The organism is Mesorhizobium sp. WSM4823 (assembly GCF_055811195.1).
On sequence record NZ_JBVVQL010000003.1, the window covers coordinates 589,994 to 644,468 of the forward strand.

At 63.1% G+C, this 54,475-nt stretch carries 59 protein-coding genes and 1 pseudogene (1 of these 60 only partly in view); 25 read left to right on the forward strand and 35 right to left on the reverse strand.

The genetic code is table 11. The annotated features are described in order from the left end of the window. Window positions 1-292: 292 nt before the first annotated feature. On the reverse strand, window positions 293-484 hold the full coding sequence (locus AC0L26_RS11595; RefSeq protein ID WP_473632723.1) for a hypothetical protein: 192 nt from the start codon (window positions 482-484) through the stop codon (window positions 293-295). A 39-nt stretch (window positions 485-523) separates the two neighbouring features. Between AC0L26_RS11595 and AC0L26_RS11600 the strand changes: the two genes are divergently transcribed. The 6 genes from AC0L26_RS11600 to AC0L26_RS11625 all read left to right on the forward strand — a co-directional run bounded on the left by AC0L26_RS11600 (window position 524) and on the right by AC0L26_RS11625 (window position 8,340). Then, a complete protein-coding gene (locus tag AC0L26_RS11600) occupies window positions 524-2,935 on the forward strand; it encodes a glucan 1,4-alpha-glucosidase (RefSeq protein WP_473632630.1) in 2,412 nt (803 codons plus the stop codon). Window positions 2,936-3,074: 139 nt separating this feature from the next. Next, window positions 3,075-4,091 (forward strand): phosphogluconate dehydrogenase (NAD(+)-dependent, decarboxylating), encoded by a 1,017-nt coding sequence (gnd, locus tag AC0L26_RS11605; protein WP_473632631.1) that lies wholly within the window; start codon window positions 3,075-3,077, stop codon window positions 4,089-4,091. Between the two features lie 16 nt (window positions 4,092-4,107). Continuing rightward, a complete protein-coding gene (gene zwf, locus AC0L26_RS11610; RefSeq protein ID WP_473632632.1) occupies window positions 4,108-5,484 on the forward strand; it encodes a glucose-6-phosphate dehydrogenase in 1,377 nt (458 codons plus the stop codon). 17 nt (window positions 5,485-5,501) lie between these two features. Then, the gene (locus AC0L26_RS11615; protein WP_473632633.1) at window positions 5,502-6,206 is read left to right on the forward strand and encodes an ROK family protein; all 705 of its coding nucleotides are present in this window, start codon (window positions 5,502-5,504) and stop codon (window positions 6,204-6,206) included. A 148-nt stretch (window positions 6,207-6,354) separates the two neighbouring features. Continuing rightward, window positions 6,355-6,816, forward strand: a complete 462-nt coding sequence (locus tag AC0L26_RS11620) for a Ros/MucR family transcriptional regulator (RefSeq protein WP_095485124.1) — start codon at window positions 6,355-6,357, stop codon at window positions 6,814-6,816. A 285-nt stretch (window positions 6,817-7,101) separates the two neighbouring features. Beyond that, window positions 7,102-8,340: an MFS transporter gene (locus AC0L26_RS11625; RefSeq protein ID WP_473632634.1), complete on the forward strand. Its 1,239-nt coding sequence runs from the start codon at window positions 7,102-7,104 to the stop codon at window positions 8,338-8,340. 178 nt (window positions 8,341-8,518) lie between these two features. On the opposite strand, the gene AC0L26_RS11630 is transcribed toward AC0L26_RS11625, so the two are convergent. Next, window positions 8,519-8,977 carry a nuclear transport factor 2 family protein gene (locus AC0L26_RS11630; protein WP_473632635.1) on the reverse strand — a complete coding sequence of 153 codons (459 nt, stop codon included), beginning with the start codon at window positions 8,975-8,977 and terminating at the stop codon, window positions 8,519-8,521. A 94-nt stretch (window positions 8,978-9,071) separates the two neighbouring features. Continuing rightward, window positions 9,072-9,434 carry a hypothetical protein gene (locus tag AC0L26_RS11635; RefSeq protein WP_473632636.1) on the reverse strand — a complete coding sequence of 121 codons (363 nt, stop codon included), beginning with the start codon at window positions 9,432-9,434 and terminating at the stop codon, window positions 9,072-9,074. A gap of 79 nt (window positions 9,435-9,513) precedes the next feature. Between AC0L26_RS11635 and AC0L26_RS11640 the strand changes: the two genes are divergently transcribed. The 3 genes from AC0L26_RS11640 to AC0L26_RS11650 are packed head-to-tail and all read left to right on the forward strand — an operon-like array spanning window position 9,514 to window position 12,315. Then, a complete protein-coding gene (locus AC0L26_RS11640) occupies window positions 9,514-10,101 on the forward strand; it encodes a TetR/AcrR family transcriptional regulator (RefSeq protein ID WP_473632637.1) in 588 nt (195 codons plus the stop codon). A 38-nt stretch (window positions 10,102-10,139) separates the two neighbouring features. After that, window positions 10,140-11,444, forward strand: a complete 1,305-nt coding sequence (gene fabF, locus AC0L26_RS11645; protein ID WP_473632638.1) for a beta-ketoacyl-ACP synthase II — start codon at window positions 10,140-10,142, stop codon at window positions 11,442-11,444. A gap of 55 nt (window positions 11,445-11,499) precedes the next feature. Then, window positions 11,500-12,315: an oxidoreductase gene (locus AC0L26_RS11650; protein WP_473632720.1), complete on the forward strand. Its 816-nt coding sequence runs from the start codon at window positions 11,500-11,502 to the stop codon at window positions 12,313-12,315. Window positions 12,316-12,411: 96 nt separating this feature from the next. Here the strand turns inward: AC0L26_RS11650 and AC0L26_RS11655 are convergent, their stop codons facing one another. Then, on the reverse strand, window positions 12,412-13,026 hold the full coding sequence (locus tag AC0L26_RS11655) for an NAD(P)H-dependent oxidoreductase (RefSeq protein ID WP_473632639.1): 615 nt from the start codon (window positions 13,024-13,026) through the stop codon (window positions 12,412-12,414). 79 nt (window positions 13,027-13,105) lie between these two features. On the opposite strand from AC0L26_RS11655, the gene AC0L26_RS11660 reads away from it, so the two are divergent. Further along, window positions 13,106-13,738: a TetR/AcrR family transcriptional regulator gene (locus AC0L26_RS11660; protein WP_473632640.1), complete on the forward strand. Its 633-nt coding sequence runs from the start codon at window positions 13,106-13,108 to the stop codon at window positions 13,736-13,738. 158 nt (window positions 13,739-13,896) lie between these two features. Continuing rightward, window positions 13,897-14,334, forward strand: coding sequence for a VOC family protein (locus AC0L26_RS11665; RefSeq protein ID WP_473632641.1), 438 nt, complete (start codon window positions 13,897-13,899; stop codon window positions 14,332-14,334). 76 nt (window positions 14,335-14,410) lie between these two features. Here AC0L26_RS11665 and AC0L26_RS11670 read toward each other — a convergent pair whose 3' ends face one another. From AC0L26_RS11670 to hemC, 6 genes are all read right to left on the reverse strand, one after another. Further along, window positions 14,411-15,127 (reverse strand): glutamine amidotransferase, encoded by a 717-nt coding sequence (locus AC0L26_RS11670; RefSeq protein WP_473632642.1) that lies wholly within the window; start codon window positions 15,125-15,127, stop codon window positions 14,411-14,413. Window positions 15,128-15,138: 11 nt separating this feature from the next. After that, window positions 15,139-15,618, reverse strand: coding sequence for a tellurite resistance TerB family protein (locus tag AC0L26_RS11675; RefSeq protein ID WP_354490500.1), 480 nt, complete (start codon window positions 15,616-15,618; stop codon window positions 15,139-15,141). 45 nt (window positions 15,619-15,663) lie between these two features. Next, window positions 15,664-17,262 carry a heme biosynthesis HemY N-terminal domain-containing protein gene (locus tag AC0L26_RS11680; RefSeq protein WP_473632643.1) on the reverse strand — a complete coding sequence of 533 codons (1,599 nt, stop codon included), beginning with the start codon at window positions 17,260-17,262 and terminating at the stop codon, window positions 15,664-15,666. 10 nt (window positions 17,263-17,272) lie between these two features. After that, window positions 17,273-18,748, reverse strand: a complete 1,476-nt coding sequence (locus AC0L26_RS11685; protein ID WP_473632644.1) for a COG4223 family protein — start codon at window positions 18,746-18,748, stop codon at window positions 17,273-17,275. Window positions 18,749-18,839: 91 nt separating this feature from the next. Then, the gene (locus tag AC0L26_RS11690) at window positions 18,840-19,556 is read right to left on the reverse strand and encodes a uroporphyrinogen-III synthase (protein ID WP_473632645.1); all 717 of its coding nucleotides are present in this window, start codon (window positions 19,554-19,556) and stop codon (window positions 18,840-18,842) included. Window positions 19,557-19,573: 17 nt separating this feature from the next. Beyond that, window positions 19,574-20,500 carry a hydroxymethylbilane synthase gene (gene hemC / locus AC0L26_RS11695; protein WP_473632646.1) on the reverse strand — a complete coding sequence of 309 codons (927 nt, stop codon included), beginning with the start codon at window positions 20,498-20,500 and terminating at the stop codon, window positions 19,574-19,576. Window positions 20,501-20,603: 103 nt separating this feature from the next. Between hemC and tsaD the strand changes: the two genes are divergently transcribed. From tsaD to AC0L26_RS11725, 6 genes are all read left to right on the forward strand, one after another. Continuing rightward, complete coding sequence (gene tsaD / locus AC0L26_RS11700; RefSeq protein WP_473632721.1) at window positions 20,604-21,686, forward strand: tRNA (adenosine(37)-N6)-threonylcarbamoyltransferase complex transferase subunit TsaD; 1,083 nt, start codon at window positions 20,604-20,606, stop codon at window positions 21,684-21,686. After that, on the forward strand, window positions 21,683-22,693 hold the full coding sequence (locus AC0L26_RS11705) for an NAD(P)H-dependent glycerol-3-phosphate dehydrogenase (protein ID WP_473632647.1): 1,011 nt from the start codon (window positions 21,683-21,685) through the stop codon (window positions 22,691-22,693). Before tsaD ends, AC0L26_RS11705 begins: the two co-directional genes overlap by 4 nt. 25 nt (window positions 22,694-22,718) lie before the next feature. Continuing rightward, entirely contained in the window at window positions 22,719-23,015 is a 297-nt protein-coding gene (locus AC0L26_RS11710) for a YciI-like protein (RefSeq protein ID WP_473632648.1), read from the forward strand. Window positions 23,016-23,031: 16 nt separating this feature from the next. Then, a complete protein-coding gene (locus tag AC0L26_RS11715) occupies window positions 23,032-23,457 on the forward strand; it encodes an EVE domain-containing protein (protein WP_095484931.1) in 426 nt (141 codons plus the stop codon). Next, window positions 23,412-24,110: a class I SAM-dependent methyltransferase gene (locus AC0L26_RS11720; protein ID WP_473632649.1), complete on the forward strand. Its 699-nt coding sequence runs from the start codon at window positions 23,412-23,414 to the stop codon at window positions 24,108-24,110. Before AC0L26_RS11715 ends, AC0L26_RS11720 begins: the two co-directional genes overlap by 46 nt. A gap of 127 nt (window positions 24,111-24,237) precedes the next feature. Continuing rightward, a complete protein-coding gene (locus AC0L26_RS11725; protein WP_473632650.1) occupies window positions 24,238-24,660 on the forward strand; it encodes a DUF1761 domain-containing protein in 423 nt (140 codons plus the stop codon). 129 nt (window positions 24,661-24,789) lie between these two features. Here AC0L26_RS11725 and gcvA read toward each other — a convergent pair whose 3' ends face one another. After that, window positions 24,790-25,740: a transcriptional regulator GcvA gene (gene gcvA, locus AC0L26_RS11730; protein ID WP_473632651.1), complete on the reverse strand. Its 951-nt coding sequence runs from the start codon at window positions 25,738-25,740 to the stop codon at window positions 24,790-24,792. Window positions 25,741-25,904: 164 nt separating this feature from the next. Between gcvA and AC0L26_RS11735 the strand changes: the two genes are divergently transcribed. Further along, window positions 25,905-26,159 (forward strand): hypothetical protein, encoded by a 255-nt coding sequence (locus AC0L26_RS11735; RefSeq protein WP_473632652.1) that lies wholly within the window; start codon window positions 25,905-25,907, stop codon window positions 26,157-26,159. Window positions 26,160-26,234: 75 nt separating this feature from the next. Here AC0L26_RS11735 and AC0L26_RS11740 read toward each other — a convergent pair whose 3' ends face one another. Further along, window positions 26,235-26,831 (reverse strand): L,D-transpeptidase family protein, encoded by a 597-nt coding sequence (locus AC0L26_RS11740; RefSeq protein ID WP_473632653.1) that lies wholly within the window; start codon window positions 26,829-26,831, stop codon window positions 26,235-26,237. A gap of 84 nt (window positions 26,832-26,915) precedes the next feature. Here AC0L26_RS11740 and AC0L26_RS11745 point away from each other — a divergent pair, with 84 nt between their 5' ends. Further along, window positions 26,916-27,599, forward strand: a complete 684-nt coding sequence (locus AC0L26_RS11745; RefSeq protein WP_352928689.1) for a response regulator transcription factor — start codon at window positions 26,916-26,918, stop codon at window positions 27,597-27,599. A gap of 230 nt (window positions 27,600-27,829) precedes the next feature. After that, window positions 27,830-28,285 (forward strand): cyclic nucleotide-binding domain-containing protein, encoded by a 456-nt coding sequence (locus AC0L26_RS11750; protein ID WP_473632654.1) that lies wholly within the window; start codon window positions 27,830-27,832, stop codon window positions 28,283-28,285. A 75-nt stretch (window positions 28,286-28,360) separates the two neighbouring features. Here AC0L26_RS11750 and AC0L26_RS11755 read toward each other — a convergent pair whose 3' ends face one another. The 6 genes from AC0L26_RS11755 to tesB all read right to left on the reverse strand — a co-directional run bounded on the left by AC0L26_RS11755 (window position 28,361) and on the right by tesB (window position 36,082). Beyond that, complete coding sequence (locus AC0L26_RS11755; RefSeq protein WP_473632655.1) at window positions 28,361-29,167, reverse strand: exodeoxyribonuclease III; 807 nt, start codon at window positions 29,165-29,167, stop codon at window positions 28,361-28,363. Between the two features lie 253 nt (window positions 29,168-29,420). Further along, complete coding sequence (locus AC0L26_RS11760) at window positions 29,421-30,104, reverse strand: outer-membrane lipoprotein carrier protein LolA (RefSeq protein ID WP_473632656.1); 684 nt, start codon at window positions 30,102-30,104, stop codon at window positions 29,421-29,423. Window positions 30,105-30,273: 169 nt separating this feature from the next. Next, window positions 30,274-32,928 carry an FtsK/SpoIIIE family DNA translocase gene (locus tag AC0L26_RS11765; RefSeq protein WP_473632657.1) on the reverse strand — a complete coding sequence of 885 codons (2,655 nt, stop codon included), beginning with the start codon at window positions 32,926-32,928 and terminating at the stop codon, window positions 30,274-30,276. A gap of 258 nt (window positions 32,929-33,186) precedes the next feature. Beyond that, entirely contained in the window at window positions 33,187-34,617 is a 1,431-nt protein-coding gene (locus AC0L26_RS11770; RefSeq protein WP_352928699.1) for an ammonium transporter, read from the reverse strand. A 31-nt stretch (window positions 34,618-34,648) separates the two neighbouring features. Continuing rightward, window positions 34,649-34,987, reverse strand: coding sequence for a P-II family nitrogen regulator (locus AC0L26_RS11775; RefSeq protein ID WP_023800571.1), 339 nt, complete (start codon window positions 34,985-34,987; stop codon window positions 34,649-34,651). A gap of 219 nt (window positions 34,988-35,206) precedes the next feature. Further along, on the reverse strand, window positions 35,207-36,082 hold the full coding sequence (tesB, locus tag AC0L26_RS11780; protein WP_352928702.1) for an acyl-CoA thioesterase II: 876 nt from the start codon (window positions 36,080-36,082) through the stop codon (window positions 35,207-35,209). 122 nt (window positions 36,083-36,204) lie between these two features. Here tesB and AC0L26_RS11785 point away from each other — a divergent pair, with 122 nt between their 5' ends. Next, on the forward strand, window positions 36,205-37,467 hold the full coding sequence (locus tag AC0L26_RS11785; protein ID WP_473632658.1) for a ubiquinone biosynthesis hydroxylase: 1,263 nt from the start codon (window positions 36,205-36,207) through the stop codon (window positions 37,465-37,467). 228 nt (window positions 37,468-37,695) lie between these two features. Here the strand turns inward: AC0L26_RS11785 and AC0L26_RS11790 are convergent, their stop codons facing one another. From AC0L26_RS11790 to AC0L26_RS11800, 3 genes and pseudogenes are all read right to left on the reverse strand, one after another. Further along, window positions 37,696-38,223 (reverse strand): hypothetical protein, encoded by a 528-nt coding sequence (locus AC0L26_RS11790; RefSeq protein WP_473632659.1) that lies wholly within the window; start codon window positions 38,221-38,223, stop codon window positions 37,696-37,698. A 111-nt stretch (window positions 38,224-38,334) separates the two neighbouring features. Beyond that, window positions 38,335-38,690: pseudogene (locus AC0L26_RS11795) on the reverse strand (YciI family protein). Between the two features lie 2 nt (window positions 38,691-38,692). Next, window positions 38,693-38,983: a hypothetical protein gene (locus AC0L26_RS11800; protein ID WP_473632660.1), complete on the reverse strand. Its 291-nt coding sequence runs from the start codon at window positions 38,981-38,983 to the stop codon at window positions 38,693-38,695. 158 nt (window positions 38,984-39,141) lie between these two features. On the opposite strand from AC0L26_RS11800, the gene AC0L26_RS11805 reads away from it, so the two are divergent. Continuing rightward, window positions 39,142-39,567 (forward strand): OsmC family protein, encoded by a 426-nt coding sequence (locus AC0L26_RS11805; protein WP_473632661.1) that lies wholly within the window; start codon window positions 39,142-39,144, stop codon window positions 39,565-39,567. An 11-nt stretch (window positions 39,568-39,578) separates the two neighbouring features. On the opposite strand, the gene AC0L26_RS11810 is transcribed toward AC0L26_RS11805, so the two are convergent. The 6 genes from AC0L26_RS11810 to AC0L26_RS11835 all read right to left on the reverse strand — a co-directional run bounded on the left by AC0L26_RS11810 (window position 39,579) and on the right by AC0L26_RS11835 (window position 44,448). Then, window positions 39,579-40,220 carry a YceH family protein gene (locus tag AC0L26_RS11810; RefSeq protein ID WP_473632662.1) on the reverse strand — a complete coding sequence of 214 codons (642 nt, stop codon included), beginning with the start codon at window positions 40,218-40,220 and terminating at the stop codon, window positions 39,579-39,581. Window positions 40,221-40,293: 73 nt separating this feature from the next. After that, window positions 40,294-41,073, reverse strand: coding sequence for a succinate dehydrogenase iron-sulfur subunit (locus tag AC0L26_RS11815; protein ID WP_473632663.1), 780 nt, complete (start codon window positions 41,071-41,073; stop codon window positions 40,294-40,296). Window positions 41,074-41,224: 151 nt separating this feature from the next. Further along, window positions 41,225-43,063: a succinate dehydrogenase flavoprotein subunit gene (gene sdhA, locus AC0L26_RS11820; RefSeq protein WP_473632664.1), complete on the reverse strand. Its 1,839-nt coding sequence runs from the start codon at window positions 43,061-43,063 to the stop codon at window positions 41,225-41,227. A 4-nt stretch (window positions 43,064-43,067) separates the two neighbouring features. Next, window positions 43,068-43,442 (reverse strand): succinate dehydrogenase, hydrophobic membrane anchor protein, encoded by a 375-nt coding sequence (sdhD, locus tag AC0L26_RS11825; protein WP_435528714.1) that lies wholly within the window; start codon window positions 43,440-43,442, stop codon window positions 43,068-43,070. 23 nt (window positions 43,443-43,465) lie between these two features. Next, complete coding sequence (gene sdhC / locus AC0L26_RS11830; protein ID WP_473632665.1) at window positions 43,466-43,885, reverse strand: succinate dehydrogenase, cytochrome b556 subunit; 420 nt, start codon at window positions 43,883-43,885, stop codon at window positions 43,466-43,468. A gap of 227 nt (window positions 43,886-44,112) precedes the next feature. After that, complete coding sequence (locus tag AC0L26_RS11835) at window positions 44,113-44,448, reverse strand: hypothetical protein (protein WP_473632666.1); 336 nt, start codon at window positions 44,446-44,448, stop codon at window positions 44,113-44,115. 235 nt (window positions 44,449-44,683) lie between these two features. On the opposite strand from AC0L26_RS11835, the gene AC0L26_RS11840 reads away from it, so the two are divergent. Next, window positions 44,684-45,037 (forward strand): hypothetical protein, encoded by a 354-nt coding sequence (locus tag AC0L26_RS11840; RefSeq protein ID WP_473632667.1) that lies wholly within the window; start codon window positions 44,684-44,686, stop codon window positions 45,035-45,037. On the opposite strand, the gene AC0L26_RS11845 is transcribed toward AC0L26_RS11840, so the two are convergent. Beyond that, the gene (locus AC0L26_RS11845) at window positions 45,021-46,232 is read right to left on the reverse strand and encodes a GGDEF domain-containing protein (RefSeq protein ID WP_473632668.1); all 1,212 of its coding nucleotides are present in this window, start codon (window positions 46,230-46,232) and stop codon (window positions 45,021-45,023) included. The genes AC0L26_RS11840 and AC0L26_RS11845 overlap by 17 nt on opposite strands. A gap of 51 nt (window positions 46,233-46,283) precedes the next feature. Continuing rightward, window positions 46,284-47,504 (reverse strand): GGDEF domain-containing protein, encoded by a 1,221-nt coding sequence (locus AC0L26_RS11850; protein ID WP_473632669.1) that lies wholly within the window; start codon window positions 47,502-47,504, stop codon window positions 46,284-46,286. 182 nt (window positions 47,505-47,686) lie between these two features. On the opposite strand from AC0L26_RS11850, the gene AC0L26_RS11855 reads away from it, so the two are divergent. After that, a complete protein-coding gene (locus AC0L26_RS11855) occupies window positions 47,687-47,998 on the forward strand; it encodes a hypothetical protein (protein WP_352928730.1) in 312 nt (103 codons plus the stop codon). 89 nt (window positions 47,999-48,087) lie between these two features. Here AC0L26_RS11855 and leuC read toward each other — a convergent pair whose 3' ends face one another. From leuC to rplS, 5 genes are all read right to left on the reverse strand, one after another. Next, entirely contained in the window at window positions 48,088-49,497 is a 1,410-nt protein-coding gene (gene leuC / locus AC0L26_RS11860) for a 3-isopropylmalate dehydratase large subunit (protein WP_473632670.1), read from the reverse strand. 400 nt (window positions 49,498-49,897) lie between these two features. Further along, window positions 49,898-50,533 carry a class I SAM-dependent DNA methyltransferase gene (locus AC0L26_RS11865; RefSeq protein ID WP_473632671.1) on the reverse strand — a complete coding sequence of 212 codons (636 nt, stop codon included), beginning with the start codon at window positions 50,531-50,533 and terminating at the stop codon, window positions 49,898-49,900. Between the two features lie 56 nt (window positions 50,534-50,589). Further along, window positions 50,590-51,405: an amino acid ABC transporter permease gene (locus tag AC0L26_RS11870; protein ID WP_473632672.1), complete on the reverse strand. Its 816-nt coding sequence runs from the start codon at window positions 51,403-51,405 to the stop codon at window positions 50,590-50,592. 250 nt (window positions 51,406-51,655) lie between these two features. After that, window positions 51,656-52,453 carry a transporter substrate-binding domain-containing protein gene (locus tag AC0L26_RS11875; protein WP_473632673.1) on the reverse strand — a complete coding sequence of 266 codons (798 nt, stop codon included), beginning with the start codon at window positions 52,451-52,453 and terminating at the stop codon, window positions 51,656-51,658. 238 nt (window positions 52,454-52,691) lie between these two features. Next, a complete protein-coding gene (rplS, locus tag AC0L26_RS11880; protein ID WP_095484904.1) occupies window positions 52,692-53,231 on the reverse strand; it encodes a 50S ribosomal protein L19 in 540 nt (179 codons plus the stop codon). A gap of 342 nt (window positions 53,232-53,573) precedes the next feature. Between rplS and AC0L26_RS11885 the strand changes: the two genes are divergently transcribed. Continuing rightward, complete coding sequence (locus tag AC0L26_RS11885; protein WP_473632674.1) at window positions 53,574-54,326, forward strand: sulfite exporter TauE/SafE family protein; 753 nt, start codon at window positions 53,574-53,576, stop codon at window positions 54,324-54,326. Window positions 54,327-54,410: 84 nt separating this feature from the next. Here AC0L26_RS11885 and trmD read toward each other — a convergent pair whose 3' ends face one another. Beyond that, on the reverse strand, window positions 54,411-54,475 hold the end of the coding sequence (gene trmD / locus AC0L26_RS11890) for a tRNA (guanosine(37)-N1)-methyltransferase TrmD (protein WP_473632675.1). The gene runs 631 nt beyond the window's last position; 65 of the gene's 696 nt are visible here — the last part of the coding sequence; the start codon falls outside the window, past its right edge; it ends in the stop codon at window positions 54,411-54,413.

Here is a 54,475-nt window from a genome sequence, read left to right on the forward strand (position 1 = left end):
CCACCCCCCACCCTCCCCTTGTGTGTCACCCTCTGGCCACACCCCCCCCCCCCGCACACAACCCCCCCAACACCCCTCCCCGGGCGCTTACCCGCCTCCGACCCCCGCCCCCGGCCCGGGGCCCGGGCGCCACGGGTGTTCGGCACCATCATGAGCGACGTCTATAAGCTCTACGCCCGGATCGCGCTCGGCGTCGCCGTTGGGTTTTTCCTCGTCTCGGTCGTGCTGATGTTGTTCGGTCTGGAAGCTTACAGGCCGCCCAGCAAATAGCAGGCCGCTCGGCCTAGCTTGTTCAGCGGAGCGCCTTCTGGCCGCCGGCGGCGGTGATGACGCCGACGACGATCAGTCCGGTCAGCAGCAGACGGACGCCGGCGCTGACGTCCCTGTTTTTTCTATTGTCAGACAAATGCAGTGGCTCGCAGGCCGCCAACGCAATCCGCGCGGCATTGGCGATCAACTTGCGGTGCAACGATTGAAAAGCCATCGGCTCATGGGTTAGGGAAGGGACGGAGGCTAAATTCGGATGGAAGTGACGCCGACAGTTGCGCCGGGCGCGCCCGGAATCCCGGCGCGCTGGACCTCGAGCGCCAAGAGCGGCGTCGGCACCGCGCTTTCGCCGGCCTGCCCTATCTGGTTCACGATCAGCCACGGTATCCTCAACGAGATCTATTATCCCAGCCTCGACAGCGCCTGCACGCGCGACATGGGGTTGGTCGTCACGGGGCCGGGCGGCTATTTCTCGGAAGAGAAGCGCGATGCCGAACACAGCATCAATCCGTTCGAAGACGACGTGCCCGCCTACAGGCTTGTCAACACCGCCCCCGATGGCACCTACCGGATCGAAAAGCGGATCATTACGGATCCGGAACGTCCTGTTTTGCTGCAGGAAATCAACTTCACCCTACTGAGAGGCACGGTCGCCGACTACCGCGTCTACGCGCTGCTGGCACCGCATCTGGTCAACGCCGGCATGGGCAACACCGCCTGGATCGACAACCATGACGGAAAGCCTGTCCTGTTTGCATCGGGGCGTGGTGTTTGCATGGCGCTCGCCTCGTCGCTGCCTTGGGGAGCCTGCTCGGCTGGCTATGTCGGTGTCTCCGACGGCTGGCAGCAACTCCATTGTGACGGCCGGCTCAACCCGGCTTATCAAAGGGCAGAGGACGGCAATGTAGCGCTGACCGGGGAGATTGGCTTTTCGGCCGAGAACCCAAAAGTCTTGCTGGCGCTGGGTTTTGGGGCAACACCGCAAGAGGCGGCGGGGGTTGCTTTTGCCGGCTTGAAGCAAGGCTTCGATGCCGCTGCCGGGGTCTATGTCGAAAAATGGCGCAAATGGCAGAAAGGGTTGCTGCCGCTCGACCGGCATGCAGCGTCCGGGACCAACACCTATCGCGTCAGCACGGCTGTTTTGGCAGCGCACCGGTCGTCCGCGAAATCCGGTGCAGCCGTCGCCAGCCTGTCGATCCCATGGGGCTTCAGCATGGGCGACGACGATCTTGGCGGCTATCACCTTGTCTGGCCGCGCGACCTGGTCGAAACCGCAGGCGGTTTCCTGGCCGCCGGCGATCCGGCGCAAGCGCTTGAGATTCTTGCCTATCTCCGCTCGATCCAGCAGTCGGACGGTCATTGGCCGCAAAACGCATGGCTCGACGGCGCTGCCTATTGGCCCGGTATCCAGATGGACGAATGCGCCTTCCCGCTGCTGCTGGCGGACGCACTGCGACGCGCCGGGCACCTGCCGCGCGCCAAGCTGCTCGCCTTCATGCCGATGATCGAGCGCGCCGCCTCTTATGTCGTGCGCAATGGTCCCGTCACCGGCGAAGACCGCTGGGAAGAGGATGCCGGCTATAGCCCGTTCACGCTTGCCGTCGAGACCGCCGCACTGCTTGCGGCGGCCGACATGTTCGATGTTTGCGGCAAAGCAGAGCCGGCAAATTATCTGCGAGACACCGCCGATGTCTGGAACGACCAGATCGAACGCTGGACCTATGTCACCGGAACTCCACTGTGCGAAGAGGTTGGCGTCGCGGGCTACTACGTCCGCATCGCGCCGCCCGACACCGCCGGTGCGGCGTCGCCGAAGCACGGCTATGTCCCGATCAAGAACCGACCGCCGGGCGATGCGGACCGGCCCGCCGAGGCGATCGTCAGCCCGGATGCGCTGGCGCTCGTCCGCTTCGGCCTCAGGGCCGCCGACGATCCGCGCATCGTCGACACGGTCAAGGTCATCGACGCGCGGCTGCGCTGCGACCTGCCACAGGGGCCTGTCTGGTATCGTTATACCGGCGACGGCTATGGCGAACACGCCGACGGCGCCCCCTTCGATGGAACCGGCCAGGGTCGGCCGTGGCCGCTGCTGGTCGGCGAGCGCGCCCATTACGAACTGGCCGCGGGACGCAAGGACAGAGCGGCAAGCCTGCTCCTGACGTTCGAAGGCTCGGCCGGGCCTGGCGGCCTGCTGCCGGAGCAGGTGTGGGATGGGCCCGACAGGCCGGAACGCGAACTGCGGCACGGTGGACCGTCGGGCAGCGCCATGCCGCTGGTCTGGGCGCATTCGGAGCATATCAAGCTGCTGCGTTCGCTCAGCGAAGGCGCCGTCTTCGACCTGCCGCCGCAAGGCGTGAAGCGCTACATCGAGGATAGGACCGTGTCGCCGCGCCGGACATGGCGCTTCAACAACAAGATCCGCACCATGCCCGCCGGCAAGATGCTGCGCGTCGAACTGCTGGCGCGAGCGATGATCCACTGGAGCAGCGACAATTGGGCGACCGCCCATAACGCCGAGACGACCGGGAATGTCTTTGGCATCCATTTCACGGACCTGCCCGTTGCCGATGTTCCACCGGGCAATACGATCGTCTTTACTTTTTTCTGGTCCGATGCCGGCCGTTGGGAGAATGTCGACTTTTCCATTGGTATCGACAAGCTGGACTAGGGCATGATCCCGACCGAAGGTCCGCGTTAGCGAAAAGTGGAAACCGGTTTTTGCTTCGCTGACCTCCGGTTCAGAAAAGATCATGCTCCAACAATAGAGCAAGTAGGTCTTCTATCCCTCAAGAATCAGGACGAGACACATGCAGATCGGAATGATGGGACTGGGCAGGATGGGCGCCAACATGGTGCGGCGCCTGCTGCGCGATGGCCACGAATGCGTCGTCTACGACATCAACCCGGCCAGCGTCGCAGCCCTTGTGACGGCTGGCGCGACCGGGACAGCGTCGCTGGAGGAGTTCGTCGGCAAGCTGACCAAGCCACGCAGCGCTTGGCTGATGCTGCCGGCGGCGATCACCAGCCGGATTGTCGACCAGGTGGCCGATCTGATGGAGCCGGGCGACATCATCATCGACGGCGGCAATTCCTACTATCATGAGGCTGTCGACCATTCGGCGCGCCTGGCCTTGAAGGGCCTGAGCTATGTCGATGTCGGCACCAGCGGCGGCGTCTGGGGCCTCGAGCGCGGTTATTGCCTGATGATCGGCGGCCCCGACAGCGCGGTCCAGCATCTCGATCCGGTCTTCGCGACCCTGGCGCCCGGCGCCGACGCCGGAGCACCTACCCCCGCAAGGGATGCCGGAACCGCCCCCTTCGGCTATCTCCATTGCGGACCAAGCGGCGCCGGCCATTTCGTCAAGATGGTCCACAACGGCATCGAATACGGCGTCATGGCCGCCTATGCCGAAGGCATGAACATTTTGAAGTCGGCGAATGCAGGCAAGCGGCAGCGGACGGCCGATGCTGAAACCAGCCCATTGGAAAACCCTCAATACTACCAGTTCGACATCGATATCGCCGAGGTGGCAGAGGTCTGGCGGCATGGCAGCGTCATCGGCTCCTGGCTGCTCGATCTGACGGCGGGTGTGTTGAAGGCCGATTCGGGGCTGACGCAGTTCGGCGGGCGGGTTTCGGATTCCGGCGAGGGCCGCTGGACCCTGAAGGCGGCGATCGATACCGGCGTTCCGGCGCCGGTCCTGTCATCGGCTCTGTTCGACCGCTTCTCCTCACAAGGCGAATCCGAATTCGCCGACAAGCTCCTGTCCGCCATGCGCTATGCTTTCGGCGGCCATGTCGAAAAGCCGAAGACCGGCTCGTGACGGGAAAGACACATCCATGAGCCAGGAACGGTCCGACACGCTGGTGCTTTTCGGGGCGACCGGCGATCTCGCCCACAAGAAGATCTTCCCCGCACTTTATGCCATGGTCGCCAAGGGAACGCTCACCGAGCCGGTGATCGGCGTTGCTTTCGACGCCTGGGACGTGAAGCAGTTGCAGGCGCGCGCCCGCGACGGCATCGTCAAGGCGACCGGCAAGGTCGACGAAAAGATCTTCGCGAAACTTGCCTCCCTGCTTCGCTATGTCAGCGGCGACTACCGTAGCGCTGGGACATTCGAGAAGCTGAAAAGCGTGCTGGGAACCGCACAGCATCCCCTGCACTATCTGGCGGTGCCGCCGACCATGTTCGAGACGGTCATTCAAGGCCTGGAGCAGTCGGGTGCGGCCCAGGGTGCGCGCCTGATGGTGGAAAAGCCTTTTGGCCACGATCTGCAATCGGCGCGCTGGCTGAACCGGGTCCTGCATCTGGTGTTCGACGAGCAGTCGATCTTCCGCATCGACCATTATCTCGGCAAGGAGGCGATCCAGAACCTGCTCTATTTTCGCTTCGCCAATTCCTTCCTCGAGCCGATCTGGAACCGCAATTTCGTCGAGAGCGTGCAGATCACCATGGCCGAGGATTTCGGCGTCGAAGGCCGCGGCCGCTTCTATGACGAGGTCGGCTGCATCCGCGACGTCATCGAGAACCATTTGCTGAACATCCTGCTGCTGCTTGCGATGGAGCCGCCCGTCGGCCGCTCCGCCGACGATCTGATCGACGAGAAGGTGCAGGTGCTGAGAGCCATTCGCGCGCTGACCAAGGATGATGTCGTGCGCGGTCAGTTCAAAGGCTACCTGAGCGAGCCAGGTGTCACGCCGAATTCGCCGGTCGAGACTTTCGCGGCGGTGCGTTTCTTCGTCGACACATGGCGCTGGCAGGACGTGCCCTTCTTCATCCGCGCCGGCAAATCGATGCCGGTGCACGCCACCGAGGTCATCGTCCGGCTGAAGCGGCCGCCGCTCAACGTCTTCGACCCGATCAAGCCCGACGACGCCAACCACGTGCGCTTTCGCATCGATCCGCAGGTGGCGATCTCGATCGGCGCTCAGCGCAAGGCCCCTGGTGACGACATGATCGGCGAGCAAGTCGAACTGACCGCGCTCGACGACAGCAAGGACGACATGCCGCCCTATGAGCGGCTGATCGGCGACGCCATGAACGGCAACGGCCAGTTGTTCACCCGACAGGACGCCAGCGAACTCGCCTGGCGGATCGTCGGCCCGGTGCTTGGCGACACCACGCCGCCCCCGCTTTATGAGCCGGGGACATGGGGTCCTGCCGATGCGATGGCCGGGTTTGGACCACCGAACGGCTGGATCAATCCGGCGAAATGAATTGGGGAGGCGGCACAATGGCCAAGGCGGCGAAGAAGCCGGCACCGGAGAGCGAAAGGATCGTGCTTGCGATCGATATTGGCGGCTCCCATGTCAAGATCCTCACCAGCGCCGGCGGCGAGGAGCGCAGAGCCGATTCCGGACCCGGCCTGACGCCGCAGCAGATGGTCGCGGCCGTGCAGGGGCTCGCCGATGGCTTGCCCTACGACGTCGTCTCGATGGGTTATCCCGGCCCGGTGCATCACAACAGACCGCTGGCCGACCCCGCCAATCTCGGCAAGGGCTGGGTCGGATACGACTTTGCCGCACAGTTCGGCAAACCGGTGAAGGTGGTCAATGACGCGCTGATGCAGGCCGTCGGCAGCTACGAGGGCGGGCGCATGCTGTTCCTGGGTCTGGGAACGGGCCTGGGTGCTGCGATGATCGTCGACAACGTTGCCCAGCCGATGGAGCTCGCGCATCTTCCTTACAAGAAAGGCCGCAGTTTCGAGGATTATGTCGGCGAACGCGGCCTGGAGAAGCGCGGCAAGAAGAAATGGCGCAAACACGTGTCCGACGTCATCGAGCGGCTTCGCGCCGCCATGCAGCCTGACTATGTGGTCATCGGCGGCGGCAATGTCGACAAACTCGACGAGTTGCCTGCCGGTTGCAGGCGCGGCGACAACACACGCGCCTTCGAAGGTGGCTTTCGACTGTGGCGCGACAAATCCCTGATTGTCTGATATTATGGCGGTTTGGGGTCAGACCTGTTGAACCGACCCTGCTGTTAGTATTGTTGTTCAAAATAATGTGCGACGTGGCTCGGCGTCATTGCGTTACGCAGATTTGCCGACTAGGAACTCTATGACCCCCACGGACGGAGAAAATAGTTTGACCGACGACAGCAACAAAGCCCGCAAGGACATCGACCTTCTCGAGCTGACCGCTCACATCGTGTCCGCCTACGTCGAGAAGAACCGCTTGCCCGCTTCCGGCCTCGGCGATCTCATCGCGAGCGTCAGCGCGTCGATAGGTGGCCTCGGGCAGCCCGCCGTTCCGGTCGCAGCGCCGCTGATCCCCGCGGTCAACCCGAAGAAATCGGTGACGCCGGACTACATCGTCTGCCTCGAAGACGGCAAGAAGTTCAAATCCCTGAAGCGTCATATCGGCGTGCATTTCGGACTGACGCCGGACGCCTATCGCGCCAAATGGGGCCTGCCGGCCGACTATCCGATGGTTGCCCCCAACTATGCGGCCTCGCGCTCGCAATTGGCGAAGGCAATCGGCCTGGGCCGCAAGGCCGCCCCGCCGGCGCCCGTCAAGAAGACCAGGAAGCCCAAGGCCACGGTCTGACACGTCGTTCGACGCCCGACGAACGGAAGCCTCGAAGATTGGCGGGACAGAGCCTGTCCTGCCGGGGCGCGAAGGAACGCGACCTGCGCGCCGAATAGCCTCTCCGCCTCTGCCGAGCGCGTCTGCCATGTGCAAATAGCATGGCAGCCCGGAAAATCCTTGATCCAGAGCCGATTTTTGCGCGCGTCTCGCGCTGAACTGCGCTAAAAGCGCTGTGGTCGGACCAGCGCCCATCGTGGAAGAGCCCCGCCGGCCGATACACAATCTCGCCGGGGCCATTCACAAATGATAGCCGAACATCCATCACCCGACCAACGCTATGCCGCCTTCCGGCACAAGCCCTATCTAAGCTACTGGGCGGCGCGTTTCCTCTCCACATTCGCCACCCAGATCGTCTCTGTCGCCGTCGGCTGGCAGGTGTATGACCTGACCCGCGATCCGTTCGATCTCGGCCTTGTCGGCATTGTCCAGTTCCTGCCTTCGCTGCTGCTGGTGCTGGTCACCGGGGTGGTCGCAGACCGTTTCGGACGCCGTTTGATCATGGCGCTGACGGTCCTGCTGGAGGCGATCTGCGCGCTGGCGCTGTTGCTGCTGACGCTGCGCGGCCTTAGCGGACCGGCGTTGATCTTCGGCGTGCTCGCCATGTTCGGCATCGCGCGCGCCTTCTTCGGACCGGCCGCAGCGTCGCTGTTCGCCAATCTCGTGCCACCAGAGGATTTTGGCAACGCAATCGCCTGGAATTCGTCGGCCTGGCAGACGGCAACCATCATCGGACCGGGCGCCGGCGGCCTGCTCTACGGACTTTCGGCGGAAGCAGCGTACGGCACCGCTGCCGTTCTGATGCTTGTCGCCGCGGTGCTGATCTTCACCATCCCGAAGCCTGCTCAGCGCAGCGAGACCGACAAGCCGACGATGCAGACCCTGTTCGCCGGCTTCGGCTATATCTGGAGCGAGAAAATCGTGCTCGGCGCCATTTCGCTCGATCTGTTCGCCGTGCTCTTGTCCGGCGCCACCGCACTGCTGCCGGTCTATGCGCGCGACGTCCTCGAACTCGGCCCATGGGGCCTGGGACTGTTGCGCTCGGCACCGGGCATCGGCGCCATCTGCGTTGCCATCTGGCTGGCCGGACATCCGATCCGCAACCATGCCGGCCTGGTCATGCTCGGCTTCGTCGCGCTGTTCGGCGCCTTTACCGTGGTGTTCGGCCTCTCCACCATCACCTGGCTGTCGATCGCAGCACTCGCCTTGCTCGGCGCCACCGATATGTTCAGCGTCTACATCAGAGAGACACTGATCCAGCTGTGGACGCCGGACCAGGTGCGCGGCCGCGTCAACGCCGTCAATCAGGTTTTCGTCGGCGCCTCCAACGAGCTCGGCGAATTCCGCGCCGGCACCATGGCGGCGTTGATCGGCACCGTGCCCGCTGTGGTGATTGGCGGCGTCGGCGCAGTCGTCGTTGCCGGGCTGTGGGCGGTGCTGTTCCCGCAGCTGCGCAAGGTGCGCCACCTCAACGGACGAAACTGATCCAGGATGCACTGATCCGGGTCGTCCACGCGAGTTCAGCGGATCGATTCTGATAATCGAGGATGAGGCATCGCTGTTGGCGAAATACGAATTTGCCGAGGTGCTGGGAGAGCCGTCAGCCAAGCGACGAGAACCAACGGACAGCACACCCGCGGACATGTAACGCGGTGGGCCTCCGCTAGCTTACAATTTGTTCGGCGACAGCTTCTTCGATGCCAGCTGCCGCTTGGGCGGCAAGACCGCGGGCCGCTGCTTGTGAATCGTAAAATTCCTCGAGTGCATAGACCCTGCCCCACCGCAGGGTGAACACGTGGAGACCACGGTTGACGTACGACGCGTCGCCGTTGAGCAGCGTTGCGCTGCCGTCCCACTGGGCAAACACGGTGGTATGCCACGGCCAGCCCTTCACCCAGATGTGGTTGACCGTGAGATGGAGAGTGGGCAGGACACGGCCGAGGCGCTCAAACCAGCGGCGCAGAGCTTCTTTGTCGTGGCGCTCACCACCAAGCGCGTGAGCGCCTGAAACCCGGTGATGGACATGCGGTACGATTGCTTTCACCGCCGCATCCCAGCGGTGATTGTTGACGTCGTCGAAGCTCTGTCGGATCGATTTCTCGACGAAATAACTGTATAGCATTGACCTCTCCTCCAAGCTTAATGGGTGGCGTGATCGAGGGCACCGTGTGGCGAGCCGTGCGGACGCGAGAGCCCACGATCAGCAGTACACCGGGTCAGCGCGTTGTCGCGTCGGCTCGCATCTGCATGTCAGTCTCGGTCGAGACCGTTACCTCTTCGCCCGACCTTGAGAACGCGTAAAGCGAACCCTGGTGGCCCGGCAAGGAAAAGGCCACGGAGTCGCCATCGGCGAGGCCCATGACGACGCGCAGCGGATCGCCTCCGATCTTCGGTGCGAAGGTGGCGGTGACCTCCAGGAGGCCGCGGTCGACCGGGACGTAATAGGCCACCATGTCGAGGTGCCCCTCGTGCAGGCTGCCGCTTTCGATCGGGCGTCCGATGGTTGCTTCCTCGGCGAAAGCCGGGGTCGCAAGAAACATCGCGGCCAGGAGCGATGCGTTCAGGATTTTGCGGATCATCTCATATTTCCTTTTTAGATTGCGTTCACCCTCTATATAGGGTATAGATTACGAATGCAATCTAAAAAAGGAGATGACGATGCGCGTAAGTCGCAGTCAGGCCGCGGAAAACCGCGAAACCGTGATCAATGTAGCAAGCCGCCTCTTTCGGGAGCGCGGCTTTGACGGCATCGGCCTTAAGGATCTTATGAAAGGCGCCGGACTGACCCAGGGCGCCTTTTACAAGCAGTTCGCATCGAAGGAAGACCTGGAGGCGCAGGCGTCCAGGCGGGCGATGGAGAGCGCCACCCACCGGTGGTCGGCCGCGACCGCGGCAAGGCCCGAGGATCCGCTCGGCGCGGTGATCGCGTTCTATCTCAGCATGGACCATCGCGGGGAAAAGATGGACGGCTGCCCGATCGTGGCGCTCGGTTCGGATGCTGCCAGGCAGGGCTCGGACGTGAAAGCGTCGTTCGAAGCCGGGATCAAGGAGCATCTCGAGATTCTCGGCCGTTTCATTGCCGAGGCCAATGGCGAGCAGTCCGATGGCAAGGCCATGGCCATTCTCTCGACAATGGTCGGCGCGGTGCTGCTGTCGCGCGTCGTCAACGACCCGGATCTCGCGCAGGCTTTTCTGGATGCGGCGACCGATCAGGTCCGCGAAGCAGTCGCCACTCGAACGGCGTGAGCAACGCTGGCGGCCCACCCAAATCGATAGGAGACTAGATGCGACGCATCGTTGTTACAGGCATGGGAGCGGTCACGCCCCTCGCTGCCAATGTCGAAGCGTCCTGGTCGCGCCTCCTGGCCGGTCGTTCGGGCATTCGTAGGCTTTCGGACGATGTCGTGGGAGACCTGCCGGCGAAGATCGGCGGCGTGGTTCCCTCCTTGGAAGAAGATCCGGAAGCTGGTTTCGATCCCGATGCCATCCTGGCTGCGAAAGATCAGCGCAAGGTGGATCGGTTCATTCTCTTTGCGCTGGCGGCGGCAGAAGAGGCGCTTGCGCAGGCGAAATGGAAGCCTGCCTTGGAAACGGATCGCCTGCGCACGGCAACGATCATCGCTTCAGGGGTCGGCGGGTTCCCAGCCATAACCGAGGCGGTGCGCACGGTCGACCTGCGTGGCGCCCGCCGTCTCTCGCCTTTTACGGTGCCATCCTTCCTGGTGAACCTCGCGGCGGGCCACATCTCGATCCGTCATGGCTTCAAAGGCCCATTGGGCGCGCCGGTGACGGCGTGCGCAGCCGGCATCCAGGCGATCGGCGATGCCGCTCGTCTCATCCGCGCAAACGAGGCCGATATCGCCGTGTGCGGTGGAACGGAAGCCTGCATGAATATCGTCAGTCTCGGTGGATTTGCTGCCGCACGCTCTCTTTCAACCGGCTTCAACTGGGCGCCGGCTCAGGCTTCCCGGCCTTTCGACATGTCGCGGGACGGCTTCGTCATGGGCGAAGGGGCCGGCATCCTGATTGTCGAGGAACTGAGTCACGCGCTTGCGCGCGGCGCGAAACCACTCGCCGAGCTCGTCGGCTACGGCACGACTGCGGATGCTCATCACGTCACCTCCGGTCCCGAGGACGGCAACGGGGCGCGCCGAGCCATGGAGATCGCGATTGCCCAAGCCGGCATTTCGCCGCGCGAGGTTCATCATCTCAACGCGCATGCGACCTCAACGCCGGTCGGCGACCTCGGCGAAATCGAAGCGATAGAGAGCGTGTTCGGACGCGATTTCGCGATCGCTGTCAGCGCAACCAAATCGGCGACCGGACACCTGCTCGGAGCCGCCGGTGGGCTTGGAGCCATCTTCGCAATCCTGGCGCTGAGGGATCAAGTGGCGCCACCAACCCTTAATTTGAGCGCTCCGGATCCAGCCGGCGAAGGGGTCGACTTCGTCGCAAACCAAGCCCGCCCGATGGGAATGGACTACGCGATCTCCAACGGTTTCGGCTTCGGAGGCGTCAATGCCAGCGTGCTGTTTCGGCGCTGGACGGACCATCTGGCCGGCGCGAGCGCCAGAGGCAGTTATGACTGACGCCTTTGCTCCGAGCTTTCATGCTTCTCCCAACGCAAAGAAGGAAACGATTTCCATGAACAAGACCACTCCCGGCGTCGCTCTCGTCACAGGGGCGTCCTCCGGCATCGGGCGCGCAACCGCCAACACCCTACGGAAGGCGGGCTTTCACGTATTCGGAACCAGCCGTCACACGGCCTCCAAACAATCCGACGGCGTTACCATGCTGACTTGCGACGTGACCGACGACGCGTCTGTTGCGAAAATGGTCGATGATGTTCTGGCCAAGGCCGGACGCATCGACCTACTTGTCAACAATGCCGGCATGGGTCTGTTTGGCGGTGCGGAGGAGTCCTCGACCGCCCAAGCCCAGGCGCTGTTCGACGTGAACGTCTTCGGCGTTTTCCGCGTGACCAACGCGGTATTGCCGGCAATGCGACGCCAAGGGAAGGGCAGAATCGTTAATTTGAGTTCGGTACAAGGGTTCATCCCCGCCCCTTATTTCGCGCTTTATTCGTCGACCAAGCATGCCATCGAAGGTTATTCCGAATCGCTCGATCACGAATTGCGCCCGTTCGGAATTCGCGTTTCGTTGGTGGAGCCCGCCTATACCCGCACGTCATTCGAGGACAATCTCGCCGCCCCCGATCAACTGCTTGATATTTATGACTCCGCGCGCGCTGGCATGACTGTAACCGTGCGGAAATCGATGGAAAAAGGCGATGCGCCCGAAGTGGTAGCCGAGACCATTTTGGCCGCTGCGACCAATCCCACTCCGAAGAGGCGTTATGCGGCCGGAAAAATGGCACGCCAGGTCAGTTTTCTGCGCCGTTTCGTCCCCGCACACGCATTCGACAAGAGCCTGCGAAAGCAGCTCGGGCTGCCGGTCTGACATCGACTACTCCTGCTTCGGTCGGAGCCGGCAGGAGTTGTCAGCGCGAAGCCGCCATCTGCGGCCGCCTGCCGCGGCGGTCGGTGCGCTACGCGGTCATGCTGCCTCCGCGCCTCGCAGGGGTGCCTTGAAGAGATTGCCGTCGATGGCGCGCGCGGCACTGAAATGAGAGGCCGGATCCTGCGTCTCCGAGCCGAGCAGGAGCTCGGACGTCACGACGGATGCGCCACAGTAATCGAAGATGCCATGATCGATCTGCGTCTTCATGGCTCCGAAATAGCGGTGCCGCGCATAGGTTCGCAAATTGGCGCCTCCGATGGCAACCAGATGAACCCGGAGGTGGCGAAGCCTCTTCACCAGTTTGGCGTCCGGGCCTTCATCGTAAGCCCAGCCATTTGCGAATACCCGATCGATCCATCCCTTGAGAAGCCCCGGCATCGACCACCAATAGACGGGATAGACCAACACAAGCGCGTCGGCGCGATCGATCCTCGCTTGCTCGGCGGCAACGTCGGCCGAGGGCGGCGTCTCCCTGCGATGGACGGCGAGATCAGTCGCGGTGAACCTCGGATCGAAGCCTTCCGCTGCAAGGTCGGCAATTTCGAAGGAATTGCCGGGATCGGACAGGGACACACCCTCGGCGACATGCCTGGCGACGCTGTGGCTGAGCGACCTGGGATCGGGATGCGCGATAACGATGAGCGCGTGCATGTCGAAAACTCCTGCTGGTTGGTTGCGGCCGAACGGCCAAGCTTATATACTCTTAGTAAGTTACTTTTGGTATATAATTATGTCAAGCACCGAAACAAGTGAACAGGCTTCCCATTCGCGACCGCGTCGCCGGCTGGCGCGGGAGGACCGGCATCGCCAGCTTCTGGACGTGGCATGGCGGCTGATCCGCGAAGAAGGAACGGAGGCCTTGACGCTCGGACGGCTGGCCGAGCAGTCGGCTGTTACAAAACCCGTGGTTTACGACCATTTCGGCACGCGGTCCGGGTTGCTGGCGGCGCTCTACCGGGAATTCGACGCGCGTCAGAATTCGCTCATGGACGCCGCGCTGCAGGCGAGCGAACCGACCTTGGCGGGCCGAGCCGCGGTCATCGCGTCTTCCTATGTCGACTGCGTGCTTCTCCAAGGCCGCGAGATACCCGGTGTCATCGCAGCGTTGGCTGGTTCGCCTGAACTTGAAAGGATCAAGCGCGACTACGAGGCGGCGTTCATCGAGAAGTGCCGGCTTGCGCTTGCCCCGTTCACCGGAACTGGTGCTGTCGCTTCAGCGGGCCTTTGGGCGATGCTCGGTGCAGCCGAGGCCCTGTCCTATGCTGCCGCGACCGCAGAAATCACAGCCGCGCAAGCGCGGGACGAACTCTTCGAAACAATCGTCGCAATGGTCGCCAGAAGCGCACGCCCCGGCATACGTTAGGCCGTAGACACATAACCCTTCAATCCAGTAGCGAAGTGCAAAATCCCTCAGATCAACCAGCGACACATCACAAGGCTCCCTTCCAGAGCCCTGAATGCTCACCTGGCAAGCAGTTTTATGAGTTTACGGCTTGGGGCGACATCTTGTAGATTGGACACATGGCACTCAAACGGATGGACAACGTAGGAATCGTCGTCGATGACCTCGAAGCGACGATTGATTTCTTTCGCGAGCTCGGCCTTGAGCTCGAAGGGCGAGGCACGGTCGAAGGAGAATGGGCCGGACGTGTCACTGGACTGGGCGATCAGCGCGTCGAGATTGCCATGATGCGCATGCCGGACGGCCACGGCCGGCTCGAGCTGTCCCGCTTCCTCACGCCGCCTGCCGTCGCGGATCACCGCAACGCCCCGGTTAATTCTCTGGGCTACCTGCGCGTCATGTTCGCCGTGGACGACATCGACGATACGCTTGAAAGGCTCCGCAATCGCGGCGCGCAGCTCGTGGGCGAAGTAGTCCAGTATAAAGACGCGTATCGGCTCTGCTACATCCGCGGGCCTGAAGGGCTTCTCATCGGACTCGCCCAAGAGCTCAGCTGAGCGCAATACGACGACAATGACGAACGGCGACCAATGTCAGCGAGCGCGTCTCACAAAGGGCCCGTGTTAGACTGGATTAGGACAGCGCGGGCTTGCCGAAGATCGTCTGCAGGAATTCGCCGAGCCAGCGCTTCAGATGCATGTCCCAGATCAGCCGGCCACCTAGATGATCGCGGCCGGGCTGCGCGCCGGGCAACTCGAAGCGGTGCGCGCCGCGAACGACCCAGCGCTGCATCATAGCCCGGGTCAATTCGCCATGGAACTGGATGCCCCAGGCATTGTCGCCGTAACGAAAGGCCTGGTTGGGATAAGTCTCGGCCGTGGCCAGCAGCGTCGCGCCGCTCGGCAGCGAAAAGCCTTCGCGGTGAAACTGGTAGACCATGTCAGGCCAGTGCATCAGCTTCCGGCCCGCCTCCGTCGCCTGCAGTGGATACCAGCCGATCTCGACCAGCCCCTCGCCATGACCCTCGATCTTGCCGCCAAGATGATTGACCAGCATCTGCGCGCCGAGGCAGATACCGAGCAACGGCCGGTTCTCCCTGAGCGGCACTTTCAGCCAGTCGGTCTCGCGGCGGACGAAGTCGTCCTCGTCATTGGCGCTCATCGGTCCGCCGAACACCACGGCTCCGGCATGACCGTCCAGTGTTTCCGGCAAGGCGTCGCCGAGCGGCGGGCAGCGGAGATCGAGGTCGAAGCCTTCTTCGTTAAGCATGTGGCCGACGCGCCCGGGGCTTGAACTCTCCTGATGCAGCACGATCAGGATTTTTGGTCTCGGCCTCGGCGTGGATGGCATAGGGATCCCGTCTATTCGTCGCTCGACGTTCCAGTGGCGCCCGGCGCTTCGGCGGCCGCCTTGCGGCGTGCCTCGACGCGATCACGGCGTTCGACGCCGATCAGCTCGGCGACCCGCCAGACGATATTGTCCTCGAGTTCGTGCAATTCGCCATCGGCATAGACGATTTCCCACATCAGGCCGATGAAGGCTTTTCGCGCGTCTGGATCGAGCTGGCGCTTCAACACGCTGGTGAAGGCATAGAGGTCTACCGCCTCGTTGTCGGCCCGCTCGCCGGCGGCGGCCAGCGCGTCAAGCTCGTCGCCGCTGATCGAATAGCTTTCCGCCAATACCGCCTTGAACCGCTCCCATTCGGCATCCTGACGCACGCCGTCGGCATTCATCACGTGGTAGAGAAGGGCGGATGCGGCAACACGCGGATCATCGGCGTTGTTGCGGGCGCTGCCACCTGCCGGCAGGTCCTTCAGAAACGACAGAACGCGTTCGAACATGTGATTCTTACTTCCCATCGGCCAAAACTATCAAGCTCGGCCAAATCAAAACAACCGAAACTTGCGTGGTGATTTTTGGTCTTCGTCGTCCGGATCGACGCCGGGATCATCGGGCAGCCGGGCCAGTTCCTCCACCGGTTCGACAGATTCGGCATCCGGCGGCACCGCGGCAAAGGCAGCGGCGGTGACCGGCGCTACCTGGTCTTCGTCGCGTTCCGATGCCGCGGCGGCCGGTTTCTCGGCCGAAACAGCGGGGGTGAGCTCGATCCCGTTTTCCTTTGCCGGCTTGATTGGCGCCGCGATGGTCGGCACCGCGGCATCCGGCGCATCCTCATGGCTGTCGATGAGCTGGCCGAGCCGCTCCATCGGCGCCCGCCATTCGAAGGCGTCGAGCTTGCCGGTGATCGGCGACACCGGCGCCCAGCGGTCGGAGACGACGCCGTCGGCAACCCAGGCCGGATCGCGCGGTGCACGCACTGCCTTGGACAAAAGCTGCCGCACCTTGCCCTGATCGCCGGTCTCGGCCTCCTCGATGTCGGCCAGAAGCAGATAGGCGCCTTCGCGGCGATCCATGCGAATGGCTGCCTCGGCCTCCTGGCGGGCGGTCTTGTAATCTTGCGCATCGAGCGCCGCGCGCGCCACCGTCAGCGACGATTCGGCGTGGTTCTTCTTCATCTCCTGCAGCTTTTTCGCCCGGTTCAGGCGGTCGAGCACAGCGTCGGCAGGCCGGGCGTGGGTGTAAAGCTCGGCGATCTCAGGATGCGGCTCGGCTTTCCACGCCGCTTCGAGGATCTTCGCGCCCTTGCGCACATCGTTCTGCCTGAAGAGCAGTTTTGCTGCGACGACCGCCGCCGGCGCGAAGTCCGGCCGCAGCCGGTTGGCCTCAATGGCAGCGGTTTTGGCGGCATTGGGATCGCTGTCGATCAGCGCCTGCGCCTTGGCGGTGAGCAGCACGGCGCGGCGCCGGTTGGCGGCATCGCGCTCGATCTGGCGCGTCGATTTCTGCGCCTCGACCAATTTCAGCGCGCCGTCCCAGTCGCCGCGTCCGGTCAGGTCTTCCAGCGTCGATTCGGCGGCCCAGGCCAGTTGCGGCGCCACCGCCGCGGCGCGGCCGGCGTAATGCCGCGCCGCGTTGCGATCGCCGAGGCGCTCGGCCTCGAGATAAAGCCCGCGCAGGCCAAGCAGCCGCATTTCGGGATCGTCGAGCATGGCCTCGAACTTTTCGCGGGCACCCTCATGGTCGCCTTCAAGCAGCGAGGCCTGCGCCTCCAGCAGCTGGATCAGCGGCTCCTGGTCGGAACGGATCAGCTTTGCCGCTTCCTTGGTCTTCTTGCGGGCGAGCGCTCCGTCACCGGCGCCGGCGGCGATCATGCCGGTCGACAGCGCCTGATAGCCACGGTCGCGGCGGCGAACGCGGAAATAGCGCGAGATGGTATAGGGGCTGTTCCACAGCGACTTGATCAGCCACCAAACGATCATCACCGCGACAACGACGGCAACGACCGCCACTGCCGCCACCATCAGGCTGACCTGGTATTGATAGCCGCTGAAGGTGACGACCATCTCGCCCGGCCGGTCGGCCAGCCAGGCGAAACCGAGCCCAAGCCCGAAAACAACGGCGAGGAAAAGCAGAATGCGGATCATCGGGTTTTCCTCACGCCTTCATCGCACGTGATATCAGCGCGTCGACCTGCGTCTCGACCTCGATCCGCGCCTTCAGTTTGCCGGCAAAGTCGGCGCCGGCGGCCTTCACCGCTTCGGGCAGTGTATCGTATTCGCTGAGCGCCTTGACGTAGTCGCCCTGGTTGACCGCCACCTCCATACGCGCGACGGTTTCCGGTGCTCCAGCGCCTTCGACGGCTCCGATCGGCCTGACCTTGACCAGTGATTCGGCGCTCGACAGCAGGTTTTGCAGGAAGCCGGCATTCTGGTCGACGGGCTCGGAGGCAGTGATCATAGCACTGGCCGCTGCGGGTACTTCGGCGGCGATCTGGGCACGGGTCGGAACGCCCTTTTCGGCGTAGGGTCGCAAGCTCCCGATCTCCGGCGCGTTCGGCGAAATCGCCGCAAGAGTTTCGAGTTCGGCAGCGAACGGCGCACCACGGTCGAGCGCTGCCTTCAGCGCCGAAGCGGCAATGGCGAGCGCGACCTTCGGCTGCCCCGCCTGTGCCTCGACCTTGCCGGAAAGCTGCGACACCGACTGTTCCAGCGCTGCAAGCCGACCGTCCTGCGCCTTTGCCGTCTCACCGGCGGATTTCACCGCCGCGTCGAGCCCGGTCAGCTTTTCATTGAGCGGACCGAGATCGACCGGCGCCGTATTGCCGGCCTGGCCAAGGGCCGCAACCGCCGTCTCGATCTGCCTGACCTTGTCGCCAAGGGCAGCAAGCCCGGCAGTGTCGCCGGCCCCGCCCTGCTCGACCGCCGATTTCAGCGCCGCGACATCCGTCTTGACCTGATCCAGCGCCGACGACAGACCGTCTACCTTGGCCGACGCGTCACTGTTGCCGGCTGTGTCCTTGAGCCCGGCAATCTCGCTTTTCAGCGAAGCGATTTCGCCATTGACGCCGTCGAGCGATCCGCCGCCCGCGCCTGGCGCGCCGAGCACGCCGGCAAACTGCAGGCCCCCGGCGGCAGCGAGCGCGATGACGCCGCCGATAATGCCGGCAGCGATGCCGTTGATGCCGCCACGCTTCGGCTGCGCTGCCAGTTCTTCATTCCTCGGCTCCTTCGGCGCTTCCGCGGTCCCGCTGGCCCTCGTCTCACTGGTTTTGGCAGATGCGTCGTCGAAACTGTAGTCGAAGGCCCGTTTCGCTGATGCGTCCGCGCCGGCCGGATAGGTCGGTTTGGGTCCTTCAGGACCTTTGACGCCGCCCTTTGCCGGCTCTTCCGGACCGGCCGGCGGGGCCGCATCGGCATGTTCCCACGGCTCGATGTCGGTCTGGTCGGCATGCATGGGTTCTTCGGGCGCGCCCGGCTGCGACGCGTTCGCCGCCTCCTCCGCCTTTGCCTCGTCGGTCCGCCCGTTGGCGGCATTCTCGTCGGCAACGCGCGAGACGGCCCCGGGCTCGAGCTCAATGGTCACAGGCTCGCGACGGCTTTTCGAATGCCGCATCTTCGGCGTCTTGACCATGCTTGGGCTCCGCAAAATTCGCTTCGGGATGGTTCAGAAAGGGTCTAGCACATCACCAAGCGGTGAAAAGGGGCAGCGTGATGACACGGGGTCAGCGCCACGTCCGCAAAAGCTGCAGCAGCGCCTCCTCGCTGGGCTCTGGCGCAACGCGAAGCTTTTCTGAGGCGACTGTCTCCAAGGCTGCGGCGATACGTCCGGACAGGGCGAAAAACCACGTCTCTTCAAAAAGCCCACGCAGCGCCGGCCGCCCGGTCAGGGCCTGCATCGCTGCCGCCGCCCTGGCCGAATAAAGAAGCACCGCTTCAACCGGCTGGCCTGACAAGCGCGCAAGGATTGCAGCGTCCGAATGGTCCAGGGTAACTGTGTCGTAGGTCTCGATGGCGCGGATCTGGACACCAGCGGCTTTCAGCCGCGCCTCGAACGCCGGGAACCGCACGCGTCCGCACGGATAGACGACCGTCCTTGCCGCGAAGCCGCCGGCAAGCGTGTCGGCCAACCCGTCCGCGTCACCCGGGCCTTCGCTGACGGACAGGAATCCCGCAGCGTGGGCCGCTTCCGCTGTCCTTTTGCCGACGGCATAGCAGGGCAAGGCGGCGAGCGCTGCGATGATTTCCTTCGGCGCATGGCGCACGGCATTGGCGCTGGTGACCGCAACCGCAACGGCATTGGTTGTGACCCGGTCCGCATCGACCGGCAGAGCCACCGTTTCGGTCAATGGCAGCAGGATCGGCTGAAAACCCTGGTTCTCAAGCTGCTGCGCCGTGCGCGAGGCGCCCGGTTCCGGCCTCGTCACCAGGACGCGAACCATATCAGGCCCATCCGTCATCAGGCCCAGCCGTCGAAGAATTTTTCGCCGGCCTTGGCCCGTACGGTCCTGGCGGCTTCGTCGCCGATGCGGGCAGCCTCCTGCGCCGGGCCTTGCGCCTTGACCTCGTGGGATTGCGTGCCGTCCGGAGAGATGATCAGCCCGGCGAAGGAAACCGTTCCGCCCGATATCGTCGCATGGCCGGCGATCGGCGTGCGGCAGGACCCGTCGAGCGCCGCAAGGAAGGCGCGTTCGCAGGCCAGCGCCTGTCCGGTCGGCACATCATGGATTGCCGTCAGCATCTTTTCCACATCGAGGTCGCCGATGCGGCTTTCGATGCAGATCGCGCCTTGCCCCGGCGCCGGAGGAAAGGTGTCGAGCGGCATCAGATCGGTGATGACATCTTCGAGCCCGAGCCGCTTCAGCCCGGCAAAGGCGAGGATGGTGCCGTCGGCGACGCCCTCGTCAAGCTTGCGCAGCCGCGTCTGCACATTGCCGCGGAACATCACCACGTCAAGGTCCGGCCGCATGCGCCGGATCAATGCCTGGCGCCGCAGCGACGACGAGCCGACCTTCGCGCCCTGCGGCAGTCCGGCGATTGTCTTCGCCGCTTTGCCAATAAAGGCGTCGCGGGCATCCTCGCGCGGCAGAAAGGCGGACAGTTCCAGCCCGTCGGGCAAGACCGTCGGCATGTCCTTCGACGAATGCACGGCGATGTCGATACGGCGCGCCAGCAGCGCTTCCTCGATTTCCTTGGTGAACAGCCCCTTGCCGCCGGCTTCCGACAGCGGCCGGTCCTGGATCCGGTCGCCGCTGGTCGAGATGACGACCACCTCGAAGGCCTCGACCGGCAAGCTGTGCGCGGCCATCAGCCGCGCCTGCGTTTCGTGCGCTTGGGCCAACGCCAGCGGGCTGCCGCGTGTTCCGATTTTCAAGGTTGTTTGCATGGCGCGCTGTCCGTGATAACCCCCGGCAGATCGAGGCCGTTTCCGGGCTTTCTCCTAACGGGGAAAGGCTGGTTGCACAATCTCCAGGGATGGCAACGAATTGATCCGCGTTCTGGGCATTGAGACGAGTTGCGACGAGACCGCCGCCAGCGTGGTGACGCTGGATGGCGGCGCGCCCAAAATCCTGTCCGATATCGTGCTCAGCCAGATCGAGGAGCATGCCGCCTTCGGCGGTGTCGTGCCGGAAATCGCCGCACGCGCCCATGTCGAGGCGCTGGACGGCATCATCGAAGCAGCGCTGGCCGATTCGGGCGTCGATCTCGCCGACATCGATGCGATTGCCGCGACAGCCGGGCCCGGCCTCGTCGGCGGGCTGATCGTCGGGCTTATGACCGCCAAGGCGATCGCCGCAGCAGCAAACAAGCCGCTGATCGCCATCAATCACCTCGAAGGCCATGCGCTGACCGCGCGGCTGACCGACGGGCTCGACTTTCCCTACCTGTTACTGCTGGTGTCCGGTGGCCACACGCAGATCGTCGCCGTGCGTGGCGTTGGCGACTACCAGCGCTGGGCGACGACCATCGACGATGCGCTCGGCGAAGCTTTCGACAAAACCGCCAAAATGCTCGGACTGCCCTATCCCGGCGGGCCGAATGTCGAGAAAGCCGCGGCATCAGGCGACGCCGCACGCTTCCCCTTCCCGCGGCCGATGAAGGGCTCGGCGCAGCCCGACTTTTCCTTTTCGGGGCTGAAGACCGCCGTGCGCCAGGCAGCAACGGCCATCGCCCCGTTGAGTGACCAGGACGTCGCCGACATCTGCGCCTCGTTCCAGGCGGCGGTTGCGGATGCGCTGGAAGATCGCGTTTCGAGAGCGCTGGCGCGTTTTCGCGAAACTTTTCCCGATAAGCAAAATCCTGCGCTGGTTGTTGCCGGCGGCGTCGCTGCCAACCGGACGATCAAGACGACACTGGAAGCCTTGTGCGAGAAAGCCGGCTTTGCTTTCGTCGCGCCGCCGCTCAAACTTTGCACCGACAATGCGGCGATGATCGCCTGGGCCGGCATCGAGCGGCTGCGGGCCGGCACATCAGGTGAGAACGCTGCCGATTTCGTGCCGCGCTCGCGCTGGCCGCTGGACAGCATCTCTGCCCCGATGGTCGGCTCGGGCCGGCGTGGGGCGAAGGCATGACTAACGGCGGGCACAAGGCGCCAAGCGGCTGGCGCATTGCCGTGCTCGGCGGGGGTGCCTGGGGCACGGCACTGGCGCTGGCCATGTTGCGAGCCGGTCATTTCGTCCGCCTCTATGCGCGCGACCCGGAGACCGTCGCCGCGATCGACCGTGGCGAGAATTCGCGCTATCTGCCTGGTATCGCGCTCCAGGCCGGCATCGTGGCGACGAGCGACATCGAGGCCGCGCTCGACGGCGCCGACTGCGTGCTGGCGGTGGCGCCGGCGCAGTCGCTGCGCGCTATGCTGGCGACCGCGAACACCCATATGCCGAAAGACGTCCCGCTGGTCCTCTGCGCCAAGGGCATCGAGCGCGACACTGGCGCATTGCTGTCGGCAATCGCCAGGGAGATCCTGCCCAACAATCCGGTCGCCGCCCTGTCCGGTCCGAGCTTCGCCACCGATGTCGCCAGGGGCCTGCCAACCGCCGTAGTCGTCGCCGCGCACGACGCGGATCTGGCCGCCGACCTTGCCGCCCGCTTTTCGGCCGAGAATTTGCGCTGCTATTCGAGCGACGACCTGATCGGCGTCGAGATCGGCGGGGCGCTGAAGAACGTCTTTGCCATTGCCGCAGGTGCCGTCACCGGCGCCGGGCTCGGCGCCAGCGCCCAGGCCGCCATGGTGACGCGCGGCTTCGTCGAATTGCGCCGCATTGGCGCTGCCTTCGGCGCCAAACCGGAAACGCTGATGGGGCTTTCCGGTCTCGGCGACCTCTTGCTCACCTGCTCGTCCACGCAGTCGCGCAACTTCGCCTACGGGATGGCCTTGGGCCAAAGCAAGCCGCTTGCCGGCCTGCCGCTGGCCGAAGGCGTGCCGACGGCGGCGATCGCCGCCCGTATCGCCATCGAGCGCGGCATCGACACGCCGATCATCACCGCTGTATCAGCCATACTGGACGGCACGATCACCATCCATCAGGCTGTGTCGGCGCTGATGACACGACCGCTGAAGACCGAAACCGACATATAATCTCGAACGATTCGGAGCTCGAAAAATGCTGTTTGCGTGGATTTGCAAGGACAAGCCTGGAAACCTACAGGTGCGGCTCGATACGCGGCCCGAGCATATTGCCTTTTTGGAAGGATTGAACGGCGAGAACAAGCTGGCCTTCGCCGGTCCGTTCCTCGATACCGACGGCAAGCCGAACGGCAGCCTCGTCGTCGTCGAGGCGCCCGATCTGGCCGCGGCACAAGCCCTGTCGGCGGCAGACCCCTACGCCAAAGCCGGGCTGTTCGAGAGCGTCGAAATCCGGCAATGGAACTGGACCTTCAACAAGCCGGCGGCCAGCTAAACGCGCGGAGGAAAAAATGAACTACTGGCTTTTCAAATCCGAGCCTTCGGTCTTCTCCTTCGAGGCGTTGAAGGCGAAGGGCAAGGCCGGCACGCAATGGGACGGCGTGCGCAACTATGCGGCGCGCAACAACATGAAAGCGATGCAGATCGGCGATCTCGGCTTCTTCTACCATTCCAACGACGGGCTCGACGTGGTCGGCATCGCCGAGGTCTGCGGGCTGGCCCATCAGGACAGCACTACCGACGATCCGCGTTGGGAATGCGTTGATATCCGTGCCGTCAAGGATATGCCGAAGCCGGTGACGCTGGAACAGGTCAAGGCCAATCCCAAGCTTGCCGAGATGGCACTGGTCCGGCTCGGACGGCTTTCCGTGCAGCCGGTGACGCCGGCCGAATGGAAAGAGGTCTGCCGCATGGGCGACCTGACGCCGGCTCCGTGACGGCACTGACGCCAAACAGTGCGAAAAACTTCATCCTCGACAACACGGCGCTGATGGCGCCGCCGCATGTGCCGGAGATCCTGCTGCATCTGGCCGACGAAGCGCATGATCTGTGGCAGCGCACTGAGGATGAGCTGACCGAAATCGGCCTGCCACCGCCCTTCTGGGCCTTCGCCTGGGCTGGCGGCCAGGGCCTTGCCCGCTACATCATCGACAATCCCGATATAGTGCGCGGCAAGCGCGTGCTCGATTTCGCTTCCGGCTCCGGCCTTGTCGCCATCGCTGGCATGCAGGCCGGTGCGGCGGAGGCGATCGCCGCCGACATCGACCCGTTCTGCGCGACCGCGATCCGCCTCAATGCCGAGGCCAACGGCGTCGGGATAAAATTCCTCGGCACGGACTGTATCGGGACCGATGGCGGCTGGGATGTGGTTCTGGCCGGCGACGTCTTTTACGACAAGCCGTTCGCCGACCGTCTGGTCCCGTGGTTCGCGATGCTGAAAGCGCGCGGCGCCGACATCCTCCTTGGCGATCCCGGCCGCGCCTATTTGCCGAAGACGGGGTTGGAGCCGCTCGCCGTCTACGAGGTGGCAGTGACGCGGGCATTGGAGGACGCCGAGGTCAAGCGCACCACCGTCTGGCGCCTTGCTTGACGCCAGCGCCGAACAGGCGTTCCATCGCGCATCGATTTGAGAATGTCGTCGTCCCAAAACCGCCGGACACCTCGGGTCAGGCCCGAGGGCAGGCTTTTGGGGGGCATGCTTCCGGGAGGGGGAAATCATGGATTTTTCAGCAGTAAACTGGCTGGCGGTTATCGTCGCCGCCGTGGTGGCGTGGTTGTTCGGTGCCGCCTGGTACATGGGCTTGAGCAAGCCCTGGCTCAAAGCCGCCAAGCTTGATCCGGCGACCATGAGTAAATCGCCGCTGCCCTTCGTTATCAGCTTCGCCGCGGAAATTGTCATGGCGTTCGTCATGTCCCTGGTCATCGGCGCGATGACCGGCGGCGAGCCGAGCCTTGTCGCCGGGCTGATCTTCGGCTTCGTGCTGTGGCTTGGTTTCGTTGCCACGACGCTCTCCGTCAACCATCGCTACGAAGGCTTCGGCTGGGATTTGACCCTCATCGACGCCGGCCACTGGTTGGGCGTGCTGCTGCTCATCGGCGCGGTGATCGGCTGGTTCGGCGTGCCGGAAGTCGCTGGTTGAGCGTTGCCGCTCAGAAAATGGGGCGACACTAGACCATCATCCCGAAAAGTGGATACCGGTTTTCGGAAAAGATCACGGTCAAACAATAAGTTAGAGCCCCATCCCGATTCTATCGGGATGGAACAGGCTCTAAAGCTCGTCCCAACTTTGGCGTGTCGGATCTGGCTGCGGCTTGTGGACTTCGTTTAGGAGCCAATCCCTGAACGCTACGATCCTGGCGTCATCAGCAGAGCCCCGCGGATAGACCAGGTGATAGGCGAAGTCGGGCGCAACCTTGATGCCCAGCGCGAATGGCCGCACCAGGCGGCCTTCGGAAAGATCGTTCGCCACCATGGCGAATTCGGCGAGCGCCACTGCATTGCCGTCGAGCGCGGCCTGCACCGCATCCGATGAGCTGCCGAAGACAATGGTCCGGCTATCATCGAAATCGTCGACACCCGCGGCCGCCATCCACATGCGCCAGTTCGGCCAGGTCACACCCTGGCGCGACCACGCGATATGCGCGAGCGTGTGATGGAAGAGATCGCGCGGCTCCTTCAGCGGCGGTCCCGCCCTGAGCAGCGCCGGACTGCACACGGGAATGATCATGTTGTCGAACAGGCGATGGCTGCAAAGCCCCTGATATTTCCCGGTGCCGAAGCGGATACCGACATCGACGTCGTCAAGATCGAAGTCGCGCACTTCATAGGAGATGTCGAAGCGCAGGTCGATCTCAGGCTGATGCTTGCGAAAATCGTCGATGCGCCGCATCAGCCATTTTGTCGCGAACTGCGCGTCGAGCGTAATCTTCAGCAAAGCCGTGCCGCGCGTCATCTTGTGCGCTCGCGAAACCGCCCGGCCAAGCAGGTCGAGCGCGTCGGCCGAGGCCTCGAACAGCACCGTACCCGCCTCGGTCAGCCTTATGGTGCGGCTCGTACGCGTGAACAGCACGAGGCCTAGCTGATCCTCGATTTCCTTGATCTGGTGGCTGACCGCCGCCGGCGTCAAGCCGAGCTCGTCGGCGGCGCGGGTGAAATTGAGGTGCCGGGCCGCCGCCTCCAGCGTCCTCAGCGCACGGGTTCCAGGCAGCAGGCGCGCCATCACAGTGGAATGATTTTTGGCAGGATCATTGCCCTTGATCCACAAATTTAACTTGATGATCTGGAAAAAACTACTCGTTTCCCTGTTAGATTTCAATCCGGCATGATGTGACCATCGAGAAACTATCAAACCGGATTTGATGTCCGGATGGAACGGATCACGTCATGTCACACATTGCTTTGAAGTCTCCGGCTGCCAGACCAATCTGGCTGCGCGCGGCAATTGAGTGGTTCCACCACGCGAGAATCGCGATCAACCTCCCGCATGAGCCCAGCCTCCCGCGTGAAAATGTCGAGGACCTCTCGGACCGCCAACTGCGCGACATCGGCGCGGAGCGGAAGAATGTCGCCCGCGCCATGGACCAGGAACTAGGCCGGCTCGGCCTGCTCGACATCGGCTGGCAGAAGCCGAGGCACTAGAAAGGCAGTAGGCCGTAGGGAATAGGCAGTGGGAAAGAGAGAATACTGCTTTTCCCTACTGCCTACTGCCTTTCCCTACCTCACTACCTTCACCACCGTACGGTCCGACAGCAGCGGCAGCAATCGCGCCATGGTGCGCGCCGTCACCGCGACGCAGCCTTGCGTCGGCGTGAAGCCGGGACGCGCCAGATGAAAGAAGATGGCGCTGCCGCGCCCGCGGCGACGCGGCGCAATGTTCCAGTCGAGCACCAGGCAGGCGTCATACAGCCGGTCGTCGCGCCGCATCCGCTCGTGGCTGGCGCCGTAGGGAATCTTGACCGGGCGGTTGTAGTTGCGGTCATCAGGCACCTCGCACCAGCCGAGATCGGGACCGATCGGCGCCATCGCCAGCCGGGTTTTGCGGCCCTCGGAAAAATGATCGTTACGGAAATATCCCAACAGGATCCGCATCGAACCAAGCGGCGTGGCGCCGTCGCCTTCGCGCTTGCCGGCAGATATGCCGCCGCGTCCCAGCGCACATGAAAACACCAGTTTTCCAACCTGCAGAAGCCCCTGGCTGGGGTGGCCTGGCCTGGCGCGCACGGTGAGAACACGAAGCCCTTTTGGCAAAAATGCGCTCGCCTCATTGCACACGCGTTTTTTCTTGTATGATCGTGTCACGGAACAAATCATTGTGATCGGCTGTTGCGCCGGTCAGCTTCCGCATAAACAGGCAGCGGTCAACTGAATTTTCTTTTCAAAACAACGGATTGATCCATGACTTCACGCACCATTCTGATCGTCGATGACGATGACGACCTGCGCGGCACGCTCGTTGAGCAATTATCCCTTTACGAGGAATTCGACGTCCTGCAGGAATCGAACGCCGCCAAAGGCGTCGCCACGGCCCGCGGCGGACTCATCGATCTGCTCATCATGGATGTCGGCCTGCCCGATATGGATGGCCGGGAGGCGGTGAAGATATTGCGCAAGGGCGGCTATAAGTCGCCCATCATCATGCTGACTGGACACGACACCGATTCCGACACGATTCTCGGTCTCGAGGCCGGCGCCAACGACTATGTGACCAAGCCGTTCCGCTTCGCGGTTCTTTTGGCCCGTATCCGTGCGCAGCTTCGCCAGCATGAGCAGAGCGAAGACGCCACCTTCTCGGTCGGCCCCTACACTTTCAAGCCCAGCCAGAAGCTTCTGATCGACCAACGCGGCGCCAAGGTGCGGCTGACCGAGAAGGAAGCCTCGATCATCAAATATCTCTATCGCGCCGACCAGAAGGTGGTGACGCGCGACGTGCTGCTCGAGGAAGTCTGGGGCTACAATTCCGGCGTCACCACGCACACGCTGGAAACCCATGTCTATCGGCTGCGCCAGAAGATCGAGCGTGATCCTTCCAATGCAGAAATTCTTGTGACAGAAAGCGGCGGCTACAAGCTGGTTCCTTAAACATTTCATCATCTATTGAGCGGTCGGGAGAGGGGCGCTTTTCGGGTACGGTCCTGAGGCTGGAGGCGGTTCTGGATCGAACGCGCTGACACATCGGCCCAAAAATCGGAATCGATTTTTGGAAAGCACGATGCGCAGATTCAAGTGTCAGAGCGTCCTTTGCGCGTCCAAGAGGATGCGCGGCGCTCTAAGGGAGAGGGACTGGACTGATCGTTCGGGGACATAGCTAGATGGCGTTGGATGACGACATCCGCATCCTGTCCGCCGTGAGGCTCTTCGAGGACTTCACGGAGGAACAGTTGCGTCTGCTCGCCTTTGGCGCAGAAACCACCAAGCTGCAGGCCGACCACAAGCTTTACCGCGAGGACGACGAGGCCGATTGCGCCTATATCGTGGTCAGCGGACGTATCGTGCTGTATCGCGAGCACAATGGCCAGCGCGTCCCGATAGGCACGGCCAGCCCCGGTACCATGTTGAGCGAACTGGCGCTGATCGCCGATACCAACCGGCTGACCAGCGCATCCGCCGAGATCGATTCGGAAGTGCTGCGGCTCAGCCGCAAGATGTTCCGCCGCATCCTGGAGGAGTACCCCGACATCGCGGTCCATCTGCACCAGCGTATCTCCGAGGATTTTCAGGCAATGATCCGTAGCATCGAGGCGTTGGCGTCGCGTTTCGAGAGCTGAGCGGGCAAAGGTGGTACGGAAACTTCTAAAACGCCGGTGGGACAGAGGGGGACGCGCTATAGGCGGCAGTCCGCACTACTCTAAATCGAACCGGGCGATCACCGGCACATGGTCCGACGGCCGTTCCCAGCCGCGCGCCAGCCGCAGGATCTCGTAGCCGGCAAAGCTCGGCACCAGGTTCGGCGACGACCAGACATGGTCGAGCCGCCGGCCGCGATCCGACGCCTCCCAATCCTGAGCGCGATAGCTCCACCAGGTGTAGAGCTTCTGCTCATAAGGCACGTTGAGCCGCATCAGGTCGACCCAGCTGCCGGCGAGCCGCATCGCCTCGAAACTTTCGGTCTCGATCGGCGTATGGCTAACCACCTTCAAGAGCTGTTTGTGCGACCAGACATCGTGCTCCAATGGCGCGATGTTGAGGTCGCCGACCAGGATCGAGCCGGACACGTCGTCGTGCTCGGCGCGGATGGCGTTCATTTCGGCGACGAAATCCAGCTTGTGCCTAAACTTGCGGTTGATCTCCGGGGCGGGCTCATCGCCGCCGGCCGGCACGTAGAAATTGTGCAGCAGGATCGCCTTGCCACCGGCCCGCACGGTGACCGACAGATGCCGGCTGTCTTCGATCTCGCAGAAACGGCGCTTTTCGACGATCTCGATCGGCCGGCGCGCCACCGTCGCCACGCCGTGATAGCCCTTCTGGCCATGGAAGGCGATGTGCTCGTAGCCGAGATTGCGGAAGGCCTTCTCGGGAAACAATTCGTCGGGAACTTTGGTTTCCTGCAGGCAGAGCACGTCCGGTGCCTGTTCGACAAGCAGGCGTTCGACGATCGGCATGCGCAGGCGAACGGAATTGATGTTCCAGGTGGCGACGGAAAAGGGCACGCGAGAGGTCCGGGACAGCACGGGACCGCAGGAACCGGGATAGCTCCGACGGGCTGGTGCCTTTTTGGTGAGGCAGTTCCGGAAACTACTGCCAGCCATACGCCGCAAAGACAAGCCGGGCGCAATCGTTGACCCTCGCGCCGCCCTCATTGCTCTGCCGGGCATTTCTTCCCGTGAACGGGAGAAAGAAGCTGGCTGCAGCCTCGGCGCCTCGGCCATTCGCAGGCCGGCATCACCTGAATAACAGTGAACCCTACCGCGACTTGGTGTTGAGTTCCCGGTTGGCCGTATAGTCGATGGCAAAAGTGTCGGGATCGAAGTTCACGCCTTCCTTGACGTTGAAGATCATCACCGTCGTGTCCTTGCCCTGCGCGTCGGTGATCGTCCACTGGCGCAATTCATAGGATTTCGGATCGAACATCATGGTGATCTTCGAACTGCCGAACACCGATTTGTCGGCGAGCTGGATGGTGGTGAGGTCGTTCTCTTCCTTGACGCTTTTGACACGGCCGCCGGAGAGGTCGATCTTGTCGTCGAGTAGCAGCTTGAGCGGCGTCTTCGACAACGGGTAGAGATCGGACGTTTTCAGCCGCTTGTTGAGGATGACCACCGACCTGCCGTCGGAAATCACCCTGAAATTCGACGTCCCGTCATAGTTGAAGCGGATCTTGCCCGGCCGTTCCAGAAAGAACTTGCCGCCAGTCTGCTCACCCTTGGGTCCGAACTGCACGAACTCGCCGGTCATCGATTTGACCGAGGAAAAATGGTCGGCGATCTTCTGCGCGGTTGGTGGCACCGCCGCTTGCGCCGACGCCAGCAACTGGACTCCGGGCACGACATTGATGGCTGCAGCACCTGCCAGGACCAGGCCGAGGCCAAGCAACTGGCGGCGGGTCGGGGCAAAATCGCTGATCGTGGCGAAAGAAGAGTTTTTCATGCCGGTTACTCTCGTCTGGTTTATCTGTTGTCGCAGTGTTTGGCCCCCCAGTTGGGCTTAAGTTTGGCGGGCCGGACGGCGCTTGGTCGTTGCAACGCGCCAAAAGGTTCAAAGTTGCCGTCGTCAGCGTTGCAGCCCGGACAAATCCCAGCGGTTGTTGCCGCTTAGGTCAGAACTTGTCGTCCTCCGTCGGCACCAGAATCTCGCGTTTTCCGGCGTGGTTGGCCGGGCCGACAATGCCTTCCTTCTCCATCTTCTCGATGATCGAGGCGGCGCGGTTGTAGCCGATGCCGAGCCGTCGCTGGATGTAGCTGGTCGAGGCCTTGCCATCGCGCAGCACCACCGCAACAGCCTGGTCGTAGGGATCGTCGGAATCCTCGAAATTGCCGCCGCCAGCGCCGGAGCCGCCCTTGCCCGACGGCTCGTCATCGTCCTCGCCTTCATCTTCGGTGATGGCGTCGAGATATTCCGGCACGCCCTGCAGCTTCAGATGCGCGACGATCTTCTCGACCTCGTCATCGGAAACGAAGGGACCGTGCACGCGCTGGATACGGCCGCCGCCGGCCATGTAGAGCATATCGCCCATGCCGAGCAGTTGCTCGGCGCCCTGCTCGCCCAGGATGGTGCGGCTGTCGATCTTCGACGTCACCTGGAAGGAAATACGGGTCGGGAAGTTGGCCTTGATCGTGCCGGTGATGACGTCGACCGACGGCCGCTGCGTCGCCATGATGACGTGGATGCCGGCGGCGCGCGCCATCTGCGCCAGGCGCTGCACCGCGCCTTCGATATCCTTGCCGGCGACCATCATCAGGTCGGCCATCTCGTCGATGATGACGACGATGTAGGGCATCGGTTCGAGATCGAGGTTTTCCGTCTCGTAGATCGCTTCGCCGGTCTGGCGGTCGAAACCAGTCTGCACAGTGCGCGAGATCTTCTCGCCTTTCTTCTCCGCTTGGCTGACGCGCGCGTTGAACCCGTCGATGTTGCGGACGCCGACCTTCGACATCTTGCGGTAGCGATCTTCCATTTCGCGCACCGTCCATTTCAGCGCCACCACTGCCTTCTTCGGGTCGGTGACGACGGGCGTCAACAGATGCGGGATGCCATCATAGACCGAGAGTTCCAGCATTTTCGGGTCGATCATGATCAGCCGGCAGTCCTGCGGCGTCAGCCGGTAGAGCAGCGACAGGATCATGGTGTTGATGGCGACTGACTTGCCCGAGCCGGTGGTGCCGGCGACCAGGACGTGCGGCATCTTGGCGATGTCGACGATGACCGCCTCGCCATTGATGGTCTTGCCTAGCGCCAGCGCCAGCTTGGCCTTGGTGGTCTCGAAATCGCGGCTGGCCATGATCTCCCTGAGATAGACGGTCTCGCGCTTGGCGTTCGGCAGCTCGATGCCGATGGCGTTGCGGCCGGGCACCACCGCGACGCGGCAGGCGATCGCGCTCATCGAGCGGGCGATGTCGTCCGACAGGCCGATGACCCGCGACGATTTGATGCCGGGCGCCGGCTCCAGCTCATAGAGCGTGACGACCGGGCCGGGCCGGACATGGATAATCTCGCCCTTGACGCCGAAATCCTCCAGCACGCCCTCGAGCAGGCGGGCATTCTGCTCCAGCGCGTCCTTGGACAGGCTGGCGTCGCGCACGACGTTCTTCGGCTCGGACAGGAAATGCAGCGACGGCATTTCGAATGTTTCGGAGCCGATCAGCGACGTCTGCGCTTCGCGCTGGACGCGAGCCCCCGGGACAGGCCGGGGCGCCGGCGCCTCGACGCGTGTGGCCGCATCGGAGCGGAAATTCTGCACCTTCGCATTGGGCGCGGCGCGCCGCTGGCCTGCCGGCTCCGGCGCAAAATCCATGTCATCGTCATCGTCGAAGACATCGGCATCCTCGGGATCGAGCGAGGCACTGCGGTCGTTGACCAGCGCGGCGAAGAATTCCGGCTCGACGCGGGCGCGGCCATCCGGGCTCATCCGCGCTTCGGCGAACTCGGCCGATTCGACCCTCTCGGCAGCGCGGCGCCAGGCGCTGGCGCGCGATTCCATTTCGGGTTCGAAATCGTCGCGCTCCCGGCGGCGAGCGGCGCGACGGCGCAGATAGGCGCGCAGCGACAGCCACCAATGGGCGATTGCGCCAAGCGCCAGAATGCCCTCGTCGCCCTCGTCCTCGTCATTGTCGAAAAGCAGGTCGTCCTGATCCCTCGGATCAGGTGCGGCCGGTTGCTCGAGGACGGCGAAACCGTTCTTGCGTGCAATCAGCGCCGAGCCATAGGCAAACAGCCACAGTGCCGGCGCCGCCAGAAGCACGGCGAGCACGCTGGCGATAAGACCGGTCGGATAGCCGCCGACGAAGAAACCGGGAATGTTGAGCACCATGTCGCCGAACACGCCGCCGAGACCGGTCGGCAGCGGCCAGGTCTTTGGCGGTACCACGCAGCCGGCCATGGCCGCGGCAAGCACCGCGTAGCCGAACCAGGCGAGCCCGCGCTTCGGCAGCCTGTCGACGCCGCGCGCCGAAAACAGCAGGAATCCCCAGACCACCGCCGGCACCAGGGCCGCGACAGCCGCGAGGCCGAAGAACTGCATGGCTAGGTCGGAGAAGACAGCGCCTACATAGCCCATGGCGTTGGTGACGATATTGCCGGTGGCGTGGGAGAAGCTTGGGTCGGCGACGTTCCAGGTGGCGAGGCTGGCGACACCGAAGGCGACCAGCGCAAACAGGCCGGCGCCGACCAGCCGGCCGACCTGCCGCCGCGCGAATGCCCGGATGCCCTGCCCCGTATCGGCCAGCGCGAGCGGTGCTGAAGCCCCTGAACGCATGCTCTTCCCCGTCTGTCATTGCCCGGCCGGGCGCGTGCGCGCAACTCGGCGGATTCGGGCACCAGACTATCGGCGGGAAGGTTAAGGCCGCATTAACTATAAGCGGTTGGAGGAAGTATCTTGCGGCAGGTATCCGGCACAGTCATTTCCACACAAAAAGAGGCCCGGAGCGTTCCGGGCCTCAATGCGTGAGCCTTTTCTCGGGGGTCACGACGGGATGGGAGGATGCAGGGGCGGCCTTGGCCGCCCCGACAAAGCTTACGGGTGATAGGCCGCTTCGCCATGCGAGGTGAGGTCGAGCCCCTCACGCTCTGCATCGGCAGTCGGACGCAGGCCTACGATCATATCGACGATCTTGTAGAGGATGGCGCTGCCGATACCCGACCACAGGACGGTCACCAGGACACCCTTGAACTGCGACCACAACTGGGTGGCCGTGCCGGCATAGCCGGCGGCGAAGTCGGCTGTCGAATAGTCGACGATGCCAGCGCCGCCGAGAGCGGGATTGACCAGGATGCCGGTGCCGAGCGCGCCGATGATGCCGCCGATGCAGTGGATGCCAAAGACATCGAGGCTGTCGTCGTAGCCGAACTTGTTCTTCACCACCGAGACGAAGAAGTAGCAGACGCAGGTGGCGACGATGCCGAGCACGATGGCGCCCATCGGTCCGGCAAAGCCGGCGGCTGGCGTCACGGCGACAAGGCCGGTAACAGCGCCCGAAACCGCGCCGAGCATGGACGCTTTGCCGCGCAGCAGCGTTTCAAGCACGATCCAGGTCACGGCCGCCGCCGCTGTGGCGACGAAGGTGTTGACCATCGCCAGCACCGCATAGGCGTTGGCTTCGAGGTTCGAACCAGCGTTGAAGCCGAACCAGCCGACCCACAGCAGCGAAGCGCCGACCATTGTCAGCGTCATCGAGTGCGGCGCCATGATGTCCTTGTTGTAGCCGATGCGCTTGCCGACCATCAGCGCGCCGACGAGGCCCGCGATGCCCGCATTGATGTGGACGACGGTGCCGCCGGCGAAGTCGATGGCACCGAAGCTGAAGATGAGCCCTGACGGATCGCTATAAGCGCTCGGGCCACCCCAGAACCAGACCATATGCGCGATCGGGAAGTAGACGAATGTGACCCAGAGGATGGTGAAAAGGATCACGGCGGAGAACTTGATGCGTTCGGCGAAAGCGCCGACGATCAGGGCAGGCGTGATGCAGGCGAAACTCATCTGGAAGATGACGAACACCAGTTCGGGGATGGCGACGCCCTTGGTGAAGGTCTCTGACACAGTCGTCACGTCGACGCCGGCGAGAAACATCTTGGAAAGGCCGCCGATGAACGCATTGCCGGGGGTGAAGGCAAGGCTGTAGCCGTAGAAAACCCAGACGATCATGACCACGCTGGTGATGGTGAAGACCTGCATCAGCACCGACAGCATATTCTTGGCACGAACCAGGCCGCCGTAGAAAAGGGCAAGGCCGGGAATGGTCATCAACAGCACCAGTATGGTGGAGATCATCATCCACGTCGTATCGCCCTTGTCGACGGTAAAGGCCGGCGCCGCTGGCGCTGCCGCTTCGGCGGCCGGCGCAGCTTCCTGTGCGAAAGCGGCAATCGTGCCCAAGGCTCCGAGCGTGAACGCGCCCAGCAGCGCGGTGCGCGCCACGGACTTCAAAGTAGAAGGAATATTCATTGAACTCTCCATTGGAATACGTGTCCGCAGCTCAAAGCGCGTCGGTGTCTGTTTCGCCGGTGCGGATGCGCACCGCCTGGTCGATGCCGAAAACGAAGATCTTGCCGTCGCCGATCTGACCGGTCTTGGCCGCCGCAGTGATGGCTTCGACGGCCTTGTCGACCATGTCCAGGCCGACCGCGACTTCGATCTTGATCTTCGGCAGGAAGCTGACCGCGTATTCCGCCCCGCGATAGATTTCCGTATGCCCCTTCTGACGCCCGTAGCCTTTGACTTCGGTGACGGTCAGGCCCTGGATGCCGACTGCGGTGAGCGCTTCGCGCACCTCGTCGAGCTTGAACGGCTTGATGATTGCCATCACGATTTTCATAAGGTTTCACCCTTTGCTGTTGCGGGTCCCCGCGTTTGTACGACTTCGCCGATCCCCAAAAGAGCCGGAGAGTCCCCGCTAGGATTCAAGCTCCGTGCCAGTTGCCGAAGCAGGGGGTTAACCTGTTGTTAAATAAGGAACTGAGGAAGGTTTGTCGGCTGACTGTTCATAGTCGCGGCAGTGCACCTGATCAAAAAATAGGCAATTTTTAAAAAATGCCTATTCGGCAGGCGGCCGCTTCAGCCGGATCAGCCCTTCCTGGGCAACGGAGGCGATCAATGTCCCGTCGCGGGCAAACAGTGACCCGCGGGTGAACCCCCGCGACCCTTGCGTCGACGGGCTATCCTGCGTGTAGAGCATCCAGTCGTCGAGCGGATGGCTGCGGTGGAACCACATGGCGTGATCGAGGCTCGCCGCCTGGATATCGCTATCGAAAATGGCGCGGCCGTGCGCAAAGGTCGAGGTGTCGAGCAGCGTCATATCGGAAAGATAGGCAAGCACCGCCGCCTGCGTGGCGCGATCGGCCGGAACCGGGCCGGTTGTGCGGATCCAGATGTTCTGCTTCGGCTCCAGCTTTTCCCGGCTGGTGTAGTGCTCCAGCATCACCGGTTTCATCTCGATCGGCCGGTCGCGTTCCCAGTAGCGTCTGATGCCGTCGGGCACGGCCTCGCCGAACTTGCCGATCAATTCGCGCTGCGACAGCAATGTGTCGGGCGCCGGCACGTCCTGCGGCATCGGCACCTGATGTTCGAGCCCGACTTCGTCCTGCTGGAACGAGGCTTCCAGCGAAAAGATCGCATGGCCGTGCTGGACCGCCACGACACGGCGCGTGGTGAAGGAGCCGCCGTCGCGGATGCGGTCGACCTGGTAGATGATCGGCACCTTGGTGTCGCCGGGCCGCATGAAATAGCCATGCAGCGAATGCACATGGCGTTCGGGCTCCACCGTTCGCTGGGCGGCGACCAGCGCCTGGGCGATGGTCTGGCCGCCGAAGATACGTTGCCAGTCGAGTTTGGGACTGCGACCACGGTACAGGTTGTGTTCCAGCTGCTCGAGGTCGAGAATGCTGAGAAGCTCGTCCATGGCCGCTGTCATGTTTTCGCGCCCTGTCGTTTTGATTTCGAACTTCGCCTAGCCGCAGAAGTGTTATGGCGGTTTCCGACAGGAATGACGGGCAGTCAAGGCCGGAAGGGAATTTGGCCGGAAAGGAATTTGCCATGGTGGACCGCAAGGAGGATGCAAAAAACCGAACCGCACTCGACATTCTGGTCGCCGGCGCCGGCTATGTCGGCCTTGCCGCCGCCGTATCGCTGAAACAGGCGCGCCCAAGCCTGGCGGTCGCTGTCGTCGACGCCGCGCCCGCCGGCGTCTGGCAAAAGGACGGCCGCGCCTCGGCCATTGCCGCTGCCGCTTGCCGCATGCTCGACCAGCTCGGCGTCTGGGCCGAAATCGCGCCCGAGGCGCAGGCGATAACCGAAATGGTCGTCACCGATTCGCGTACGTCCGATCCGGTGCGCCCGGTGTTTCTCACCTTCGACGGCGAAGTCGCACCCGGCGAAGCCTTCGCGCATATGGTTGCCAACAGGGATTTGAACGGTGCCTTGCGCCGACGCGCTGAAGAACTTGGCATCGACATCATCGAAGGCGTCGCCGTCGGTGCCTTCGACGTGAACGGCGCCGGCATCACCGTGCATCTGGCCGACGGCGCTACGCTGAAGGCGCGGCTGCTGGTCGCCGCCGACGGCGTCAATTCGAAGCTGCGCGACATGGCTGGCATCAAGACGGTGAAATGGGAGTATGGTCAGTCCGGTATCGTCTGCACCGTCGCGCATGAACGGCCGCACAATGGCCGCGCCGAAGAGCATTTTCTGCCGGCCGGCCCCTTCGCCACGCTGCCGCTCAAGCCGGACAAGGACGGGACCAACCGCTCGTCGATCGTCTGGGTCGAGCGCTCTCAAGATGCCGAAAAACTGGTCGACGGCGACGACCTCGTCTTCGAGCATGAGCTGGAACAGCGGTTTGGGCTGAAACTCGGAGAGATCCGCGCCGCCGACAGGCCACGTGCCTGGCCGCTCGGCCTGACGCTTGCCCGCGCCTTCGTCGCGCCGCGTATCGCGCTCGCCGGCGACGCCGCCCACGGCATCCATCCGATCGCCGGCCAGGGCCTCAATCTCGGCTTCAAGGATGTGGCGGCATTGGCCGAAGTGGTGGTCGAGGCCGACCGGCTCGGCCAGGATATCGGCGCGCTCGACGTGCTCGAACGCTACCAGCAGTGGCGGCGCTTCGACACGCTGCAGATGGGCATCACCACCGATGTCCTGAACCGGCTGTTTTCCAACGACATCGGCCCGTTGCGCGCTGTTCGCGACGTCGGCCTCGGCCTAGTCGAACGCATGCCGCGGCTGAAGGACTTCTTCATCCGCCAGGCGTCCGGACTGTCCGGTGACACACCGAAACTGCTCAAGGGCGAGGCGATCTGAGCGGCTCAGCGGCCACGCCCCACTTCGTCATCCTTGGGCGGAGTGACGCGAAGCGGAGCGACGACCCAAGGATCCATGCCGTGACCTCAGCCGGAGAATACAGCGGAGCAGAATTCTGCACCGTCGCGACGCCTTAAGGTCACGGCATGGATCCCGGGGTCTGCGCGGCGTCGCTTCGCTCCTTGCTCCGCCCCAGGATGACGAAGCGATCCTTCCGTGTCAGGGAACTTAGTTGACCTCGAAGCCCAGCTTCTGGCGCAGCCGCAGTATCCGCTGGTCGGATATCTCAAGGGGTGGCTCACCAGCCTGGGCTGCGCGGTTCACCATCTGCAGAAAATCGTTTCGCTCGGTCACATCCAGGCGCTCGCGCAGAAACGGCGCCAGCTTGTCGATGACGATCGTGGCATCATCGATCTGTGACGCCGCCCATTTGGCATAGACCACAGCCTCGTCGGTCTTCTTCTCGTCAGCAATCTCCGAAATCACCGATCGAATGGCAGCTTCGCGCTGCGGCAGGACAGGCCCGTTCTCGGAGACGATGGCGATAATCAGCGTCGCGGCGGCCACCACCGGATCGTCGATCGCCGTCAGCGGCGACAGGGCTGCCTGGTTGCGCAGCCTCTTGCGGCGAATGTTCCCTTGCACACGCCCGACGACGTCCGCGACCTCGCGCGCGGCATCGTTCATAGCCTTCATCCGGTACCACCAGAATGCCGCAGCTCCCAACAGCCCAATTGCAGCAATCAGTATGTGCATGCCTGAGATCCCCAACCGCAGCGACGATAGGAGAAGTGCTGCTTCGCTTCAACACGCAAAAGTTGCGCCCGCCGAAGAAATTGGTTCTGCCGGACGCAAACAGAATATTCTTCAGGACCCCGGCACCTGGTAGACCGCCCTGACCTCGATCGTGCCGATTTCGGCCAGCGGAATGCCGCCGGCGATCTCCAGCGCCTCGTCGATATCCCCGGCCTCGATCATGACGAAGCCGAGCAGTTGTCCTTGGTTTCGGCGAAGGGGCCGTCTGTGACTAGACGCTTGCCCTTGCGCCGCCGCACCGACTTCGACGTCTTCACCGATTGCAGCGCCTGCGCGATGATCAGCTTGCCTTGCTGATCCAATGACCTGTCATAGGCCAGCGAGTCGACGTCAAGCTTCGCCAACCTGTCCGGGATCATGGCGTGAAGGTCTTTTTCCTCGCCGTAGACCAAGCAAACATATTTCATGTCTATCTCCCTTGTCGTGAGGAACCATAGGATGCCGCCTCCACGGTGTCAGTTGCGCCTTTGCGTGCCGCCATGTGATCGAGAACGCTTGCCGCGACCCCGATGATGGCGACCGCCACCAGAAGCCGGCCTAAACCGGAAGGCCGCGGATGCAGCCCGTAGTTCTCCCGTCGTTCGGGCTTGCGGCCCGAGCTTTTCCACAGTGCGAAGAACACCCCATCCATGTGAACCTCCATCCGGCCGCGAAATCCGTGACCGCCCGCAGGACGGTCGAGGCCGATGGGAGTCGACATTTTTGCACGCGCAATTTTTTCTAAGAAAAATTCAGCCCGCCGCCGCTAATTTTGCGCGACTGCGCAAACAGCGCGGTGGTCTTCGCGCGCGCCCGCGCTATAGTCGTGAAGAACCCCGGCGCCGGGCCGGCGCAATCCGGACAATCAAGGAGAATTTCATGGACCGCACCGCAAACGCCGTCTGGCAAGGCAATCTGAAAGAGGGCAAGGGCACACTCGACACACAGAGCGGGACGCTCAAGGGCACGCCCTACTCGTTCAAGGCGCGCTTCGAGGATGAAAGCGGCAGGTCCGGCACCAATCCGGAGGAACTGATCGCCGCGGCGCATGCCGGCTGCTATGCCATGCAGCTTTCGCATTTCCTGGCCGAGAACGGCACGCCCGCCACCGAACTCGATGCCAAGGCCGTGGTGACGCTGGTCCCGGGAACGGGCATCACCGGCAGCGCGATCACGCTGGTCGGCAAGGTGCCGGGCATCGATGCTGAAAAGTTCAAGGAATTGGCCGAGAAAGCCAAGGCGGAATGCCCGGTTTCGAAGGCTCTCGGCGCCATCAAGGTGTCGCTCGACGCCAAGCTCGGCTGAGCGACCGCTCGCTACTGTCTTTCGCCGGCCAGCGCGTCGATCCGGGCGCGCAGCGTCGCGATCTCTTCCTCGAGAGCTTGCACGCGCGCTTCGAGATCCGAGGCCGGCGAAGGTGATTGGTGGGACGCTGCTGCCATCACCTGCATCTGCACTGGCCCGCTGAGCAGATGCACATAGCGGTCCTCGCGCTGGCCGGGTCCACGATCGATCTGCTGAACGAGCGGTGGCTTGCGGCCGATCATCAGGTCGAGATTGCTGCGAAGCTCGTCGATGGAGGGTAGCCGCGCCATGCGCTCAGCTCGCGCCAGCAATTCATGGGCAGTCTGAGGACCACGCAGCAACAGCAGGCCGATGAGCGCGATCTGCGCCGAAGTCAGCGAAAAGCGCTGCGCGACGACATGTTCGTAGCGCTCGACGCGCGAGGCAAAGACCTGCCTGACCAGACCTTTCTGTTCGAGTTGACCCAGCGCCCGCCTGACCTCGACCAGCTCGACAGACATCACCGGCTCGCGCGCCGTCTTCTGGTTGGCGGCGGCAAGTGCCGCATTGAGCGTCAGCGGGTAGATATCGGGCGTCAGTTCCTTCTTTTCGATGAGGCAGCCGAGCACGCGCGCTTCGACGGCAGAAAGGACGGGCGGCTCAGAATCAGTCATAGGTCGGCTATCCTTTTGCGGCCGGCGGGACAGCGCTACAGACGAGATTATCCCGGTGGTAACCCCACTGAGGTCAGACCCTTCTCTCCACCATCATCTTCTTGATCTCGGCGATCGCCTTGGCCGGGTTGAGCCCCTTGGGGCAGGTCTGGGCGCAGTTCATGATGGTGTGGCAGCGATAGAGGCGGAACGGGTCTTCGAGATTGTCGAGCCGTTCGCCCGTGGCTTCATCGCGGGAATCGATCAGCCAGCGATAGGCCTGCAAGAGCGTCGCCGGACCGAGATAGCGGTCGCCATTCCACCAGTAGCTCGGGCAAGAGGTCGAGCAGCAGGCGCAAAGGATGCACTCGTAAAGCCCGTCGAGCTTTTCGCGGTCCTCATGGCTCTGCAGCCATTCTTTAGCCGGCTCGGGCGACACAGTCTTGAGCCACGGTTCGATCGAAGCGTGCTGGGCGTAGAAATTGGTGAGATCAGGCACCAGATCCTTGACCACCGGCATATGCGGCAGCGGATAGACCCTGATCGCGCCGGAAATGTCGTCGCAGCCCTTGGTGCAGGCGAGCGTGTTGGAGCCGTCAATATTCATGGCGCAGGAGCCGCAAATACCCTCGCGGCAGGAGCGGCGCAGCGTCAGCGTCGGGTCGATCTTATTCTTGATCCAGAGCAGCGCATCGAGCACCATCGGCCCGCAATCGTCCATGTCGACGAAATAAGTGTCCATGCGCGGGTTCTCGTCATCGTCCGGCGACCAGCGGTAGATGCGGTACTCGCGCAGATTGGTAGCATTCTCCGGCTTCGGCCAGGTTTTTCCGACGTTGATCTTCGAGTTCTTGGGAAGCGTCAGTTCGACCATTACCTCAGATCCTTTCGGATAACGAGCTTCAGCCCGGACCAGATCCCGCTATCGGAGGCGACCTTCACGATTAAGGCGGCCATCCAGTCCTTCGGGCCGAGCTTGGCCGGAAGGGGCGTCCCGGAATACCCTGCAACCGCAAACGCCATCGCTAGTACACCCTGGCCTTGGGCGCGATCTTGGCCAGGTTGATGCCGCCGTCCTTTTCCGCCAGCAGCGGCTCGGTGTGCACCGGCCGGTAGCTCAGCGTCACCTTGCCGTCTTCGCTGAGCCGAGCCAGCGTATGCTTGCGCCAGACCAAATCATCGCGGGCCGAGAAATCTTCCCGCGCATGCGCGCCGCGGCTCTCCTTGCGCGCCTCGGCGCCATAGACCGTGGTGATGGCGTTGGCCATCAGGTTTTCCAGCTCCAGCGTCTCGACCAGGTCGGAGTTCCAGATCATCGAGCGGTCGAACACTTTTACGTCCTTGAGCTCGCCCCAGATCTGCGAGATGCGCTTGCAGCCGCTTTCCAGCGATTCCTGCGTGCGGAACACCGCCGCGTCGTCCTGCATCGCCTTCTGCATCTTTTCGCGCAAGACCGCCGTCGGCGTCGAGCCGTTGGCGTGACGCAGCCGGTCGAAGCGGTCCATGACCTTCTCGACCGAGGCTTCGTTGGGCGACGGGATCGCGGCGTTGCGGTCGATCACCTGGCCGGCCCGGATCGCCGCCGCGCGGCCGAACACCACCAGGTCGATCAGCGAGTTCGAGCCCAGCCGGTTGGCGCCATGGACGGAGGCGCAGCCCGCCTCGCCGACCGCCATCAGCCCTGGCGATACCTGGTCCGGGTTCAGGGCAGTGGGGTTGAGCACCTCGCCCCAGTAGTTGGTCGGCACGCCGCCCATATTGTAGTGGACCGTCGGCAGCACCGGGATCGGTTCCTTGGTCAGGTCGACGCCGGCAAAGATTTTTGCCGATTCCGAAATGCCCGGGAGTCTCTCGTGCAAAACGGCCGGATCGAGGTGGTCGAGGTGGAGAAAAATATGGTCCTTGTTCTTGCCGACGCCGCGCCCCTCGCGGATCTCCAGCGTCATGCAGCGCGAAACCACGTCGCGTGACGCCAGGTCCTTGGCCGACGGCGCGTAGCGCTCCATGAAGCGCTCGCCCTCGGAGTTGACGAGATAGCCGCCCTCGCCGCGCGCGCCTTCGGTGATCAGGCAGCCGGCGCCATAGATGCCTGTCGGATGAAATTGCACGAACTCCATGTCCTGTAGCGGCAGCCCGGCGCGTGCGGCCATGCCGCCGCCGTCGCCGGTGCAGGTGTGCGCCGAGGTCGCCGAGAAATAGGCGCGGCCATAGCCGCCTGTCGCCAGCACCACCATCTTTGCCGAAAAGCGGTGGATGGTGCCGTCGTCGAGGTTCCAGGCGACGACGCCGGTGCAGGTGCCGTCCGGTTCCATGATCAGGTCGAGCGCGAAATATTCGATGAAGAACTGCGCATTGTTCTTCAGCGACTGGCCGTAGAGCGTGTGCAGGATGGCGTGGCCGGTGCGGTCGGCTGCGGCGCAGGTGCGCTGCACCGGCGGGCCGTCACCGAAATTCATCATGTGGCCGCCGAACGGCCGCTGGTAGATCTTGCCCTCTTCGGTGCGCGAGAACGGCACGCCGTAATGCTCGAGTTCGTAGACGGCGGCGGGCGCTTCGCGCACCAGATATTCCATGGCGTCGACATCGCCGAGCCAGTCCGAGCCTTTAACGGTGTCGTACATGTGCCACTGCCAGGAGTCAGGCCCCATATTGGACAGCGAAGCGGCGATGCCGCCCTGCGCCGCGACCGTATGCGACCGCGTCGGGAACACCTTGGTGATGCAGGCGGTGCGCAGGCCCTGTTCGGCCATGCCGAGCGTGGCGCGCAGACCGGCGCCGCCGGCGCCGACGACCACCACATCGAATTTGTGGTCGACATAGGTATAGGCGGACGCCGTGTTGGCGTTTTTCGCGTCCTTGGCCAAAATGTCAGCCTCCAAATGCCAGTTTGAGCAGGGCGAAGATCGAGGCGACGCCGACCACTACTGGAAAGAATGTGTTGAGCGCGAGCAGCGCCAGCCGCATGCCTTCGCCATGGACATAGTCCTCGATGATCGCCTGCATGCCGAGCCGCATATGATAGAGCCCGGACAACAGCACCAGGGCCAGCACCAGCGCCACGAACGGGTTGGCAAGTGCGGCGCGCACTTCGCCATAGCCGGCGCCGTTCAACGCGATCAGGAACCCGACGAAGAACAGGATCAGCGGGATGTTGGCGATCGCCGTCAGGCGCTGGCGCCAGAAATGCTCCGTGCCCTCGCGGGCGGAGCCGAGGCCGCGGACCTTCGCCAGCGGCGTGCGCATGTCGGTGTTGCGGTGGCTCACGATCAAGCTCCCCGCGCCAGATAGCCGGCGATCCAGATCAGCAGCGTCAGCACGATCGAGCCGGCCAGCGTCGCCCAGGCGATCCTGGAGGCCGTGCCCTTTTCAAGAGCTGCCCCGGTATCCCAGATCAGATGGCGCACGCCGCCCAGCATGTGGTGTATCAGCGCCCAGGTATAGCCGAACAGCACCAGCCGCCCCAGCCACGAGCCGAAGGCCCAGTTGACGGCATCGAACGTGGATTGCGAGCTCGCCGCCGCCATCAGCCACAGGGCGACCAGCAGCGTGCCGAAATAGAGCGCCCCGCCGGTGATGCGATGTATGATCGACATCGTCATCGTGATCGGCGGCCGATAGACGGTCAAATGCGGCGAAAGCGGCCGTTCACGTCTGGCAAATTCGCGGGTGGCTGGTGATTTGCTCATGGCTCCCCCAGTTCGGCGTCTCTGGAGCCCCAGGTGGAAATGCGGCGTTACCGCTTCCGGTTGCGACTTCGGACAGCCGGTTTCTAATGCTCTTTTTGCACCGCGTCAAAGCCAGAAAACCGTTTCGAAAACGTAATTTAGTCTGACAAAAGGGCGGGTCTTTGCTTCAATCGATTAGGGCGCGACCCAAAGCCGGCGCAATGTTTGCTGCAGTGCGGTAAACTGATTTAACGCTTGCAGGTCAGCGGCGTCTTCCCGCCCTTCATCACCAGCGCATCGCGCCCGTCGATCACGATTGCGTCATGCGCCTGGCCAAAGCGGCTGCTTTGATTGGCGGGTGAGGCAGGCAGGTCCTCGCTGGCGCCGTCTGGGCCAAGCACGCGCACCGAGGTGCCAAGGTTTTCGATGGTGATCCTGGTACCATCGGCGCAGGTGTAAGTGGCGGTGCGTGGCTGTGGTGAATCGGTCGCGGTGGCTGGCGCATTGGTCTGCGACACGCAGGCAACGGTGATCAGCAATGGGATATGGGCAAGCGTCACCCGAAACGTCCGGCTTAACGCCATATGCTGCTGCCTCCCTGCGCGTCAATCCAGCCGCAATGCTTGGCCAAGATCACCCGCGCCGGCTGCGATGGTGCGGGCAAGCATGGCCGAAAGATGACCGCGGCCGCCCAGGGCGCCGGATATTAACCATGTTTGCCGAGACCTGACGGCCGGCAGGGCTTGCCTCTTAACAAAGGTTAATAAAAGGTTAATTTCTGAGTCAGAGGAAGTTCGCCTCTGACAAATGGAGGACGCCATGCGTTCGAACTCAGGCAGATCGCGCTTTTCGACGCTCATCTTGATGGCGGTGGCCATCGGCTTCGCGGCACCGGCACTCGCCGGGACGCACGACCGCGTCTACGCCGATTCCTTCGGCAATCTGGTCATCGAGAGCGCTGCCGGCTACAAGCGCATCCTCGTTGGCGAGGGCAAGCTGGCCAAGGAATTGTCGGACTACACCGGCGCCGGCCAGCCCGAAATCATCTATGAAAACGAATCGGACGATGTCAGCCGCCGCGACTGCTACAGGCCGCCGGTTTTCGTAAAAGGCCGCAGCTATATGTACGGGCTTTCCGACGGCGAGATGCCCGAACTCAGCCCGTGCCGCTGATTCTGTCAGGCGTCGCCACCGGCGTTTGCAGGGCTGGCCCTAACGAGATACGCACGCGATCACGCCCGCCGCGCTTGGCCTGGTAGAGCGCGCCGTCCGCACGCCGCATGAGATCGGCGAAACCCTCGCCCAGTTGAAGCTCGGCAACGCCAAAGCTGGCGGAGCACCGATGGTCCACCGGCAAACAGTCGATCGGCAAGGCACCGAAAGCGCTGCGCATCCCTTCGGCGAGGAGCCGCGCAGCGGCGAGATTGGTTCCCGGCAGGATGATGGCGAACTCTTCTCCGCCGATGCGGCCGGCGACGTGATGATCAGCGGCCGCATCACGCAGGAAGCCGGCAAAGGCACCGATGACCCGGTCGCCGGATGCGTGGCCGAAACCGTCGTTGATGCTCTTGAAATGATCGAGGTCGGCGATGACCAGGGCGACCGGAATACCCTTGCGCACGGCATCACGCATCGCGAGTTCGGCATGACGTTCGAAGCCGCCTCGGTTGAGCAACCTTGATAGCGTGTCCGTCTCCGACTTCGACGTCGCCTCGGCGAGCACGTCACGGACCAAAATGACCAGAATGAGAAGCGCGACCGTCATGGCGAATACCGTGCCAAGCGATTGCGACACCAGAGCATAGTTGCTCTGCAGATAGGCCTGCGGATTGATGCCCCAGCCCCCCAATGCGTGGGCGATGAACGGCTTGCTCACGAATTGCAGGGCACTGGCCGCCAGAACGGCCATCAGAGCGCGGTCGAGCCAGTCGCGTTTTTGCTTGGACGACCAGACGAGGCCGAGGCCGACGAACTGCATGGCCGCATAGGGGAGTTGGTAGGCCATCATGCGGGCGAGCGACTGACGTGGCATATCCTGCACAAGATACACTGCAACGGTGGCCGCAAGCAGAAAGACGAGCATCGGACGCCAGGGGATCGCCACGCCGTACTTATGGGCGAGCCCAGCATTGAAGACGATGGTGGCGCCGAGGAAAACGGCAAAAGCCGTGACGACCGCGGGTCGCGCATTGTCGAAGACCGGAATGCTGAACTCAATGGCGAAGTAGGTCATCCCGAGCAGATAACCGAAGACCAGCCAGCGTGCCGATGCACGCGCCACATCGTAGAACGAGATGGTCATGAAGGCAGCCGCCAGCAGGCCGGCGACGAGCAGGTTGATTGCAAGGATGAACTCTGCGCCGCCCATGTGTTTCTCGCACTCTTTACGAAAGCAAATCACGGACGGGCGAAAAAGACGTTAATGCGAACCCAAGCGCGAACGATCCGCCGCTGTGAGCGGTTCTGCGACAAATACCGATTCCGGCCGTTCATAAGATAGCCGCACGCTGTCGCGGCCATTCCTCTTGGCTTTGTAGAGCGCCTCGTCGGCGCGGCGCATCAGCGGCTCCAGTGCTTCGTCGCCGGTACGGGCCGCCACGCCGAAGCTCGCGGTTACTCTCGTGCCGGGCGGAAGCCCGTCGACGCTGCCCGCCGCATAGAGCGTGCGAATGGCTTCGGCAAACAGCCTTGCCGCGCCGAGGTCGCTCAGCGGCAAAAGCACGGCGAACTCCTCGCCGCCGATGCGGCCGGCGACGCCGCGCGTGCCGGCAGCCGATAGAAGCTTGCCGGCGAAGTCGGCGATCACGCGATCGCCCGCCGCATGCCCGTGAAGGTCGTTGAGCGCCTTGAAATGATCGAGGTCGGCGACCACCAGCGCGACCGGCAGTTTAGCGGTGGCGCAGTGCTGCAAGAGAAGCTTGGCGCGCTCCTCGAAACCGCGACGGTTGAGCAGGCCCGACAGCGGATCGGTATACGCCTCGGCCTTCAGCGCCTTCATCACGTCGAGCGCCGCCGCGCAGAACAGGCAAAGCGCGATGAGCAGCGACAGCAGCGCATGCGACAGCAGCGCCGTCGTCCAGTAGGATGAGGCGTAAAAGCCGTCATAGCTTGTGAAGGGTCCGTGCGCGATGATGACGGCCAGTGTCCGCACGAAGAAATTCAGGCCGGAAAGCAGCGACAGCACGAACAGGATCATTTCCGTCGGACCCCTGCCGCGCACCGGGCGCAGTTCTGCCGCCACAAGCAGACTGAGGCCGCCGAAGCCGAAATTCATCGCCAGGATCCGCCAAGTGAGGTCCGGCTGAACGAACAGGAACCAGCAGAATGCGGTCAGGCCGCCGCCCGCTAGAACGCCGATCCCGACATAGGGCACGCGCCGCCCGTAGCGCGCCACGATCGCGCTGCAGAGGCAGCAGGCGGCAAAGGTGAAGCATGTGTTGGAAAGCAGCTTGGTCGGCGCCATGCCGACAGGCAGGGTAAAGTACTGGAACAGGAACCCGGCCGCCGACAGCGAGTAGCTGGCGGCGAGCACGACCAGATAGGGGCGGTGGCGCTGATAGAACCACAGCACGAGAAACACCGCGCCGAGCGCAAGCGCGATCGTCGGATTGAGCAACGCTACCAGCAAACCGGTGTCCAAAGGACCGTGACCCCCCACGCTTCCGCCAGGGAAGACCTTAGGGCGGAAGCCCAAACAAGCGGTTAAACCCAAACAAGCAGGTAAGCAAAGTCGAATATACGCGGCGTCCGCCCATGAAGCTGCTGCACGGAACTTGAAACCGCGATCGGCGTTTTCCAGCAGCAATCGATGGAGACGCTTTCATGGCCGATACGATCATGCTGACCGATCACGAAGCAATTCGCTCATGGGTCGCGGCGCGCGCCGGATTTCCGGCGATCGTCGACGTGTCGCCCGAGACGGGAACGCAAGCCATGCTGAGGCTGGTCTTCGGCCAGCACGCTTATCAGGACCAGGATCAGGGCGAACGTCCGGTCAATGCGGGCGGCTACGAACTGGTCGAATGGGACGAATGGTTCAAGCTCTTCGACGAACGTCAGCTGGCGCTCGTAGTGGCTGCGGAGCAACCCGGCCGGCGTGAGCAATTCCATGAGTTCATAAGGCGCCCGGCGTGAAGAAAACCCGAACCGCATCGCGGTTCGGGTTCTGGCATGCACTCATATACGAACTGTGGCGGGCCGAATTATTTCCACTCACGCCAGATCTACTTCCACTCCCGAATATCGACGAAGTGGCCGGCGATCGCCGCCGCCGCCGCCATGGCGGGCGACACCAGATGGGTGCGGCCCTTGAAGCCCTGACGGCCTTCGAAATTGCGGTTCGAGGTCGAGGCGCAGCGCTCATGCGGCTTCAGGCGATCGTCATTCATGGCAAGGCACATCGAGCAGCCCGGCTCGCGCCAATCGAAGCCGGCCGCGACAAAGATCTTGTCGAGACCTTCGGCCTCCGCTTGCTCCTTGACCAGGCCGGAACCCGGCACGATCATCGCATCGACATGCGGGCTGACCTTTTTGCCCTCGACCACCTTGGCGACGGCGCGCAAATCCTCGATGCGACCGTTGGTGCAGGAGCCGATAAAGACGCGGTCGAGCGCAATGTCCGTGATCTTGGTGCCCGGCGTCAGGCCCATATAGTCAAGGGCGCGCTGCTTGGAGGTGCGCTTGTTCTCATCAGTGATATCGTCGGGATTCGGCACGATGCCCTGGACCGAAACGACGTCCTCAGGCGAAGAACCCCAGGAGACGATCGGCGGCAGTTTCGCCGCGTCGAGCACAACCACCTTGTCGAAATGCGCGCCTTCGTCGGACTGCAGCGTCTTCCAGTACGCGAGTGCTGCATCCCACGCTTCGCCCTTCGGCGCGCGCGGCTTATCCTTGACATAGGCGAAGGTCGTCTCGTCGGGCGCGATCAGACCGGCCCGGGCACCGCCCTCGATCGACATGTTGCAGACGGTCATGCGGCCTTCCATCGACAGTGAGCGGATCGCGTCGCCAGCATATTCGATGACATAGCCGGTGCCGCCGGCAGTGCCGATCTCGCCGATGATGGCGAGGATGATATCCTTGGCGGTGACGCCTTCGGGCAGCGCGCCGTCGACGCGCACCAGCATGTTCTTGGCCTTGCGCTGGATCAGCGTCTGCGTGGCCAGCACATGCTCGACTTCCGAGGTGCCGATGCCATGCGCCAAAGCGCCGAAGGCGCCGTGCGTCGAGGTGTGGCTATCGCCGCAGACGATGGTCATGCCGGGCAGCGTAAAGCCCTGCTCCGGACCGATGATGTGGACGATGCCCTGGCGGATATCTTTCTCGGAATAATATTCGACGCCAAAATCCTTGGCGTTCTTGGCCAGCGCCTCGACCTGGATGCGGCTTTCTTCGTTCTTGATGCCGAATTTGCGCTCGGGCGAGGTCGACACATTGTGGTCGACCACGGCCAGCGTCTTTTCCGGATGCCGGACCTTTCTGCCGGTCATGCGCAGGCCTTCGAAGGCTTGCGGGCTGGTCACTTCATGGACGAGGTGACGATCGATATAGAGCAGGCAGGTGCCGTCGTCCTGGCGGTCGACGACATGGTCGTCGAATATCTTATCGTAGAGGGTGCGCGGTGCGCTCATGTGCGTAAATCCGTCGATATGAAAATGAGAAGGGACAAGCGCCGGCTAGCCGGCGAACAAGGCCTAGCGAAGTCGGCTGGTCAGAGCGCCGGAAACGCGCGCGGAGAATCGCGACGGCAGGCGTTTTCTGTCCTGCAGCACGAAGCCCTTGTAGGCCGGATCGCCAAAAAGCTGTTCCATGGCGTGGCTCATATCAATGTTTTGGCTTTTCGGCAATTGGTCGGGTGTGGCGCTGCTTTCCCTTCTCCCCTGTGGGAGAAGGTGGATCGGCGCTTAGCGCCGAGACGGAAGAGGGGCGCTGGCCGGAGCGCATTGGCACCAAGCTGCAACACCCCCCGTCAGACCGGGCTTCGCTCGGCCACCTTCTCCCACAAGAAGGGGAGAAGGAAGAAAGCGCCCCTCAAACCACTTCAAACACGAAGGTCTTCACCAGCGCCGCGGGCTCGGCGACGGCATAGCAGCGGAACCATGGGCTTTCTTCGACCGGCCGCCATTTCTTCGCCTGCTCCAGCTCATCGAATACGGCCTGAAAGCCGCCGCTCTCGAGCACCTGATCGCGAACGGTGAAAATGGCGTGGCCGCCCTTCTTGGTGATGCGCACCAATTCATGCAGGCCGGACGCCGGTGCATGGCTGATGGTGAACACGCCGGTCGAGAAGAAGGCGCGGAAATACCCGTCGGGCCAGGGCAGCGGGCCGCCAAGCATCGCCTGTTTCAGCTCGCTGTAGGCCTGCCGACTGCCGGCGATTTTCAGCATGTCCTCCGACAGGTCGAGCCCGGCAATGTCCTGATAGCCCAGCGCCTTGAGTGACGGTCCCGACAGGCCAGTGCCGCAGCCGGCGTCGAGCAGCGGCCCTTCGCCTGCCGGCACATGGCGTGCCACCCAGGCGGCGATCAGGAACGGCAGGAGGTAGCCGAGCGATGCGGTTTCGCCGTCATAGGTCGCAGCCCATCCGGCATAGGCTTGCGCCAGCGCTTCCGGTGTATCGGCCGTATAGACGGACTCCAGCGCCGCATTGGCTTTATCGATATTCATGGGGTCAACTCCTCCGCAGCGGACACGTCGATCGTAGCGCCGTCTTCGCCTGCCTTCTATTGCTCATGCTGACGGCGCAGCCGCTTCTCGAGCGCCCGCAAGGCCAGCGATAAGCCAACCGTTAGGATGAGATAGATATAGGCGACGATGGAATAGGTCTCGAAGAAACGGAACGAGCCAGCGGCGTAGATCTTGCCCATCTGGGTGATGTCGGCGACGCCGAGCACCGAGACCAGCGAGGAATCCTTGACCATGGCGACGAAATCGTTGCCGAGCGGCGGCAGGATGGTGCGGATCGCCTGCGGAAACACGATCAGCCGGAAGCTCTGCGTGCGCGTCAGCCCCAGCGCCTTCGCCGCCTCGATCTGCCCCTTCTCGACCGCCTGGATGCCGGCACGGAAGACTTCCGAGATGAACGCCGAGTAGCCGATGGTCAGCGCCATGATGGCGCGCCACAACAGCGACACGTCGCGCACCAGCAGTTCACCGAGCAGGCCGGCGCTTTGCAACGGCGCGGTCAACGCGTTCCACGCCGCGACGAAGGCCGGCGCGCCGGCAAAAGCGATCCAGAACAACAGCACCAGCATCGGCACGCCGCGGATGATCTCGACATAGAAGCGGGCGATCTGGCGCAGCCAGCGCGACCCCGACAGTCCCATCAGCGCAATGCCGAGCCCGATTGCGGAGGCTAGCGCGAAGGCAACCATTGTGACGAAGACAGTGATGCCGATGCCCTTGGCGACGGTCGCGAAGACCTGGGCATAGAGGTCGCTTGCGGCGATGAAGAGGGCGGCTGCGACTGCGAGTGCCGCCGCCACCGCAAGCCACCAGGGGAAGTCGGATTTTGCGGTGGAAGATGCCGGCGTTGCCATCAGGGCGCGCCGACGAAACAACGTCGCGCCAAGTCGCCCCCCTCTGGCCTGCCGGCCATCTCCCCCTCAAGGGGGGAGATTGGCAGCGTTGGCGTCGCTGCCCATTCTGCAACGGTGAAAATTGGCGAAAGCCGATGTGAAATCCAATCTCCCCCCTGGAGGGGGAGATGTCCGGCAGGACAGAGGGGGGTAGCTTGGCGCAGAGTCAGCGCGAATTCGTGCGCATCACTCAACGCGCGCAACAAGATCCCTACTGCCCCATCTTGTAATCAAGGAACCATTTCTTGTTGAGCGCATCGAACGTGCCGTCGGCCTTTAGTGCGGCGATCGCCGCATTGACCGGCTTCACCAGATCCGAGCCTTTCGGAAAAATAAAGCCGAAATCCTCGGTGCCGAGCGGGCCGCCGATCAGTTTCAGCCCGCCATTGGACGCCTCGACATAACCCTTGCCGGCGGTGCCGTCGGTCAAAACGACATCGACGTCGCCGGTCTTCAGCGCCTGCACCGTCGCACCGAAGGTCTCGAACAGTTTGATGCGCGGGTTCTGCTCATTGCCGTCGAGCACGCTGTAGACGGCGGTGTAGAAGGGCGTGGTGCCGGCCTGCGCGCCGATCAGCCCATCTTTGAAAGCGCCGAACGTCTTGGCGTCGGTGAAACGCTTCTCGTCGCCGCGCACCAGCATGAACTGTTCCGAGCGCATATAGGGGTCGGAGAAGTCGACTTTCTGCTTGCGGTCGTCCTTGATGGTGATGCCGGTCATGCCGATGTTGAACTGGTTGTCGGAAACCGCCTGGATCATCGCGTCCCAGGACGTGTTCTGGTACTCGACCTGAAAATTCAGCCGCTTGGCGATCTCATTCATCGCATCATATTCCCAGCCGATCTGCTTGCCGGTCTTGGCGTCGATGAACTGCAACGGCGGATAGGCGTTTTCCGTCACCACCACCACCTTTTTGCCGCCGAGATCGGGCAGCGCCTGCGCCAGGGCAGCGACGGGCGCGAGAACCAGTGCCAACAGGCCGGCCAACAATAGTTTCGATTTGGTCATGACATATCCCCGAGAACTTGAACGGCCTCGACATGATCGAGGCTACAGGAAAATCCGGCGCCGACTTTAGCTTTCCGCAGGCTGCTTGCAAGCCGATCCGATGCGCCGCGTCGTTCGAGAACGGATTCCCATGCTATACCCGAGCGCTTGCGCAACGATCCATGCCCGGGAGGTCTTCTCCTCCAAAACGAAAAAGGCGGCCGAAGCCGCCTTTCCGAAGCATGGTTGTTGAAAAAACTTATTCGGCGACAGCCGCTTCCGCAGCCTTGGCGGCCTCGTCGGCGGCCTTCTTCTCGGCAGCGTCCTGTGCTGCCTTCTCGGCAGCCAGCGCCTGGGCGGCGGCCACCTTTTCGGCCTCGATGCGGGCCTTCTCGGCGTTTAGCGCATCGCGCTCCTCATCGTTCAGTTTGCGGGCGCGCACGCCGGTGTTTTCCGAAATACGGGCCGACTTGCCGCGACGATCACGCAGGTAGTAAAGCTTGGCGCGACGCACCTTGCCGCGGCGCACGATCTCGACGCCCTCGACCATCGGCGAATAGACCGGGAACACGCGCTCCACGCCTTCGCCGTAGGAAATCTTGCGAACGGTGAAGCTCTCCTGGAAACCGGCGCCGGCGCGGGCGATGACGACGCCCTCATAAGCCTGGACGCGGGTACGGGTGCCTTCGGTCACGCGGACCTGGACGCGCACGGTGTCGCCGGGCTGGAATTCGGGAAGCTTGCGCTTGGCTTCGATCTTGGCGGCCTGTTCGGCCTCGAGCTGACGGAGGATGTCCATCTCTACAAATCCACTTCTTGTTCTTCCGACAGTCAGAGCGTCCGACACTCGCCTTGCAGTTCCATTTGACCGCTTGGCTATGCCCTTTGCTCGAGAACATCTGGGTTCGAGAACATCGGGCAGGGGCGACTACACCGCCATTGTTGACGGGCCAGAAGATCGCTCTTGGCAGATTTTTCTTCCGGTTCGGCGGGCACATACAGCTATTTCGACGCTTTGTCACGCCTTCGCCGTGTCTTTTTTGGTCGCTGGCCGACACTGCAATCTTTCAGCGCGGGGGTTGCGTCGAAGGCTCAAGCTTTTTAAGCGGGGTAAAACTTTCCTCCGGCGGCAATGTCCTCCATGCCAATTCTCGATGCGGCCCTGCTTTTTGTCGCGGGCTTTCTTTCAGGTGCCGTCAACGCGATAGCCGGCGGCGGCACGTTCATAACCTTCGGCGCCATGACGCTGGTCGGCTTGCCGCCGATCGTCGCCAACGCCACCTCGTCGGTGACACAGTTTCCCGGCTATATCACCTCGACGCTCGCCTATTGGTCCGACATCAAGCATTTCTGGCGCACCGCGTCGCTGCTCGGCGTCATATCGGCTTTCGGCGCGCTAGCCGGTGCGCTCATCCTTCTGGCGCTCGACAATCCATCGTTCCGCGTGCTGGTGCCGTGGCTGCTGCTGGCGGCAACGGCGCTGTTCGCCGCCGGGCCGTGGCTGAAACCGGCGCCCAAGCCGGGGCATGAGGCCGCGGTAGGTTCGCTGGTCGGCTCCTTGGCGCAATTCGCGACCGCGGTCTATGGCGGCTTCTTCGGCGCCGGCATGGGCGTCATGATGCTGGCGACGCTCGGCCTCACCCAGCCCGGCGACTACCACCGCCTGAACGCGCTGAAGAACATGCTGGCCGTGATCATCGCGGCAATAGCCATCCTGGTTTTCGTCTCCGGCGGGGTGATCGCCTGGCCGCAGGCGATCATCATGATACCGGGCGGCGCGCTGGGCGGCTATGCCGGCGTCTGGATCGCCAAGCGCGTGCCGCAAATTGCCGTCCGCGGCTTCGTCGTTGGGGTCGGCGTGTTCCTGGCCTTTTACTATTTCACCAAGGGGTGAGCGGCTCGACCATGATCCCGAAAAGTGGAATCCGGTTTTCGGAAAAGACCACGGTCAAACAGGAAGATGGAGCCCATCCCGATTCTATCGGGATGGATTAGGCTCCATCAGATCAGGCCGCCGCTCCTTGGTCAGCTTCTCCGATTCGC

Excerpts from the sequence above, each read along its gene's own strand:
- AC0L26_RS11725 (WP_473632650.1), top strand. The coding sequence starts at position 24,238 with ATGGATTTTTCAGCAGTAAACTGGCTGGCGGTTATCGTCGCCGCCGTG.
- AC0L26_RS11715 (WP_095484931.1), top strand. The coding sequence starts at position 23,032 with ATGAACTACTGGCTTTTCAAATCCGAGCCTTCGGTCTTCTCCTTCGAG.
- AC0L26_RS11690 (WP_473632645.1), bottom strand. The coding sequence starts at position 19,556 with ATGGTTCGCGTCCTGGTGACGAGGCCGGAACCGGGCGCCTCGCGCACG.
- AC0L26_RS11720 (WP_473632649.1), top strand. The coding sequence starts at position 23,412 with ATGGAAAGAGGTCTGCCGCATGGGCGACCTGACGCCGGCTCCGTGACG.
- sdhD (WP_435528714.1), bottom strand. The coding sequence starts at position 43,442 with ATGCGCACGCCGCTGGCGAAGGTCCGCGGCCTCGGCTCCGCCCGCGAG.
- AC0L26_RS11815 (WP_473632663.1), bottom strand. The coding sequence starts at position 41,073 with ATGGTCGAACTGACGCTTCCCAAGAACTCGAAGATCAACGTCGGAAAA.
- hemC (WP_473632646.1), bottom strand. The coding sequence starts at position 20,500 with ATGCAAACAACCTTGAAAATCGGAACACGCGGCAGCCCGCTGGCGTTG.
- AC0L26_RS11805 (WP_473632661.1), top strand. The coding sequence starts at position 39,142 with ATGGACCGCACCGCAAACGCCGTCTGGCAAGGCAATCTGAAAGAGGGC.
- AC0L26_RS11810 (WP_473632662.1), bottom strand. The coding sequence starts at position 40,220 with ATGACTGATTCTGAGCCGCCCGTCCTTTCTGCCGTCGAAGCGCGCGTG.
- AC0L26_RS11770 (WP_352928699.1), bottom strand. The coding sequence starts at position 34,617 with ATGAATATTCCTTCTACTTTGAAGTCCGTGGCGCGCACCGCGCTGCTG.
- AC0L26_RS11660 (WP_473632640.1), top strand. The coding sequence starts at position 13,106 with ATGTCAAGCACCGAAACAAGTGAACAGGCTTCCCATTCGCGACCGCGT.
- AC0L26_RS11670 (WP_473632642.1), bottom strand. The coding sequence starts at position 15,127 with ATGCCATCCACGCCGAGGCCGAGACCAAAAATCCTGATCGTGCTGCAT.
- AC0L26_RS11640 (WP_473632637.1), top strand. The coding sequence starts at position 9,514 with ATGCGCGTAAGTCGCAGTCAGGCCGCGGAAAACCGCGAAACCGTGATC.
- AC0L26_RS11615 (WP_473632633.1), top strand. The coding sequence starts at position 5,502 with ATGGCCAAGGCGGCGAAGAAGCCGGCACCGGAGAGCGAAAGGATCGTG.
- leuC (WP_473632670.1), bottom strand. The coding sequence starts at position 49,497 with ATGAGCGCACCGCGCACCCTCTACGATAAGATATTCGACGACCATGTC.
- gcvA (WP_473632651.1), bottom strand. The coding sequence starts at position 25,740 with ATGGCGCGCCTGCTGCCTGGAACCCGTGCGCTGAGGACGCTGGAGGCG.
- AC0L26_RS11800 (WP_473632660.1), bottom strand. The coding sequence starts at position 38,983 with ATGTCGACTCCCATCGGCCTCGACCGTCCTGCGGGCGGTCACGGATTT.
- AC0L26_RS11685 (WP_473632644.1), bottom strand. The coding sequence starts at position 18,748 with ATGGTCAAGACGCCGAAGATGCGGCATTCGAAAAGCCGTCGCGAGCCT.
- AC0L26_RS11705 (WP_473632647.1), top strand. The coding sequence starts at position 21,683 with ATGACTAACGGCGGGCACAAGGCGCCAAGCGGCTGGCGCATTGCCGTG.
- tesB (WP_352928702.1), bottom strand. The coding sequence starts at position 36,082 with ATGACAGCGGCCATGGACGAGCTTCTCAGCATTCTCGACCTCGAGCAG.
- AC0L26_RS11750 (WP_473632654.1), top strand. The coding sequence starts at position 27,830 with ATGGCGTTGGATGACGACATCCGCATCCTGTCCGCCGTGAGGCTCTTC.
- AC0L26_RS11595 (WP_473632723.1), bottom strand. The coding sequence starts at position 484 with ATGGCTTTTCAATCGTTGCACCGCAAGTTGATCGCCAATGCCGCGCGG.
- AC0L26_RS11775 (WP_023800571.1), bottom strand. The coding sequence starts at position 34,987 with ATGAAAATCGTGATGGCAATCATCAAGCCGTTCAAGCTCGACGAGGTG.
- AC0L26_RS11735 (WP_473632652.1), top strand. The coding sequence starts at position 25,905 with ATGTCACACATTGCTTTGAAGTCTCCGGCTGCCAGACCAATCTGGCTG.
- AC0L26_RS11840 (WP_473632667.1), top strand. The coding sequence starts at position 44,684 with ATGCGTTCGAACTCAGGCAGATCGCGCTTTTCGACGCTCATCTTGATG.
- AC0L26_RS11675 (WP_354490500.1), bottom strand. The coding sequence starts at position 15,618 with ATGTTCGAACGCGTTCTGTCGTTTCTGAAGGACCTGCCGGCAGGTGGC.
- AC0L26_RS11680 (WP_473632643.1), bottom strand. The coding sequence starts at position 17,262 with ATGATCCGCATTCTGCTTTTCCTCGCCGTTGTTTTCGGGCTTGGGCTC.
- AC0L26_RS11865 (WP_473632671.1), bottom strand. The coding sequence starts at position 50,533 with ATGAATATCGATAAAGCCAATGCGGCGCTGGAGTCCGTCTATACGGCC.
- AC0L26_RS11875 (WP_473632673.1), bottom strand. The coding sequence starts at position 52,453 with ATGACCAAATCGAAACTATTGTTGGCCGGCCTGTTGGCACTGGTTCTC.
- AC0L26_RS11790 (WP_473632659.1), bottom strand. The coding sequence starts at position 38,223 with ATGCACATACTGATTGCTGCAATTGGGCTGTTGGGAGCTGCGGCATTC.
- AC0L26_RS11655 (WP_473632639.1), bottom strand. The coding sequence starts at position 13,026 with ATGCACGCGCTCATCGTTATCGCGCATCCCGATCCCAGGTCGCTCAGC.
- AC0L26_RS11635 (WP_473632636.1), bottom strand. The coding sequence starts at position 9,434 with ATGATCCGCAAAATCCTGAACGCATCGCTCCTGGCCGCGATGTTTCTT.
- AC0L26_RS11630 (WP_473632635.1), bottom strand. The coding sequence starts at position 8,977 with ATGCTATACAGTTATTTCGTCGAGAAATCGATCCGACAGAGCTTCGAC.
- AC0L26_RS11885 (WP_473632674.1), top strand. The coding sequence starts at position 53,574 with ATGCCAATTCTCGATGCGGCCCTGCTTTTTGTCGCGGGCTTTCTTTCA.
- rplS (WP_095484904.1), bottom strand. The coding sequence starts at position 53,231 with ATGGACATCCTCCGTCAGCTCGAGGCCGAACAGGCCGCCAAGATCGAA.
- fabF (WP_473632638.1), top strand. The coding sequence starts at position 10,140 with ATGCGACGCATCGTTGTTACAGGCATGGGAGCGGTCACGCCCCTCGCT.
- AC0L26_RS11740 (WP_473632653.1), bottom strand. The coding sequence starts at position 26,831 with ATGATTTGTTCCGTGACACGATCATACAAGAAAAAACGCGTGTGCAAT.
- AC0L26_RS11665 (WP_473632641.1), top strand. The coding sequence starts at position 13,897 with ATGGCACTCAAACGGATGGACAACGTAGGAATCGTCGTCGATGACCTC.
- AC0L26_RS11625 (WP_473632634.1), top strand. The coding sequence starts at position 7,102 with ATGATAGCCGAACATCCATCACCCGACCAACGCTATGCCGCCTTCCGG.
- AC0L26_RS11760 (WP_473632656.1), bottom strand. The coding sequence starts at position 30,104 with ATGAAAAACTCTTCTTTCGCCACGATCAGCGATTTTGCCCCGACCCGC.
- AC0L26_RS11745 (WP_352928689.1), top strand. The coding sequence starts at position 26,916 with ATGACTTCACGCACCATTCTGATCGTCGATGACGATGACGACCTGCGC.
- AC0L26_RS11785 (WP_473632658.1), top strand. The coding sequence starts at position 36,205 with ATGGTGGACCGCAAGGAGGATGCAAAAAACCGAACCGCACTCGACATT.
- AC0L26_RS11855 (WP_352928730.1), top strand. The coding sequence starts at position 47,687 with ATGGCCGATACGATCATGCTGACCGATCACGAAGCAATTCGCTCATGG.
- AC0L26_RS11765 (WP_473632657.1), bottom strand. The coding sequence starts at position 32,928 with ATGCGTTCAGGGGCTTCAGCACCGCTCGCGCTGGCCGATACGGGGCAG.
- zwf (WP_473632632.1), top strand. The coding sequence starts at position 4,108 with ATGAGCCAGGAACGGTCCGACACGCTGGTGCTTTTCGGGGCGACCGGC.
- AC0L26_RS11650 (WP_473632720.1), top strand. The coding sequence starts at position 11,500 with ATGAACAAGACCACTCCCGGCGTCGCTCTCGTCACAGGGGCGTCCTCC.
- sdhC (WP_473632665.1), bottom strand. The coding sequence starts at position 43,885 with ATGAGCAAATCACCAGCCACCCGCGAATTTGCCAGACGTGAACGGCCG.
- AC0L26_RS11870 (WP_473632672.1), bottom strand. The coding sequence starts at position 51,405 with ATGGCAACGCCGGCATCTTCCACCGCAAAATCCGACTTCCCCTGGTGG.
- AC0L26_RS11600 (WP_473632630.1), top strand. The coding sequence starts at position 524 with ATGGAAGTGACGCCGACAGTTGCGCCGGGCGCGCCCGGAATCCCGGCG.
- AC0L26_RS11835 (WP_473632666.1), bottom strand. The coding sequence starts at position 44,448 with ATGGCGTTAAGCCGGACGTTTCGGGTGACGCTTGCCCATATCCCATTG.
- gnd (WP_473632631.1), top strand. The coding sequence starts at position 3,075 with ATGCAGATCGGAATGATGGGACTGGGCAGGATGGGCGCCAACATGGTG.
- AC0L26_RS11710 (WP_473632648.1), top strand. The coding sequence starts at position 22,719 with ATGCTGTTTGCGTGGATTTGCAAGGACAAGCCTGGAAACCTACAGGTG.
- AC0L26_RS11845 (WP_473632668.1), bottom strand. The coding sequence starts at position 46,232 with ATGGGCGGCGCAGAGTTCATCCTTGCAATCAACCTGCTCGTCGCCGGC.